Genomic DNA, 54771 nt, shown 5'->3' on the forward strand with positions numbered 1-54771 from the left:
AATGCATCCTGACCCTAGCTCTGCCGCAAGAGACAGGAGAACGGCATGGAACTTGGCCTTTATACCTTTGGCGATGTCGGCACCAACCCGGCCACCGGCGAAAAGATCGATGCGCGCAAGCGGTTGAAGCATCTGCTGGAAGAGATCCGGCTGGCGGATGAGGTGGGCCTTGATGTGTTCGGCCTTGGCGAGCATCACCGGGCGAATTACGCGGTCTCCTCGCCTGCCACGGTGTTAGCGGCGGCGGCATCGGTGACATCGAAGATCCGGCTCAGCTCGGCGGTGACGGTGCTCAGCTCGGATGACCCGGTGCGGGTCTACCAGCAATTCGCCACGCTGGACAATCTCAGCGACGGGCGGGCCGAGCTGATGGTGGGGCGTGGCAGCTTTATCGAGAGCTTCCCGCTATTTGGTCATGCGCTCGAGGATTACGACGCGCTGTTCGAGGAAAAGCTGGCGATGCTGCTTGAAATCGACGCGCAGACGCTGCTGAGCTGGCCGGGCAGCGATCACACGCAGGCGCTCGACCGGCAGGGGGTCTATCCGCGCCCGGTGTCGGGCAGGCTGCCGATCTGGATCGCCGCCGGGGGCAGCCGGCAAAGCATGGTGCGGGCTGGCGCTTTGGGCCGCCCGCTGGCGCTGGCGATCATCGGCGGCGAACCGCGTCGATTCTCGGCGCTCACCAATCTGTATCGCCGCGCGGCTGCGCAGGCGGGGCACGCAGACAGCGCGCGGGTGTCGATGAACGTACACGGCTTTGTCGGCAAGGACGCGCGGCGCGCGGCGGATCTGTTCTATCCGGCGCAAAAGGCGGTGATGGACCAGCTTGGCCGCGAGCGCGGCTGGGGGCCGCAAAGCCGGGCGCAATTCGATGCCGCGATGGGCCCGGAGGGGGCGCAATTCGTTGGCTCTCCGGCGCAGATCACCGACAAGATCCTGTCGCTGCGCGAGGATCTGGGGTTCGATCGGGTGACCATCCAGATGGCCACCGGGGTGATCGCGCATGCCGAAATGCTCAGGGCGATCGAACTGCTGGGCAGCCATGTCGCGCCCGAGCTGCGAAAGGCGGGGGGACGCCCTTACCGCCCCTGACGGCGGGCCATGAAGGCCAGCCGTTCGAACAGGTGCACATCCTGCTCGTTCTTGAGCAGGGCACCATGCAGGCGGGGCAGGGCGCTGGCGCCGTCTCTCTTCAGATCTTCGGGGCTCAGATCCTCGGCCAGCAGCAGCTTGAGCCAGTCGAGCACCTCGGAGGTCGAGGGTTTCTTTTTCAGTCCGGTCTGCTCGCGCAGCTCGTAGAATTGCGTCAGCGCTTCGGTCAGCAGGGCGGGCTTGATGCCGGGGTGATGCACCTCGACGATCTGGCGCAGGGTCTCGGGGTCGGGAAAGCGGATGTAGTGAAAGAAACAGCGGCGCAGGAAGGCGTCGGGCAGTTCTTTTTCGTTGTTCGAAGTGATGATGACGATGGGGCGGGTGCTCGCGCGGATGGTCTCGCCGGTCTCGTAGACGTGGAATTCCATCCGGTCGAGTTCCTGCAACAGGTCGTTGGGGAATTCGATGTCGGCCTTGTCGATCTCGTCGATCAGCAGAACCAGCTTGTGGTCGGCCTCGAAGGCCTGCCACAGCTTGCCCTTGCGGATGTAATTGGCCACGTCATGCACACGGGCATCGCCAAGCTGGCTGTCGCGCAGACGGCTGACCGCGTCATATTCATAAAGCCCCTGTTGGGCGCGGGTGGTGGATTTGATGTTCCACTCGATCATCGGCAGGCTCAGCGCGCTGGCGACCTGCCGGGCAAGTTCGGTCTTGCCGGTGCCGGGCTCGCCCTTGACCAGAAGCGGGCGTTCCAGCGTGATCGCCGCGTTGACGGCGACAGTCAGATCGTCGGTGGCGATATAGTTGCCGGTTCCGTCGAAACGCATGAGGGGCCTCCTGATTGCTCGCCCCAAGGGATAGGGGCTGCGAGGGGGGCTTGCAAGCCGGGCCAGATCGGGCGGGCCGCTTACGCGGAGAGGCGCGGCGGCAGGCGGCGCGCGATCGGCGCCAGCGCGCCAAGGTGCAGCCAGCTGCCGCCAAGCCGGTGCAACTCGGCCCCGGTGCCCAGCTTGAACCGGGTCAGCCCCGGTGCATCGTCGGAATTGAGAATGCCCAGATCAAGCAAGCGGTGCCCCTTGTCCGCAAGATACTGCATCGCCTCCCAGAGCAGGGCGTTCATCGCGTTGAGGCGGCGCCCCTCAGGCAGCGAAACGCCCATCTGCCATGTGGCCATCGGGCCATGCAGCAGAATGGCGATCGAGGCGACGGCGACGCCATTGTGCCGCGCCTCCCAGATCAGCGCCTTGCCGGGGTTTTCGCGCGCATAGGCGGCGATCAGCGCCGGGGGCAGGGCGCGGTACTGCCGCGTGCGAGCCTGCAACGCTTCGGCGCGCATGATCCAGTGACCGCCGGACAGCGGGTGGCGGGTGATCTTTAGCGGCACGCGCGCGGTGCGGTTCAGCCGGTTGCGCCATTTCTGGTGCATGGCGGCGCGCATCGCGTCGTTGTCACCAAGCGGCAGGATGGCAAGGCTCGCGGCGGTCATCACCGGCCAGAACCCGGCAGCGCGCAGGGCCTGCCCATCTTGCTGCGCCGCGTTCAAAAGCAGGGGCGTTCGGCGCTGGCCCCGCGCCAGCGGCAGCCAGTCTTCGGGGCGAGCAGCGGTCTTGCAGACCGGCCCGCGCGAGATCAGGTCGATTTGCCCGAGCAGGGGTAGGCGGCGCGACTGGACCAGCCAGCGCATGTCGGGGTCTTGCGTCGGCCCGCTAGAGCCGCAGCGCACCGACAGGCCAAGCGCCGCGAGGGTGCGGGCGTATTCGGGCGATTGAGTCAATGGGAGGGCGAGCGATTCCATGATCTGGATTAAGGATCTGGAAAGTAAATTCGTGGTTAAGTCGCGGCATGGCACAGTTGCAAACACGGCGCCAACGGGCGCATCCCACCGGTGCAAGGTCGCTCGCGACCGTTGCGCCAAGGCCGAAACCCACCGCCGCCGCGGCGCTGCTGGTGGCGACGGCCCTGTCACTGCCCTTTGGGGCGCTGGCCTTGTTCGACCTGCTGTTCTAGACGGTCGCCACCCAAGGGACGGCGGCAACCGGGCAGCCCCCGGGGGCGAGGATCCGCGCCCCCGGAGGCTGTGAAATCAGCGTTCAGTCCGCCAGCTTGACCAGCGCATGACGCTTCTTGCCCGCGCTCAGCTTGACAGGGGCGCTCAGGGCACCTGCGTTCAGCATCAGGCCAGCGTCGGTCAGGGCGGCATCGTCGATGCGCGCGCCGTTCTCGGTGATAAGGCGTTTGGCTTCCTTGCCCGACTTGGCCAGACCCGCGCGCACGATCACCTGCACGATGGAGATCCCGTCGCCGATTTCGTCGCGCGTCAGTTCCAGCGTCGGAAGATCGTCGCCGACGCCGCCCTTCTCGAACACCTCGCGGGCGGTGGCCTCGGCCGCGGCCGCCGCCTCGGCCCCGTGGCACAGGGTGGTGACCTCGTTCGCAAGCACGATCTTGGCCTCGTTGATCTCGGCCCCGCCAAGCGCGCCAAGCCGCTCGCACTCCTCGACCGGCAGCTCGGTATAAAGCTTGAGGAACCGCCCAACGTCGGCATCCGTCGAATTGCGCCAGAACTGCCAGAACTCATAGGGCGACAGCATGTCGGCGTTCAGCCACATCGCACCGCCGGCGGATTTGCCCATCTTCTTGCCATCCGATGTGGTCAGCAGTGGCGAGGTCAGGCCAAAGATCTCGTGATCCAGCACCCGCCGGGTCAGATCGATGCCATTAATGATGTTGCCCCACTGATCCGAGCCGCCCATCTGCAACAGGCAGCCGTACCGCCGGTTCAGTTCAAGGAAATCATAGGCCTGAAGGATCATGTAGTTGAATTCGAGAAAGCTCAGCGACTGCTCACGATCCAGCCGCGATTTCACCGATTCAAACGACAGCATCCGGTTGACCGAGAAATGCCGCCCGATGTCGCGCAGGAAGGACAGGTAGTTCAGCTCGTCCAGCCATTCGGCGTTGTTGAGCATAAGCGCGCCCGTCGGCCCGTCGCCGTAATCGAGATATTTCGCAAAGACCTGCTTCATTCCGTCGATGTTGGCGTCGATCTGCTCGGCGGTCAGCAGCGGGCGCTCATCGGCGCGAAAGCTGGGGTCGCCCACCTTGGTTGTGCCGCCCCCCATCAGGGTGATCGGCTGGTGACCGGTTTTTTGCAGCCAGCGCAGCATCATGATGTTCAGCAAATGCCCGACATGCAACGATTTTGCGGTCGCGTCATAGCCGATATAGGTAGTGACCACTCCCGCGGTGAGCGCCTCGTCGAGGCCCTGATAATCGGTGCAATCGGCCAGAAAGCCGCGCTCCATCATGACGCGCATGAAGTCCGATTTGGGATGGTAGGTCATGGGGGTTCCCTCTAATACGATTGGGCAATCCTATAAGGCTGGGGCGCGTCGGAGTGAAGGGCAAGTTGAACGAAGGGCCGGTGTGGGCGCTGGGGGCGATGTCGGGCACGTCTTTGGACGGTGTCGATGCGGCGATGCTGCAAACCGACGGGCGGCAGATCTTTGCCTTCGGTGACAGCGGTTATCGGCGCTACACGGATGGTGAGCGCGAGGTGCTGCGCGCCGCGCTGGGCCGTTGGCCGGGCGAAGACGTCAGCGCCGCCGAGACTGTGATCCTCGATGCCCATGCCGAGCTTCTGGCAGGCTTCCCGCAGGCCGAGCTGGTCGGTTTCCACGGCCAGACGCTTGCGCATGAGCCGCGCGGGCGCGGCACTTGGCAGATCGGCGACGGCGCGGCGCTGGCCGAACGCCTCGGCCGCGATGTCGTCTACGATTTTCGCTCGGCCGACGTGGCGCTGGGCGGTGAGGGGGCCCCGCTGGCGCCGTTTTTCCATTTCGCCTGCGCGCAGTGGATGGGAGCGAGCGAGCCGGTAGCCTTCCTCAACCTCGGCGGCGTCGGCAATCTGACCTGGGTGGATCCGCGCCGGGCTGCACCGGAAGAAGACGGCGCCTTGCTGGCCTTCGATACCGGCCCGGCGAACGCGCCGCTGAACGATCTTGTGGCGCAGCGGCTGGGGCTGGACTGTGACCGCGACGGCGAACTTGCGGCGCGCGGCGCCGTGGTCGACGGCGCGCTCGAGCTGTTCCTTCAAGAAGACTATTTCCGCCGGATGCCGCCCAAATCACTCGACCGCGATGATTTTTCGCTGATGCTCGATCTGGTGCGCGAACTCGATGACGCGGATGCGGCTGCTACGATGACCGCCATGGCCGCCACGGCGGTGATGCTGGGGATGGAGCATTGTCCGATCCCGCCCGCCCGCCTGCTGGTTTGCGGCGGCGGTCGCCACAATCCGGTCATGATGCGGATGCTGTCGGCAGGGCTGGACTGCGCGGTGGAGCCGGTCGAAACCGCAGGCCTCGACGGCGACATGCTCGAAGCGCAGGCGTTTGCCTATCTCGCGGTTCGCATCATGCGGCGGATGCCGACATCCGCACCTAGCACCACAGGGGTTGCGGCCCCTGTCAGCGGTGGCCAGATCGCGCGCATCTGACAGCCGCCTGCTCGCGCTGAAAGGTCGGATGCCTCCGGCGGGAGTTTATTTGGCAAGATGAAGGATAAGCGCCGCGCCCCGGCTTCATCTTGCCGGTTAAACTCCGGGGGGAGCGCGCAGCGCGGGGGGCTGGCCCCCCTCTGCAGTTGCCATCCGCGCATGCGTTGCCACTTGACGCCGCTCGTGCCGCCCAATAGCGCAGGCGGCATGGCACAGGCACCTCTTCTTCAGCTCTCCGACATCGCGCTCACCTTTGGTGGCGAGCCGGTATTCTCTGGTCTTTCGCTCAACGTCCAGCCCGGCGATCGCGTCGCGCTGGTGGGCCGCAACGGGTCAGGCAAATCGACCCTGATGAAGGTGATGGCCGGCATCGTCGAGCCGGACACCGGCGGGCGCGTGGTGCCGTCGGGCACCTCGGTTGGTTACATGGAGCAGGATCCAGATCTGACCGGCTTCGAGACGCTTGGTGAGTACGCCGCCGAAGGGTTGGGGCCCGCCGAGATGTATCTTGTCGAAGCGGCTGGCGAAGGGCTGGGTTTCGACCCCGACCGCGCCGTGGCGACCGCCTCGGGCGGCGAGCGGCGGCGCGCGGCGCTGGCCCGGCTGATGGCGCGCGACCCCGATGTGATGCTGTTGGACGAGCCGACCAACCATCTCGACATTTCCGCCATCCGCTGGCTTGAGGATGAGCTCAAGCGCACCCGCAAGGCCTTTGTCCTGATCAGCCACGACCGGCGTTTCCTTGAGGAGCTGACCCGCGCCACGCTTTGGATCGACCGCGGCGCCGTGCGGCGGCGTGAGCAGGGCTTCAAGGCCTTCGAGGACTGGCGCGACAAGATCTGGGCCGAAGAGGACGAGGCCCGCCACAAGCTGGATCGCAAGATCAAGGCCGAGGCGAAATGGGCCGTGGAAGGCATCAGCGCGCGGCGGACCCGCAATCAGGGCCGGGTGCGTGCGCTTCAGGCGCTGCGTCAGGACCGGGCCGGGATGATCCGCCGGCAAGGCACGGCTGCGATGGATCTGGCCTCGGCCCCGGTGTCCGGCAAGAAGGTGGTCGAAGCCACGGATGTGTCGAAGTCCTTTGGCGACAAGGACATCGTGACCGGCTTTTCGCTGACCGTGCAGCGCGGCGACCGCGTGGCATTTGTCGGGCCGAACGGCACCGGCAAGACCACGCTGATCCGCATGCTGATGGGAGAGATCGCCCCCGATGCGGGGAGCATCAAGCTTGGCACCAACCTCGTCTCGGCGGTGTTCGACCAGAGCCGGGCGCAACTTGACCCAGAGATGAGCCTTTGGGAAAACCTTGTCGGCGACAAGGACATGCGTGTGTCGGGCAAGGCCGACCAGGTGCTGGTGCGCGGCCAGCCCAAGCACGTTGTCGGCTATCTCAAGGAATTCCTGTTCGACGAGCGGCAGGCGCGTGCGCCGGTGCGCTCGCTGTCGGGCGGGGAAAAGGCGCGCTTGCTGCTGGCCAAGCTGATGGCGCGGGAAAGCAACTTGCTGGTGCTCGACGAGCCGACAAACGATCTTGATGTCGAGACGCTGGACCTGTTGCAGGATCTGCTCAGCGACTACGACGGCACGGTGATGATCGTCAGCCACGACCGCGATTTCCTCGACCGGGTGGCCACCACCACGGTGGCGATGGAAGGCGATGGGCGCGCCGTGGTCTATGCGGGCGGCTGGACGGATTATCAGACGCAGCGCGCCGAGGCGAGCTCTGATGCCCCTGCCACTGTGGCCAAGGCGGCCAAGCCTGCGGCAGGCAAGGCACAGGCGAAACCGCAGGCCGGGCTGAGCTTTACCGAGAAGCACCGTCTTGAAGAACTGCCCGGCGTCATCGCGCGGCTCGAGGCCGAGATCGGCAAGCTTGAACAGTTGCTGATGGATGGCGATCTGTTCACCCGCGAACCGGTGAAGTTCCGCAAGGCCACCGAGGCGCTCAGCGAGCGGCAGGTCAAGCTTGCGGCGGCCGAGGAAGAATGGCTCACGCTTGAAGAAAAGGCAGAGCAGGGCTGAGCGGGCGCCCCGGCTCAGCGCTCGCGCAGGTTCAGCCGGCCATCGGCAAGCCCCATGAAGCCGACCGTCAGCAAGATGCGCACGACGTGGTGCAGGCTGACCAGCGCCGGGTTTGCCGCGAGGCTGAGCGCGATCACCGACATCTCGGTGACGCCGCCCGGCGCGTAGGCCAGTAGCAATTGCAGGAACGGCAGGCCCGTCACCTGCCCAAGCACCAGTGCAAAGGCCGCGCCAAGCATCAGCATCCAAGAGACGGAAACAAGGCTCAGCCCGAGAGAGCGGCGCAGCATCGCCAGCGTCATGCCGGTGAACCGCAGGCCCAGCGACACGCCGATCACCACCTGCGCCGTTGCGATCAGCCAGAACGGCAGGTGCAGATCGACGCCTCCGGACAGGGTCAGCCCCGCCGCAAGGATCAGCGGCCCGGTGATCTGCGCGGCGGGCAGGCGCAGTTTCTGGCCCAGCCACAGCCCGGCCAGCGCCGCCAGCACGATCAGCGGCAGCGTCATCAGCGCCACCGGTTCTGATACGATCGCCGCGCCTGCCGCGCTGCCTACAGGGTGCCCGACCCACAGCGACAGCCCGGTCGGCAGCAATGTGATCACGAGGATAATTCGCAGGAATTGCTGGGCCGTAAGCACCGGCAGATCCGCCCCGGCGCGCTCGCCCATCACAAGGCTTTCCATCAGCCCGCCCGGCATTCCGGCATAAAATGCGGTGGCCCGGCGGTAACCGCCGAGCTTGTGGAAGATCAGGTAATTGCCCGCGTGGGCAAGCAGCACGAATCCCGCCAGCGCCGACAGGGTCAGGGTGAAATCGCCGATGTCGTTCAACAGTTCGGGCTGGACCTGTGTGCCGATCATCACGCCGATCAACCCGATGAACAGGGTCCGGAACCGTTCGGGAAAGCGGTAATCGCGCAGCACGGATGTCGCCCCCAGCGCAACCGCTGCCCCGGCACCGCCAAGGCTGCCCAGCATGAACGGCATGGGCAGGTGCAGCGCCGTCGCGGCAAGCCCGCAAACCCCGCCAAGGGCCAGCAGCGCCGCGGTGATCACGATCATGCGAAGGGTGAGAGTCGTTCCGTACATCGTCGCGGAGCGAACCAGAAACGCACAACAAGCGCAATGGGTTGTAAAGAGATCTTGGCGATCGGGGCGCCCGTGCTAAACCTGTCGAAATGCAATCAGCGCTTTTCATCGGATCGAACATCTATCGCGGCTCGCGCTACGGCGCGCGCCACCCTCTGTCGATCGAACGGGTGCCCGCCGCGACGGATCTTGCGCGTCAGCTTGGCTGGCTGCCGCCCGCGCTGTACCGCACCAGTCCGAGGGCAAGGCCACAGGCGCTGAGCGCCTTCCATGACGCCGATTACATCGCCGCGCTGATGCAGGCCGAAGCCGAAGGCATGGTCTCGGACAGGGCGCGCGAACGCTATGGGCTGGGCACCCTGTCGAACCCGGTGTTCCCCGAGATGTTCCGCAGGCCGGCCACGGCGGTCGGCGGTGGGCTGCTGGCGGCGGAATTGCTGATGTCCGGCGCGGTGCGCGCGGTGCACAATCCCGGCGGCGGCACGCATCACGCGCTCAGGGGGCGCGCCAGCGGTTTTTGCTTTCTCAACGAGCCGGTGCTGACGATCCTGCATCTTCTGCGGCTGGGGGCGGGGCGGGTGGTCTATGTCGACATCGACGCGCATCACGGCGATGGTGTGGAATTCGCCTTTCCCGGCTCGGACCGGGTGCGGGTGATCTCGGTGCACGAGGATCGGCGCTGGCCCTTCACCGGGGCGCTGAACGATGATGCAGGCGGGGCGGCGTTCAACCTGCCGGTGCCGCGCGATTTCAACGACAGCGAATTCGAGCGCGTGCTCGAAGATCTGATCGTTCCGGCGACCGAAGGCTTTCGCCCTGATGCTGTGTTCCTGCAATGCGGCGCGGATGCGCTGAGCGAAGACCCGCTGTCGCGGCTGGCCCTGTCGAACAACAGCCATTTCCGCGCGGTGCGCCGCCTGATGCAGATCGCGCCAAGGCTCGTGGTCTCGGGCGGCGGCGGCTACAACCCGTGGTCGGTGGCGCGCTGCTGGGCCGGGGTCTGGGCGACGCTGTCAGGGCAGGAGATCCCGGACCGCCTGCCAGACCCCGCGGCGCGCATGTTGGCAGCGCTGGACTGGCACCGCAAGGGGCGGCCCGACGCGGCGCTTTTGTCGACCCTGCGCGATGCACCAAGGCCGGGATCGGTGCGGTCCGAAATCCGCGAGGGCATCGCGCAGCTGCGGCAACGGCTCTGAGCGAGGCCGCGCGTGCGCGCTATTCCACGGTCACCGATTTGGCGAGGTTGCGCGGCTGGTCGACATCCGTGCCCTTGGCGACGGCGGCGTGATAGGCCAGCAGCTGCGCGGGCAGGGCATAGAGCAGCGGCGCAAGCCGTTCATCCACCGCAGGCAGGGTGATCACCTGCCACACGCCCTCGCCAGCCTCTTCGGCCCCGGCGGCGTCGGTGATCAGGCAGACCTTGCCCCCCCGCGCCATCACCTCGTGCATGTTCGAGACCGTCTTGTCGAACAGCCCGTCATACGGAGCCATCACGATCACCGGCACGGTTTTGTCGATCAGGGCGATCGGCCCGTGCTTCAATTCGCCCGAGGCATAGGCTTCGGCATGGATATAGCTGATTTCCTTGAGCTTCAGCGCGCCTTCCAGCGCCAGCGGGTACATGGTGCCACGCCCCAGAAACAGCACGTCGCGCGCCTCGGCGATCTTTTGCGCGGCGGCTTCGATGGTGGCATCTCGGTCGAGCGTGGCGTTGAACAGCCCCGGCAGGGCGCGCAGCTGCGTGAGCAGCGCGGCGCGGCCCTCGGCGGTCATTTCGCCGCGCGCGCAGGCCGCTTCGATGGCCAGCAGCAGCAGGGTGTTGAGCTGGCAGGTAAAGGCCTTGGTCGAGGCCACGCCGATTTCGATCCCGGCATGGATCGGCAGCGCCAGATCGCTTTCGCGGGCGATGGACGAGGTTTCCACGTTGACCACCGACACGATGCGGTCGGCCTTGCCCTTGCAATAGCGCAGCGCGGCGAGCGTATCGGCGGTTTCGCCGGACTGGCTGACGAACAGCGCCACGGTGCCCGGCAGAACGGGCGGCTCGCGGTAGCGGAATTCCGACGCGATATCGACCTCGACGGGCAGGCGGGCCAGCTTTTCGAACCAGTATTTCGCAGTCAGGCAGGCGTAATAGGCGGTGCCGCAGGCAACCATCACCAGCCGGTCGATGCGGGTGAAATCCAGCCCGCCGCCGGGCAGGCGGATTTCCGTGCCATCGAGGTAGGCCCCCAGCGCATCGGCCAGAACCGTCGGCTGTTCGGCGATTTCCTTGGCCATGAAATGCTTGTAGCCGCCCTTGTCGACGCGGGCGGCATCCATGCGGATGCGGCGCATCTCGCGCATGGTCTGATGGCCGTCGGCGTCAAAAATCTGCGCGCCCGCGCGGGTAATCACCGCCCAGTCGCCTTCTTCGAGATAGGTGATACGGTCGGTCATCGGCGCCAGCGCAATGGCATCCGAGCCAAGGTACATCTCGCCGTCGCCATGCCCGATGGCCAGCGGCGAGCCCTTGCGGGCAGCGATCATCAGATCTTCTTCGCCGTCGAACAGAAACGCCAGCGCAAAGGCGCCCTCAAGCTGCGCCAGCGTGGCGCGGGCGGCCTCGATTGGGGTCTTGCCGCTGTCCAGATGCAGACGCGTCAGCATCGCCACGGTTTCGGTGTCGGTGTCGGTTTCGGGCTGGAGCCCCGCAGCGGCAAGCTGTGCGCGCAACTCGCGGAAATTCTCGATGATGCCGTTGTGCACCACGGCAACCGGGCCAGAGCGGTGCGGATGGGCGTTCTTTTCATTGGGCTCGCCGTGGGTGGCCCAGCGGGTGTGGCCGATGCCCGCCTTGCCGGGCAGCGGCTCGTGCACCAGCCGGTCGGACAGGTTCACCAGCTTGCCCACCGCGCGGCGGCGGTCGAGCCTGCCGCCGTTGATCGTGGCGATCCCGGCGCTGTCATAACCGCGATATTCGAGCCGCTTGAGCGCCTCGACCAAGATGGGGGCCGCCTCGTGCGTGCCCAGAACTCCGACAATGCCGCACATCTGCCCGTTACCCCTTGTTTTGTTCTTTTTTCTTGGCGCGCAGCATGTCGCGCAGCCGCGTGGCAAAGCCCGCCTTGGTCTCTTGCCGCGCCCGCCCGATCCCCAGCGCCCCGGCGGGCACATCGCTGGTGATCACCGAGCCCGAGCCGGTCATCGCGCCATCGCCGATGGTCACCGGCGCCACCAGCATGGTGTCAGAGCCGATGAAGGCATCTTTGCCGATGATGGTGCGGTGCTTGAAGACACCGTCGTAATTGCAGGTCACCGTGCCCGCGCCGATGTTGGAGCGATCACCGATGTCGGCATCGCCGATATAGGTCAGGTGGTTGGCCTTCACGCCCTCGCCAAGATAGGCGTTCTTGATCTCGACGAAATTGCCGACATGGCTGTCTTCGGCCAGTTCGGCGCCCAGGCGCAGCCGGGCAAAGGGGCCGACAATGGCGCCGCGGCTGACGTGGCAGCCTTCAAGATGGCTGAACGCCCGGATGCGCGCGTCGCTTTCGATGGTGACACCGGGGCCAAACACCACGTTGGGCTCGATCTCGGCATCGCGGCCGATCACCGTATCCCATGCCAGCCAGACCGTGTCGGGGGCTTGCAGGCTTACGCCGTCGTCAATCAGCCGGGCGCGGGTGGTCTGCTGAAACGAAACCTCGGCGCGGGCCAGTTCGCTGCGCGAATTCACGCCCATGGTTTCGGACTCGGCGCAATGCACGACGCCCGCCGAAAGGCCACGCGCCCGCGCAAGGGCGATGATGTCGGTCAGGTAATATTCCCCGGCGGCGTTGTCGTTGCCGACCTGTGCCACCAGATCCATCAGCACCGTCGCATCCGCCGCCATCAGTCCCGAATTGCACAGGGTGATGGCGCGCTCGTCCTCGTTGGCGTCCTTGTATTCGACGATGCGCAGCAGCGCGTCGCCCTCGGTGACAAGGCGGCCATAGCGGCCCGGATCGGCGGCCTCAAAGCCCAGCACCACGATGTCATGATGGGCGCGGGCGCGGGCCATTTCCTCCAGCGTTTCCTGCCGGATAAAGGGGGTGTCGCCATAAAGCACGATGGCATCGCCGTTGAAACCGGCAAGTGCCGGGGCGGCCTGCGCCACTGCATGGGCGGTGCCGTTCTGTTCGCTCTGAAGGACGATCTGCGCCTCTGGGTCGTATGCCTGCGCCGAGGCGGCGACCATGTCGGCCTCGTGCCCGGCCACGACGATGGTGCGTCCCGGCTCCAGCACCTGACCGGCGCGCATGGCGTGCCAGAGCATGGGCGCATGGGCGATGCGGTGCAGCACCTTGGGCAGGTCCGACTCCATACGGGTGCCCTTTCCCGCAGCGAGGATGATGAGGGCGATGCTCATGGTTCGGGTTTCCCGTTTGTGTTCTGCCTTTGGATTCGTTTTACCGGCTACATAGTCGGGGGCAAGCAGGCAAGGCTTCACGTCTGGTTTCGACGTATGACAGAAAAGGGCAGGGCATGGGGACGGTGATCTTTGATCTGGATGGCACGCTGGCGGATACCAGCGGCGATCTGATCGCGGCGGCAAACCGCTGTTTCGAAGAGATGGGGCAGGCGGTGCGGCTGGATTCGACGGGGGATGCGCACACCGCCTTTCGCGGCGCGCGGGCGATGCTGGGGCTGGGGCTGCGCCGGGCGGAGGCCTTTGACGCGGCGCTTGTCGAGGCATGGTACCCGCATCTGCTGAGCTTTTACGGCGAGGCGATCGACCTGCACACGCAGCTGTATCCGGGCGCCATCGAGGCGGTCGAGGCGTTGCGCAGCGACGGGATTCGCGTTGGCATCTGCACCAACAAGCCCGCTGCGCTGGCCGAAACGCTGCTGGCGCGGCTTGGGGTGCGCGATCTGTTCGGCTCGATGATCGGGGCGGATACGCTGCCGGTGCGCAAACCCGATCCCGCGCCCTATGTCGAAGCGGTGGCGCGGGCGGGCGGCGATGTCGCGCGCTCCCTGCTGGTCGGAGACACCGAGACCGACCGCAAGACCGCCGCCGCCGCCGGTGTGCCCTGCATTCTCGTGACCTTTGGCCCGGATGGCGACGGGGTGCGGGCGCTCGACCCCGAAGGGCTGATCGGCCATTTCGATGCGCTGCGCGCCGAGGTCGCGCGCGTTCTGGGCTGAGCCACGCAGCCTGTCGCAGGGAAAATCCCCTGCGCGGTGCGATTGACGGCAGCTCGGGCAGGGCGCATGACTTGCCGCATGACGACAGGTTTTCCCGAACGCTTCACCGGCAGCTTCACCCAGCAAGACCCGATCCCCGAGGCAGGCATTGCCGCGGCGCTCGAGGTGCTGCGCCATGGCCGCCTGCATCGCTACAATACTCTGCCCGGCGAAATCTCGCAGACCGCGCTGCTGGAACAGGAGTTCGCCGCTCTGACCGGGGCGCGCTATGCGTTGGCGGTGGCCTCGGGCGGCTATGCCCTGGGCTGTGCCTTGCGCGCCGTTGGCGTCAAGCCCGGCGACAAGGTGCTTACCAATGCCTTCACCCTTGCACCGGTGCCCGGCGCCATCGCCTCGCTTGGCGCGGTGCCGGTGTTTGTCGAGGTCACGGACAGCCTGACCATCGACCTTGACGATCTTGCCGCCAAGCTGGGCGAGGCACGGGTTCTGATGCTCTCGCACATGCGGGGCCATCTGTGCGACATGGACCGGCTGATGCAGATTTGCGATGCGGCCGGGGTCACGGTGATCGAGGATTGCGCCCACACCATGGGCGCGGCGTGGAACGGCGTGCCTTCGGGGCGTCACGGGGCCATCGGCTGCTATTCCACCCAGACCTACAAACACGCCAATTCCGGCGAGGGTGGGTTTCTTGTCACCGACGATGCCGAAACCGCTGCGCGCGCGGTGATGCTGTCGGGCTCTTACATGCTGTACGAGCGCCACCTTGCCGCGCCGCCGCCCGAAGTCTTCGAGCGCATCAAGTATGACACGCCCAATGTGTCGGGCCGCATGGACAATCTGCGCGCCGCCATCCTGCGCCCGCAATTGCAGGCGCTGCCCGTTCAGGTGCGCCGCTGGAACGAACGTTACAAGGTGATCGAGGAGGGGCTGCGCGCAGCGCCCGGCCTGGCCATCGTCGAGCGCCCGGCGCAGGAAAGCATCGTCGGCTCGTCGATCCAGATGCTGCTGCCGGGTTGGGATGCCCCGCAGGTGCAGGAGGTGTTGCACCGCTGCGCCGAACGCGGCGTCGAGCTGAAATGGTTCGGCGCGCCGGACCCCATCGCCTTTACCTCGCGCTATGACAGTTGGCGCTACGCGCCAAGCGAGCCGCTGCCGCAAACCGACCGCATTCTTGCCGGGCTGATCGACATGCGCCTGCCGCTGAGCTTCAGCCTCGAGGATTGCGCGCTCATCGCCCGGATCATCCGGGCCGAGGTGTCGGCGGTGTTCCAGCAAGCCTGACACACAGGACCAAGATCGCCCTCGCAGGCCCGCCGCCGCCATGCGATCATCGCAGAACAGGGAAGGAGACGCCATGACCACCACCGATGTCGACAACATCCCGGAAACCGCGCTGGCCTGGCACCGCGACGGCCGCCGCGCCGCGCTTGCCACCGTGATCGAAACCTGGGGCTCCGCGCCGCGCCGCGTCGGCGCACAGCTGGCGATCTCCGGGCGCGGCGAGATCGAAGGCTCGGTCTCGGGAGGTTGCGTCGAAGGTGCGGTGATCGTAGAGGCGCTCGAAGCGCTGGAAGACGGCGCCGCGCGCGAGCTGGAATTCGGCGTCTCGGATGACGATGCCTTCGCCGTGGGGCTTGCTTGCGGCGGCACCATCCGGGTGCTGGTCGAACCCATCGGCAGCGCGCTGCCCGAAGCGATTCTCGCCGATCTCTGCGCCGCCCGCGCCGCGCGCCAGCCTGCCGCCTATGTGGTCGATCTGGCAACCGCCGCGCGCCGGCTCGACACCAGCGGTCACGAAACCCGCTTCCGCATGGATCGCTCGGGTTTCGAAGATGGCAGCCGCATTTTCGTCGCCATTCACAACCCGCCGCTCAAGCTGATCGTCGTCGGCGCGGTGCATATCGCTCAGGCGCTGGTGCCGATGGCGCGGCTTGCCGGCTACGCGCCCGCCATCGTCGATCCGCGCGAAACCTTTGGCGCATCGTCCCGCTTCCCCGGCGAGACCGTGCTGAACGACTGGCCCGATGAAGCCGTCGAAAAGCTGGGCCTCGATGGCCGCACCGCGCTGGTGCTGCTCACCCATGATCCGAAACTCGACGATCCGGCACTGACCCTCGCCCTAGCTTCGGATTGCTTTTACATCGGGGCGCTCGGCTCCACCCGCACCCATGCCAAACGCGTTGCAAGGCTGCATGAGGCAGGCTTCTCCGAGGCCCAGATCGCCCGGATTCACGGCCCGGTCGGGCTTGATATCGGCGCTGCGGGCCCGTCGGAAATCGCGGTGTCGATCCTCGCCGAAATGACGCGGGTGCTGAGGACGGGCGCATGAAATTTGGCCCCGTGCCGCTGGCACAGGCATTGGGCGGCGTGCTGGCCCATTCGCTGGCGCTCGGCAAGGGCCGGCTGCGCAAGGGCCGGGTGCTCAGCGCAGAAGACCTCGCCGGGCTTGAGGCTGAGGGCTATACCGATCTGGTGATCGCCCGGCTTGACCCGGAAGATATCGCCGAAGATGCCGCCGCTGACCGGCTCGCCCACGCGCTGGTGCCCGATCCGGCAAGGGCGGGCCTGCGCATCGGCGCGGCCTCGACCGGGCGCGTCAATCTTCACGCCACCGCGCCGGGCGTGATCGAGATCGACACCGCCCGGATCGACGCGGTCAATGCCGTGCATCCGATGATCACCGTCGCCACGCTGCACCCGTGGCAGCGCTGCACGGATGGCACCATGGTCGCCACCATCAAGATCATCGCCTACGCCGTGCCCGAGGACGCGCTTGAGCGCGCCTGCGCCGCCGCCAGCGCCGCGTTGCGCCTGCGCCCTGTGCAGCGCCGCAGCGTCGATCTCATCGAGACCAGCATCGGCGAGCCCGCCTCCGGCAAGGGGCGCCGCGCTATCAGGCAGCGGCTCGAACGCCTCGGGGCAGACCTGTCACGCAGCCAGACGGTGCCCCATGATACCGCCCCGCTGGCCGAAGCGATCGCAACCAGCGACGCCGAGATCATCCTGATCCTGACCGGCTCCGCCACCTCCGACCTGCACGACACCGCCCCCGAAGCGCTGCGCCGCGCCGGTGGCACGGTCAGCCATTTCGGCATGCCGGTCGATCCCGGCAACCTGCTGTTCTTCGGAGATCTGAACGGCACGCCGGTGATCGGCCTGCCGGGCTGCGCCCGCTCGCCGGCGCTCAACGGCGCGGACTGGGTGCTCGAACGCATCCTGTGCGGCGTACCCGTCAGCGCGCAGGACATCATGGGCATGGGCGTCGGCGGGTTGCTCAAGGAACCACCGAGCCGCCCGCGCCCCCGCGAGCCGCGCTCAAGCTGACCGCGCCCCTCTTCATCTTGCCCTTGAACTCCGGGAGTGTGGGGGCTGGCCCCCACGTCGCGACCCAGCGGCAGAAAACACGCTTCGGGCAATGAAAAACCCGCCGGCGAGCGGCGGGTTCAAATCGTCTGTCAGAGGATCGCCCGGCCAGTTCACCGGCAGGGCAGGCCATTCACTTGGCAATCGGACCGATCATCATGATCATCTGACGGCCTTCCATCTTCGGCATGTTCTCGATCTTGCCGAGCTCTTTCACGTCGGATGCGACTCGCTCAAGCAATTCGCGACCAAGGTTCTGGTGCGCCATCTCGCGGCCGCGAAACCGCAGGGTGATCTTGACCTTGTCGCCGCCTTCAAGGAATTTCAGAACGCTGCGCATCTTCACATCGTAGTCGTGGGTATCGGTTCCTGGACGGAACTTGATCTCCTTGACCTCGATGATCTTCTGCTTCTTGCGCGCTTCGGATTCCCGCTTTTGCTGTTCGTACTTGAACTTGCCGAAATCCATGATCTTGCAGACCGGCGGCACGGCATTCGGCGAGATCTCGACGAGATCGAGGCCAGCCTGCTCGGCCAGTTCGACAGCGCGACGCGGCGTCTGAACGCCCAGGTTCTCGCCTTCGGCGCCGATCAGGCGGATTTCGGGGGCCCGGATGCGGTCGTTGATGCGGGGGCCGGTGTCGCGCGTGGGCGGCGCGTTGTGAGGTCTGCGGGCTATGGTATCGGTCCTTTTACCGTGAATGCTCTGAAGGCGCAAAATAGGCCTCTAACGCCAATGTTTCAAGCGCCATTTCCAGTTGTTGCGGCATCACGCGGGCCGTCTGATGCACGTCTTGCGCAAATTTGCGTTGCATCTGGCGTGAAAACGGCGTGCCCGTCATGTCCGAACGCAAGTTCGGGCCATGATCCGCCTTTCAAGGCCTGGATAAAAACGTTTTTTGCAGAGTATTGCCACAGAGTCGTCGCGATCATCGCCGCCGCGGCGCTGTTGTCGACCGGGGGCAGCCTGATGCTTTTTACGATCTACGAAAGGGGCGGGTGGCATCGTGCCGCCCGCCCCAAACCATGATCAGTCGAGAAACGCCTTCTCGACCACGTAATGCTTGGGATCGCTGTTCGCGCCTTCTTCAAGGCCGTATTCCTCGAACATCGCCTTGAGCTCGAGATTGAACGCGAGGTTGCCGCAGATCATCGCGCGGTCGGTCTCGGGGCTCAGCGGCGTCACGCCCAGATCCTCGAACGCCTCGCCCGAACGCATCAGGTCGGTGATGCGGCCCATTTTCGGGCTCTCTTCGCGGGTGGTGGTCGGGTAATACTTGATCTTCTTCCAGAAGCCGTCGCCGATCACCTCGTTCAGCAGTTCGTCGGTCTTCAGGCTTTCGATCAGCTCCGCGCCGTATTTCAGCTCTCCGGCCTCGCGGCAGGTGTGGGTGATGACGATCTCGTCGTAATCCTCGTAGGTCTGCGGCTCGCGCAGCAGCGAGGCAAAGGGCGCAAAGCCGGTGCCGGTGGCAAAGAACCAGATCCGCTTGCCGGGCAGCAATGCGTCATGCACCAGCGTGCCAACGGGCTTGGGGCGCAGGATGATCTCGTCGCCGACCTTGATATGCTGAAGGCGCGAGGTCAGTGGGCCGTCCTGCACCTTGATCGAATAGAATTCCAGCTCTTCGTCCCAGCTGGGCGAGGCGATGGAATAGGCGCGCAGCAAGGGCTTGACCTTGCCGGTGGTGGGATGCGGATCGCCCATCAGGCCGATCATCACGAATTCGCCCGAGCGGAACCGCAACGAGGCGGGGCGCGAGACGCGGAAGGAAAACAGCCGGTCGGTCCAGTGCGTCACCGAGGTCACGGTCTGGGCGTCGGGCAGCACGGGCTTCTTGGCTTCGGTGGCGTTGATATCGGTCACGGGGGTCATCTCGGTCATGTCTGATTCAGCGAAGCCGCCCCTGTGCAAATTCGTTTGCACACGAACAAACCTCGAGTCCCTTTCTAGAGCGTGATTTGTATAAAAGAAAGACGACTTAGCCGCGCAGGCGGCTCTGATAGTCGTGTTGCTGCCAATTTGCGCGAAACTGCCAGTCGGCTTCGGGCTGACGGGCGGCAAGATCGTCGGAAATCTCGACCTCGTCGAATCCCGACCGGCGCGCCATGGCATATTGATCGGAAATCACGTGGCCTTTGGCGCGCAGGCGCCCGGTATAGCCGCGCAGCCGCAGCAGCCGTGCCAGCGTGAACCCGCGCCCATCGGCAAACGACGGAAAGTCGATGCGGATCATCTGCGTGCCCTCGGGGGCCGACAAAGCCGCCGGGTCGGTGTCAGAGGGCAGGTCGAGGACGCCGTCGCCCTCGAACCCAAGAGTCCAGTCGTCGGGGCCAAAGCCCGTGTCGGTCACGATGACGCTCATGTGCTTGGTCCTTTGCGTACCATGCGGCCATTGACGAAATGGATGCCGCATTCTTCTTTTTGCTCGCCCCGCCAGCGGCCCGCGCGCGGGTCTTCGCCGGGGGCGACTTTCGACGTGCAGGGCTGGCACCCGATGGACGGGTAGCCCTGCGCCACCAGCGGATGCCGGGGCAGGCGGTTTTCATCCATGTAGGCGCGCACGTCATCGGGCGCCCAATGGGCCAGAGGGTTGACCTTGATCCGGCCGGTGGCGTCTTCGAGTTCGAAGAATTCCAGCGCGGCGCGGGTCGAGGACTGGAACCGCTTGCGCCCGGTGATCCAGCCATCAAAGCCTTGCAGCGCATTTTCCAGCGGCACCGTCTTACGCAGGGCGCAGCAGGCGTCGGTGCTGGTGTCGCGCAGCGAGTCGGTCGGGTCTTGCGCGGCCAGCGTCGCCGGATCGGTGCGGATGATGCGCACGTTCGACAGGTGCAGCCGCTCGGCGACCTCCTGCTGATAGGCCAGCGTTTCGGCAAACAGCAGCCGCGTGTCGATGAACAGCACCGGGGTGCTGCGGTCGATCATCGCCACAAGATGCAGCAGCGCCACCGATTCCGCGCCAAAGGATGACACCAGCGCGATGTCCCCGGCTTCGGGATCGTTGAGCGCGCCGGTCAGCACCGACACCGCGCCATGATGTCGATAGCGCGTGTTCAGCGCATCGACCCGTGCGCGCAGATCGGCCAATTCGGCCGGGCTGCGCGCCGGGACACCTTCGGCGGGCGTGTTGGGGGGGAGATGAAAGTTCATCGTGGCTTACGCGGCGCGGGATTTCTTGCCCGCCTCCTCTCCGTAGAGGGCCGCTTTGAACGGGTCCATCCCGATGCGGCGATAGGTCTGAAGGAAGGTCTCTTCGGGGCCGCTGCGCTGCGCCATGTAGGTTTCCACGATGCGCTCGATCGCGGGCACCACGCCTTCGGCGGGAAAGCCCGGCCCGGTGCGATCGCCAAGCGCGGCGGTTTCGGTGGCATCGCCGCCAAGGGTGATCTGGTAGTTCTCCACCCCGGCGCGGTCCAGTCCCAGAATGCCGATATGGCCGACATGGTGGTGGCCGCAGGCGTTGATGCAGCCCGAGATCTTGATCTTCAGCTCGCCGATGTCGTTCTCGATCTTCAGCTCGTCGAACCGCGTGGCGATTTCCTGCGCGATCGGGATCGAGCGCGCCGTGGCCAGCGCGCAGTAATCCATGCCGGGGCAGGCGATGATGTCGCTGATGCGCCCGATGTTGGCGGTGGCCAGCCCATGCGCCTTGAGCACCTTGTGGATGGCCGGCAGGTCCGATTTGTGCACATGCGGCAGCACCACGTTCTGCTCGTGGGTGATGCGCAGCTCGTCATGGCCATAGTCGCGGGCCAGCTGCGCCATCACGCGCATCTGTTCGGCCGAGGCATCGCCCGGCGTTGCGCCATGCGCCTTCAGCGAGATCTGCGCAATGGCGTAGCCCGTCGCGCGGTGCGCCGACAGGTTGGTGTCGGCCCATGCGCGGAAGGTCGGATCGGTTTCATAGGCGGCATCGAACGCCTCGGTGGGGGCGTTGCGGAAGGCGGGCGGCTGGAATTGCGCCGCGATGTCATCGAACAGCTCGAGCGCGGCGGTGCCAAAGGCCTGCCGGGTTTCCTCGAACCGCGTTTCCACCAGCGAGCGGATCTCGTCGATGCCATGCTCGTGCACGGTGATCTTGATGCGGGCCTTGTACTTGTTGTCGCGCCGGCCCAGCAGGTTCCACACCGACACCACCGCCTCGACATAGGGCAGCAAGTCTTCCAGCGCCACGAAGGGCGACAGCTCTTTGCCGATCATCGGGGTGCGGCCAAGCCCGCCGCCCACCAGAACCCGGTAGCCGATACGGCCATCCCGCTTGACCACCTGAATGCCGATGTCATGAGCCTTGATCACGGCGCGGTCGTTTTCGGCCCCGGTGACGGCGATCTTGAACTTGCGCGGCAGGAACTGGAATTCCGGGTGATCGGTCGACCATTGGCGCAGCAGTTCAGCCACGGGGCGCGGATCGGCGATCTCATCGGCGGCGGCTCCGGCGAAATGATCGGCGGTCACGTTGCGGATGGTGTTGCCGCTGGTCTGGATGGCATGCATCCCCACCTGTTCCAGCGCATCGAGCATGTCGGGCACATCGCGCAGCTCGGGCCAGTTGTACTGGATGTTCTGGCGGGTGGTGAAATGGCCGTAGCCCTTGTCCCATTTTTCCGCCAGCAAGGCGAGCTGGTCCATCTGAGCGCTGCTCAGCGTGCCATAGGGGATCGCCACGCGCAGCATGTAGGCGTGCAGCTGCAGGTAAAGCCCGTTCATCAGGCGCAGCGGCTTGAATTCATCTTCGGTCAGCGCGCCGCTGATGCGGCGTTCGACCTGGGCGCGGAACTGGCGGTTGCGCTCTGCCACGAAGGCGGCGTCGAAATCGGTGTAGCTGTACATGTGCTGGGTCCTCGTACCTGGCCGCTGGGCTCAGGCGTGTTCCTGTTTGCCGTGGACGTGGTTCGACGGACCTTTGGCCCGGAACTCTTCGCGGAAATGCACCGGGCGGGGGCCGTCTTTGGTTGGCTCCATGTCGGCAAGATAGACGCCGACCGCTTCGGCAGCGCGCGATTGCGCATCCAGCAGACGGACCTGCGCAACGGCTTCGTCGGTGAAGATCTCGGCGTCCTTCAGGGCGCGGACCCATCGGTCGTCGGCGGCAAGGTAGATCACGTCGCCTTCGAGCAGGGCGTTGGCGGTGATGACTTTGGGCGTATAGGGCTTGGGCATCAGAGAGCTTCCTGTGTCAGGGCACGAACGGCCAGCGCATCGCGCGGGGCAAGGCCCAGCAGCAGCACGGCGGGGCCGTTCAGATCGGCCGCGTCCAGTTCGGACGGCAGCGTGGCAAGGGTTGCGGCGAGGCGGCGCTCGTCGGGGCGAGAGGCATTGGCGACCACGGTTACCGGCGTGTCGGGGGATGCGCCATGCATCATCAGGCGGCCCTGAAGAAAGCGCGACGCCTTCTTGCCCATGTAAATTCCTGCGACGGCGCCGGGGCGGGCAAGGGCGCGCCAGTCCTGTTCGGCAAAGCCCTTGACGTCATGGCCGGTCAGCAGGCGCAGATCGCTGTTGCGCCCGCGCCGGGTCAGCGACAGGCCCATGCCAGCGGCGGCGGCGGTGGCGGCGGTCAGGCCGGGGCAGACGGTAAAGGTGATACCAGCGGCGTCCATCGCATCGGTTTCTTCATCCAGCCGCCCGAACACCCCCGGATCGCCCGCCTTGAGCCGCACCACGCGGGCCCCGGCCTGCGCATGGGCGACGATCAGCGCATTGATGTCATCCTGCTTCATCGACGGGCCAAAACCGATCTTGCCCACCGGCACCAGCTGCGCCTGCGGCGCCAGCGCCACGATCTCGGCGGGCACCAGCGCGTCATGCAGGACGACCTCGGCGGCCTGCAGCATGCGCAGGGCGCGAATGGTCAGCAATTCGGGGTCGCCCGGGCCTGCGCCGACAAAGGCGACGTGGCCTTGGGGGAGTCTGTCCTGTGGGCTGGTCATGGGGCTGGCTCCGGCGTCTTGGTGAAAGCTCTGCTTGATATAGAACATTTTCCCGGATTCATCACGTGGGGTTCGGTTGATAAGGACATATTGGCGGTGTATGCGTCCCATCAGGAAAACTGTTCCATTAAGGCGCTGTGAAAGGAAAACTCGTGCAGCTGGATGCCACCGATCGGAAAATCCTTCGCGAGCTTCAGAAGGATGCGGGCCGCTCGCTCGATGAAATCGCCCGTGTGGTGGGGGCCTCAAAGACCCCGGTGTGGAATCGCGTGCGCAAAATGCGCGAGGCCGGGATCATCGGGCCGCAGGTGGTGGTGGCCGATGCCGAAAAGCTCGGCTTCGAGGCGTGTTTCTTTGTGCTGATCCGCACCTCCGAGCATGAAACCGACTGGCAGAACCGCTTTTTGCACGCCGTGCGCTCGCGCCCCGAAGTAATGGAAGCGCATCGGCTGGCGGGAGACATAGACTATATCCTCAAGGTGCGGGTGCCCAACGCGCGGGCTTATGACGTGTTCTATCAGGCGCTGATCGCCGAGGTGAAGGTGCAGGGCGTCACCGCGCTGTTGTCGATGGAAGAGATCAAGAACACCACCGCGCTGCCGATCTAGCGGCGCACCATCAGCCGCTCCAGCCCGTGGAAGTGATACAGATCGGCGTAGCGCGGCGGTTCTGCCAGTTCCAGCCCGGGCAGGCGGTCAAACAGGATCGGCAGCGCGGTGACCAGTTCAAGCCGCGCCAGCGGCGCCCCGACGCAGAAATGCGCCCCGCCGCCAAAGGCAAGATGGGGGCGGGCCTCGCGGGTGGGATCGAACCTGTGCGGCTCGGCGTAGACCTGCGGGTCGCGCCCCGCCGCCCCAAGCATCAGCGCCACCTTGTCGCCGCGCCGAAAGACATGGCCGTACAGGTCGGCGTCTTCATAGGCGTAACGGGTGAACAGATGCAGCGGCGGATCAAAGCGCATGATCTCTTCGGTGATCGGTGCGGCGGTGTCGGTGGTGATCATCGTGCCGGTTTCCAGCAAGGCCTTGATGCCGTTGCCCAGCGTGTGCACCGTCGCCTCGTGCCCGGCGTTGAGCAGCAGCACGCAGGTGGCGATCAGCTCGTCGGTGCTCAGCCGCTCGCCGGCCTCTTCGGCGGCGATGAGCTGTGACAAAAGATCGTCGCGCGGCGAATTGCGGCGCTGCGCGATGTAATCTTCGAGAAAGGCGGCAAACTCGGCGGCGGCGCTTGCGGCTGCGTCCTCGATGGCGCGGCTGCGGCGGGCCTGATACAGCGCCACCATGTCGTTCGACCAGCGCAGCAGCTGCGGCGCCATGTCATCGGGCACACCCAGCAGGCGGGCAATGACAATCACCGGGATCGGCTGGCAGAAGGCGGTCAGCAGATCGACATCCCCCTGCGGCATGTCGTCGATCAGCCGATGCGCCAGCGCCGCGATCTCGGGGCCAAGGGCGGCGATGCGCCGGCTGGTAAAGGCGCGCAGCACCAGCCCGCGCAGGCGGGTGTGGCGGGGCGCCTCGAGTTCCAGCATCGAATGATCCTCGATCCGGTAGAAGGGGCGCAGATGCTCGGGCACCGGCCTTGCCAGTTCGGCGGGGATTTCGCGCCCGAAGCGGCGGTCGCGCAGCAGCGCGTGCACGGCGCGGTGCGAGGTGGCGCAGATCAGGTCGTAATCGGGCCAATAGGCCAGATCCCCCGCCGCGCGCAGGCGGTCGTAGAACGGGTAGGGGTCTTGAACAAAACCGGGATCATTGGGTGATTGGGCAAAGCTGTGCATGGGCACGACACTGCCCAACACGCGCTTCCCCCGCAAGCACCGGATTGCTATGTCAGCACCATGACCCGCCTGCTGACCCATCGCGCGCTGTTGCTGACGCTTGCCCTGCTGGCGACGGCGCTGCTGTCGGCGGCGGTCTGGCGGTCGGCCTATGTGCAGGCGCTGGGGCCGGTGTCGGAACGCGGCACCTCGGATCTGGAGCTGGCGTCCGACCGTCTGGTCACGCAGTTGCAACGGTTCCGCGAATTCGCGGTGCTGAGCGCCGATCACCCGGCGCTGAATGCGCTGCACTGGGGCGGATCGCGCCGCGAGGCCAACGCCATGCTGCTGCGCGCCGCCGACCGGTCCGGGGCGGCGCTGGCGGTCTATGTCGACGCGCGCGGCAAGGTGCTGGCGCAATCGGGCGATGGTCTGCCCGACTGGGTGCTGAGCGGCGCGGCCTATCAGCGCGCGCTTGACGGGGCGCTGGGGCTTGCCCATGGCGACGGGCCGCCGGGCATCGACCGCGCCTTCTGGTTCGCGGCGCCCAGTTTCGGCGTCGACCGGCAGGTGCAGGGGGTGCTGATCGTCGCCGTGGATCTGGCGCGGCTGGAACAGGCGTGGCGCGGCTCGCTTCCCGCGGTGTTCTTTACCGATGCCGAGGGCGAGATCTTTGCCACCAACCGCTCTGAGCTGTTGCATTGGCGCAAGACTGGCACGCAGATGCGCGCCCCCGATGGCACAATGCGCGCGGTCAGCGTGGCCCGCCCCGGCGGGCACACAATCTGGGTGCAGCGGTTTTCCCCTTACATTCCCACCCGCGCGCTGCGGCTGGAAATCGCCCTGCCGGTGATCGGCATGACCGGCACGCTGCTGGTCGATGTGCTGCCCGCGATGCGGCTGGCGGCGTTGCAGGCGGCGGTGGTGGCGGCGGTGGTGCTGTTCTTCGGGGCGCTGCTGTGGCTTGCGCTGGAACGGCGGCGCACGCTGGCGCTGGCCAATGCCGAGCTCGAAGATCGGGTCTCGGCCCGCACCATGGCGCTTGAGCAGAGCAACAGCGCCCTGCGCCGTGAAATCGCCGAGCGCCAAGAGGCCGAGGCGGCGCTGCGCCGCGCTCAGGCGGAACTGGTGCAGGCCAGCAAGCTGTCGGCGCTGGGCAAGATGAGCGCGGGCATCAGCCACGAGCTGAACCAGCCGCTGATGGCGATCCGCAGCTTTGCCGAAAACGGCGCGGCCTTTCTGGAACGCGGCAAACCAGAGCGGGCGGCCGAGAACCTTGGGCGGATTTCGGACATGGCCGGGCGCATGGGGCGGATCATCAAGAACCTGCGCGCCTTTGCCCGGGCCGAACCCGAACCGGTGCGCCGCGTCGGGCTGGCGGCGGCGGTGGAAAGCGCGCTCGAGGTGCTGTCCCGGCGCATCGATGAAGGCGGCGTCACCATCGACTGGCAGCGCCCGGACCGCCCCGCCGTGGTCATGGCCGGGGATGTGCGGCTCGGGCAGGTGGTGGTGAACCTGCTCAGCAACGCGATTGAGGCGATGGCGGGCAGCGACACCCGCCGCATCACCATCCGCGCCCTGCATGACGATGCGGCAGGCATTGTGCGCCTGACGGTGCGCGACACCGGCCCTGGCATCGCCGATCCGTCGCGCATCTTTGATCCGTTTTATTCCACCAAGGAAACCGGCAGTGACGAGGGCATGGGGCTTGGCCTGTCGATCTCGCATGGCATCATAGAGGGGTTCGGTGGCAGGCTGCGCGGCGAGAACGTCGCGGGCGGCGCGCTGTTCACCATCGAACTGCGACAAGCACAGGAGCTGACATGATCCGCAAGGTTCTGCTGGTTGACGACGACGCGGCGGTGCGCGAGGCGCTGGGCCAGACGCTGGAGCTGGCCGAATTCGATGCCATCACCGCTGGCAGCTTTGTCGAGGCGAAAGACCGCATCGGGCCGGGCTTTGAGGGGGTCATCGTCTCGGATATCCGGATGCCGGGGCGCGATGGCTTTCATCTGCTGGACTACGCCCATGAGAAAGACGCCGAACTGCCGGTGATCTTGCTCACCGGCGAGGGCGATATTCCAATGGCGGTGCGCGCCATGTCGGCGGGGGCGTTCGATTTCCTCGAAAAGCCCTGCGCGCCATCCGATCTGATCAGCAGCGTGGAACGGGCGCTGCACACGCGGCGGCTGGTGCTGGAAAACCGCCGCCTCAAGGCGCAGCTGGAAACCGGCGATGCCGCCGCGCGGATGATCTTTGGCATCTCGCCGCAGTCGGAAACCCTGCGCGCGCAGGTGCGCGCCGCCGCCCGCGCCGGAACCGATGTGCTGATCCGCGGTGCGCGGGGGGCGGGCATCCCCAAGGTCGCCGAGGTGGTGCATCTGTGTTCTGCCCGCGCCAAGGGGCCGTTCGAAAAACGCTCGGCGGCGGGGCTGGGCCGCGATGCGCTGGCCGCCGCGTGGCAGGATTGCGCTGGCGGCACGCTGTTTCTCGACGAGATCGGCGCGCTGCCGAGCGACAGTCAACTGGCGCTGCTGGACCTGCTTGAAGAGGGCGGCGCGCGACTGGTTGCGGGCACGGTCGACGATCCCGCCGTGTTGGTGGAGCAGGGGCGCTTTACCCCCGATCTGCACTACCGGCTTGAAGTGATGACGCTGCGCATTCCGGCGCTCGCCGAACGTCCTGAGGATATCCCGGTGCTGTTTCGCCATTATGTTGCGCAGGCGGCCGAACAATCGGGGCTGCCCGAGCCGGTGATCGGTGACGAGGTCATCGCCGGCCTGATCGCCCGAGACTGGCCCGGCAATGCCCGCGCGCTGATGTCGGCGGCGATGCGCTTTGTGCTGGGGCTGGCCGAGGACCAGCCCGGCGGCGAGGGGCTGGGGCTGACCGAACGCATGGCGCAGGTCGAACGTTCGCTGCTGGCGGATGCGCTGCGCCGCACCGGCGGGCAGGCCAGCGCCGCCGCCGAAGCGCTGAAGCTGCCGCGCAAGACCTTTTACGACAAGCTGGCGAAATACGGGCTGAAGCCGGAGAGCTTTCGCTGAGCATGGCGTGAGTCGCACCAGTGCAAACGTGCGGATTTCCGCACAACGCCTGATCCGCCCTGTGCGGGATTTCGCACATCCGCCTTGTGGTCGGCTCTGAAAGTCGCGGTATTGTGGACTTTAAATATTTGTTAATACGCCCGTTTACACGAAATTCTCACTCTTTCGTCACCACCTCTTGATGCGTTTCGCGCATGGCTGTCATGTCGTGGGCGAAAGGTCGGCAGGGGAGCCGGACCTTGGAACGTCATCCCGGGAGGATACCGATGAAAAAGTTTCTGATGACCGCTGCGGCTGTGGCCGCGCTGAGCTCTGGCGCGACGGGCGCACTGGCGAATGGCTGCGATGATGGCGAAATCGTCATCAAGTTCAGCCATGTCACCAACACCGACAAGCACCCTAAAGGCATCGCCGCGACGCTGCTGCAACAGCGGGTCAACGACGAGATGAACGGCAAGGCCTGCATGGAGGTCTATCCGAACTCGACGCTGTACAACGACGATCAGGTGCTCGAGGCGATGTTGAACGGCGACGTTCAGATGGCCGCGCCTTCGCTGTCGAAATTCGAGCAGTTCACCAAGGTCTTCCGCATCTTCGATCTGCCGTTCATGTTCGTGAACATCGAGGCGGTCGATGCCTTCCAGAACTCGGAAACCGGCCAGGCGATGAAGGAATCCATGGTGCGCCGGGGTCTGCTCGGCCTTGATTTCTGGCATAACGGCATGACGCAATTCTCGGCCAACAAGCCGCTGATCTCGCCCGAAGACGCGCGTGGCCTGAAATTCCGTGTGCAGCCTTCGGATGTGCTGAAGGCCAACATGGAACAGCTGGGGGCCAGCCCGCAGCCGATGGCGTTCTCGGAAGTTTACGGCGCGCTTCAGACCGGCGTCGTCGACGGTCAGGACAACACCTGGTCGAACATCTACGGCCAGAAGTTCTTTGAAGTGCAGGACGGCGTCACCGAAACCAACCACGGCGTGCTCGACTACATGCTCGTAACCTCTGCCGACTGGTGGGACAGCCTGCCCGAAGACGTGCGCAGCCAGCTCGAGACCATCGTTCACGAGGTCACCGTCGAGCGCAACGCGGCGATCGCCGAAGTCGATGCCGACAACCGTCAGGCCATCGTGGATGCCGGCGGCGTGATCCGCGAGCTGACCCCCGAGCAGCGTCAGGCATGGGTCGACGCGATGAAGCCGGTCTGGGAGAAGTTCGAAGGCGACGTGGGCCGCGAAAACATCGACGCGGCGCAGGCAATCAACGCCGACGTGCAGGGCTAAGGCCCGCGCGCGGCGGCTCGGCCCCCAAGGACAGGGGCCGGGCAAGCTGACGGGGACGGTCCTGCCGTCCCCTTTTTCATATCAGCACACCGGACAAGGCACCGGGGCCGGGGCCCGGACGCGAAATGGGGGACGGCATGTCCAGTCATTACCATGGCCACAGCGCGCTTGGCCGCATCGTCAACGAGATCGAAGAGACCGCAATCGCGATCATCCTTGGGCTCATGACGCTTATCACTTTCGTCAATGTCGTGCTGCGCTACGGCTTCAACACGGGCTTCATCTGGGGGCTCGAGGCGGTGACCATCCTGTTCGCATGGCTGGTGCTGTTCGGCATTTCCTATGCGGTGAAGGTCACGGCGCATCTGGGCGTCGATGCTGTCACCAACCTTGTCCCGTCGAACGTGCGCCGGGCCATGACGGTGATCGCTGCCATCTGCTGCATCGCCTATGCGGCGCTGCTGATGAAGGGTGCGTGGGACTACTGGGCGAATTTCGCCAACCTGCCGCAGACCACCGGGCGCTGGCTTCCCACCGGCTTCGAAGAGATGAGCCGCACGTCCTATCGCTCGTGGTACGAGGTGGTGGATATACGGATGCCCGAGTGGCTGCGCTTTATCGAACCGATGATCAACGAAGGCGAGCATTACGAAAAGCTGCCCCGTTTCATCCCCTATGTCATCCTGCCCTTTGGCGCGGCGCTGCTGCTGTTTCGCTTCATTCAGGCCGGGATACGCATCTGGACCGGCGCGCAGCAAAGCCTGATCGTCAGCCACGAAGCCGAAGACGCCGTCGAAGACGTCGCCCACCTGAACCGCGAGGACTGATCCGATGGATGTCTTTCTTCTTTTCGTGATCATCATCGCGCTGATGCTGATCGGCGTGCCAATCGCCGTGTCGCTCGGCCTGTCGTCGATCGTCTTTCTGCTGCTGCTGTCCGACACCTCGCTCAGCTCGGTTGCGCAGAGCTTTTATCAGGCGATGGCGGGGCATTACACGCTTCTGGCGATCCCGTTCTTCATCCTTGCGTCGAGCTTCATGTCGACGGGCGGCGTGGCGCAGCGGATCATCCGCTTTTCCATCGCGCTGGTGGGCCATATGCACGGCGGTCTGGCCATCGCCGGGGTGTTCGCCTGCATGCTCTTCGCGGCGCTGTCGGGCTCGTCGCCCGCGACCGTGGTGGCCATCGGCTCGATCGTCATCGCCGGGATGCGCAGCGTCGGCTACACCAAGGATTTCGCCGCCGGGGTCATCGCCAACGCCGGCACGCTGGGCATTCTGATCCCGCCGTCGATCGTGATGGTGGTCTATGCCTCGGCCACCGACGTGTCGGTCGGGCGGATGTTCCTTGCGGGGGTGATTCCGGGCCTGATGGCGGGCACCATGCTGATGATCACCATCTACATCATGGCGCGGATCAAGAAGCTGCCCAAGGGCGAATGGAAGGGCTGGGGCGAGGCGTTCACCTCCGGGCGCGACGCGCTGTGGGGGCTGATGCTGATCGTCATCATCCTTGGCGGCATCTATGGCGGCATCTTTACCCCGACCGAGGCCGCTGCGGTGGCTGCCGTCTATGCTTTCGTGATCGCCAATTTCGTTTATTGCGACATGGGGCCGCTGGCGGGCCGGAATGGGGCGCCGAACCTGCCGCTGTGGCGCAAGCCAATCGCATTGGTCACGGCGTTCTTCCACCGCGACACCCGCGATACGCTGTTCGAGGCCGGCAAGCTGACGATCACGCTGATGTTCATCATCGCCAACGCGCTGATCCTCAAGCATGTGCTGACCGATGAGCAGATCCCGCAGCAGATCGCCAGCGCCATGCTGGGGGCGGGCTTGGGGCCGGTGATGTTCCTTGTGATCGTCAATGTGATCCTGCTGATCGGCGGGCAGTTCATGGAACCCTCGGGCCTGTTGGTGATCGTCGCGCCGCTGGTGTTTCCCATCGCCATCGAGCTGGGGATCGACCCGATCCATCTTGGCATCATCATGGTGGTGAACATGGAAATCGGCATGATCACGCCTCCGGTCGGTCTGAACCTGTTCGTGACCTCTGGCGTGGCAGGGATGCCGATGATGGCGGTGGTGCGCGCGGCGCTGCCCTTCCTTGCGGTGCTCTTCGTGTTCTTGATCATGGTAACCTACATCCCGATCTTGTCGACATGGTTGCCGACGACCTTCATGGGCCCCGAGATCATCACCAACTGACCGGGTTCGAGGACCTGATTGCCATGGCGGCGCCCTGTTCGGGGCGCCGCTTTGCGTTGTGGGGCAGGGATGCCTCCGGCGGGAGTTTAACTGGCAAGATGAAGGCGCGGCGGCGTCAGAGCCGTTCGATGGCGATGGCCGTGCCCTCGCCGCCGCCGATGCAGATGGCGGCGATGCCGCGCTTCAGGCCGCGTGCTTCCAGGGCGTGCAGCAGCGTGACGATGATCCGCGCGCCCGAGGCGCCGATGGGATGCCCCAGCGCGCAGGCGCCGCCGTTGACGTTCATCACATCGCGCGGCAGCCCCATTTCGCGCATGAAGGCCATGGGCACCACGGCGAAGGCCTCGTTGACCTCCCACAGATCGACATCGGATTTTTTCCAGCCGATGCGGTCGAGCAGCTTTTGCGCGGCGGGGATCGGTGCGGTGGGAAACAGGCCGGGGGCCTGCGCATGGCTGGCATGGCCAAGGATGCGGGCGCGGGGGGCGGATTGCGCCGCCGCCTCGGTGCTCAGCACCAGCGCCGCCGCGCCGTCCGAGATCGACGAACTGTTCGCCGCCGTCACCGTGCCACCCTTGCGGAAGGCGGGTTTGAGCTGCGGGATCTTTTCGGGGCGTGCGCGGCCGGGCTGTTCGTCGCGGGTGAGGATCTCTTCGCCGGTGCGGGCATGGATCGTCACCGGGGTGATCTCGGCCTCGAAGGCGCCCGAGCGTTCGGCCTCCAGCGCGTTGCCCAGCGAGGCGATGGCGTATTGATCCTGTGCCTCGCGGGTGAACTGGAAGGCTTCGGCGCAATCTTCGGCAAAGCTGCCCATCAGGCGGCCGGTGTCATAGGCATCCTCGAGCCCGTCGAGGAACATGTGGTCAATGACCTGCCCGTGGCCGATGCGTGCGCCGCCGCGCATCTTGGGCAGCAGGTAGGGGGCGTTGGTCATGCTTTCCATGCCGCCCGCAACGATGGTGGCGGCGTGGCCAAGCGAGAGCTGGTCGAAGGCCATCATCGTCGCCTTCATCCCCGAGCCGCACATCTTGTTGAGCGTCGTGGCGGGCACCTCTTCGCCGAGCCCGGCGCGAAAGCCGGCCTGACGTGCCGGTGCCTGGCCCTGACCCGCGGGCAGGACGCAGCCCATCAACAGCTCGTCGACCTGTGGCTTGCCCGCGTCAGCCAGCGCGGCGCGGATCGCGGCGCCGCCCAGATCGGGTGCGCCGAGCGGTTCGAACATTCCCTGAAAGCCGCCCATGGCGGTGCGCGCCGCGCCTGTGATCACGATGTCCCTGGTCATGGCCGATCCTCCCTTGGCTCTGATCACTGCATACCGAATGGTAAGGAATGGCGTCTACCCTGCGTGCAAGGACAGCAGTACAGGACGATCAGATGCATCTGACCATTACGCAGGACAGTGACCCGCAAATCATCCGGGTCGACGAAGGGCGGATCGATTCCGCCGTTGCCATCCAGTTCAAGGATGCCGTCCGCTCTAGGGTCTCGCCGGACGCATCCCGCGTCGTGCTGGATCTTGGCGAGGTGGATTTCATCGATTCGAGCGGTCTGGGCGCCATCGTCGCGGCGATGAAGGCGCTGTCAAAGGATCAGCGGCTGGATCTGGCGGCGCTGAATCCGATGGTCGACAAGGTGTTTCGCCTGACCCGCATGGACACGATCTTTGTTATCCACGAATCCGTCGACGCCGCGAAGAGCGACGGCGACCGCTGACCGTCCGGCAAGGAAGCGCACCCGTATGGCAGACGTGCCAGAGCCCGCTGCACCGCTCGTTCTTCAGACCGAGCTTGGCAGTACACCGCAGGATGTTCGCGCCGTGCTGGCGCTTGTACGCATGGAACTGACGGCGCTTGGCTGGGGCGACACCCCCATCGGGGCGGTCGAGCTGGTGCTGGCGGAGGCGCTGAACAATATCGTCGAACATGCCTGCGCAGAGCGCAGCGACGGGTGCATCGCTTTGGCGCTGCATGCAGATGCACTTTGCGCGGAACTGACCTTGCGCGATGATGGCCATGCGATGCCAGACGGGGGGCTGCCACCGGGTCGCCTTGCCTTGCCCGACCGGCGGCAGGACCTGCCTGAGGGCGGCTTTGGCTGGTACCTGATCCGCAAACTGTCCGAACGGCTACACTATGCGCGCGAGGAGGGCGGCAATCGGCTCGACATCCTGATCTGCCGCGCGGATCACGAGGCGCCGCCCGGAACAGGCGGTACGGCGCGCTGAATGCCGCCTCGGGCGGACAGCCCGGGCGGAGAAGACCTGAAAGCTGCCGCAATCTGATCCTACTGGTGCCCGATTGCACCCGGATAAAGAGGATGTAGCTGCACTAAGCTTCCCTCGGCGTCGCGTGTTTTTCAGCCCCCACTCAGCGCACGACGTCGAGGTATCTTCAAATCAGGCGGTCCTGTTACCCCGTGGCCTTTCGGCGCGGGTTTTGTCTGTTTGGAGGGCTGGCTTCGAGCCGCGCGTTGCGTCATTGCATCGCCGCTGCGTCTTCATAATTGCGCCCGAAAACGCCGCCACAACGAAGGGGTAGCTGCAATATGCTTCCCTCGGCGTCGCGCCTTTTCAGCCCCCACCCAGTGCGCAGCGCCGAGGTTCTTTCAAATCAGGAATTCCTGCCAGCCCGTGCCGCTTTCGGCGCGGGTTTTGTTGGTCTGGCAGCGTGGCGTTGACCCTCGGCGTCGCGTCATTGCATCGCCGCTGCGTCATCATAATTCCGCCCGAAAGCGCCGCCACAACGAAGGGGTAGCTGCGATATGCTTCCCTCGGCGCCACGCCGTTTCAAGCCCCCACCCAGAGTGTGGCGTCGAGGTCTTCTTACCCCCCGGCATCACAGGCCCGCGCGCCCCTAACAGGGGCGTTCTGTCACATTCTACGGATCTATGCGTCGAAGACGCCGCGAATGCCGTAATTTCGCCGCTGAGACGCGGCAGCCTCTTCGCTATCGTGCCCTGCATCGTGGCCTGCCGCGGCGCTCAAAACCGCAGACAACCCGGGAGACGCCCGCATGTATGGACCCATCGCAGCGTTAGAATCCTATATTTTCAGCGCCTTGCGCTTCAATGCGCGGGCGGACCGCTCGGAATTCTGGTGGCCGAGCTCTCTCGTCCTTGGGGTGATCACGCTGGCAGGGCTCGCCGATATCCGCAGCATTGCCGACGCGTTCATTCAGACCGGCCAGCCACCGATGCATGTTCTGGCCTATTGGTCGCCGCTGCTGTGGATTGTGTTTTTCGTTCCGACCCTGAGCGCGATGGTGCGCCGCCTGCACGATACCGGGCGTTCCGGCTGGTGGCTGCTGGTGCAGATCATTCCGCTGCTCGGGCCGATGCTGATCTTCGGATTTCTGCTGATGCCGTCAAAGCCCGAGCCCAACGCCTGGGGCGCGCCGCGCAGCGCCGGCACCGCGAGAAAGGCAAAACCGCGCCGGGCCGCCGGGCCGCTCGACGCCTATGCCGTGCTGCTTCAGGCCCATGCAGAGCCGTCCCCGGAAGAGGTGGCGCGCCGCAAGGAAGAGGTGCACGACTATTTCGTTCGCAACGTGTCCCGCAGCGGCGCAGCCTGAACCGGTTTTATCCGGTTCAGGCCATAGGGACGGCAGAAAGGTCTGCGATCCTTAGTAGCTGTAGGCCGCGTAGATCCGGCCAAGATCGCCGTTCCAGTCGCCGTGGTAATGGTCGAGCATCTCGTCGGCGAGCACCTTGCCGGAATCGATGCTTTCCTTCAGCGCGTTGAGGAAATGGGTCTCATCCGGCAGCAGGCCGCCTGCGCCGGAACGGGCGCGGGCCTTCAGGCCGGCTTCGGCGATGTCGATGCAGCGCGCGGCAAGATCTTGCATGGAGATGCCCTCGACCACCGCGTCCAGCGCCTGATCGGCGGCAGCGACGCGCAGCGCCTCGCGGGTCGGCGCATCCCAGCCCTTGACCAGATCATAGGCCGCATCCAGCGCAGAGCTGTCATAGGTCAGCCCGACCCAGAAGGCGGGCAGGGCGCACAGACGCCGCCACGGGCCGCCATCGGCGCCGCGCATTTCGATGAATTTCTTCAGCCGCGCCTCGGGGAAGATCGTGGTGAGATGGTCGGCCCAATCGGACAGGGTCGGCACCTCGCCGGGCAGTGCAGGCAGGCGGCCTTTCATGAAATCCCGAAAGGATTGCCCCAGCGCGTCGATATACTTGCCGTCGCGGTAGACGAAATACATCGGCACATCGAGCGCGTAATCGACATAATGTTCAAAGCCGAAACCCTCGTCGAAGACGAAGGGCAGCATGCCGGTGCGGTCCGCATCAAGATGCCGCCAGACGTAGCTGCGATAGCTCTTCATGCCGTTCGGCTTGCCCTCGAAGAACGGCGAATTGGCGAACAGCGCCGTCGCCACCGGCTGCAATGCCAGCGCCACGCGCATTTTCTTGACCATGTCGGCCTCGGAGCCGAAATCGAGGTTCACCTGCACCGTGCAGGTGCGCCGCATCATGGTCTTGCCGGAGGTGCCGACGAGGCCCATGTAGCTGTCCATCAGCTTGTAGCGGCCCTTGGGCATCAGCGGCACGTCATCGTGCAGCCATTCGGGCGCGGCGCCAAGGCCGATGAAGCCGACGCCGATCGCATCCGAGATGCTCTTGACCTCGCGCAGGTGCTCGTTCACCTCGTCGCAGGTCTGGTGGATGGTTTCCAGCGGGGCGCCCGACAGTTCCAGCGCGCCGCCCGGCTCGAGGCTGACATTGGCGCCATCCTTGGTCAGGCCGATCAGGTGGCCGGCTTCTTCGACGGGGGCCCAGCCATAGCGGGTCTGAAGCCCTTCGAGCACGGCGCGGATAGAACGCGGCCCATCATAGGGCAGGGGTTCGTGGGTGTCGGTGAGATAGCCGAATTTCTCGTGCTCGGTGCCGATGCGCCAGTCGCTCTCGGGCTTGCAGCCCGCTTCGAGATATTCCGCCAGCTGTGTCTGGCTTTCGATCGGCCCGCCGCCGGATTGAGGAATGGACATGAGGGCGCCTCGCTTTTGGCCGTATCGCATTTGTTCGGGCAGGAGTGGGCGGTCCGCCGCTCGATGTCAATGCAGACGGAGGTGTGCGATTCTGCTGGTGGGTTCCTGCCACAGGGTCACCACCTCGCGCGATGTGCCATTGAGCACCGAGAGCATCCGTTCAGTCTGCAGGCCGGGCAGGGCGCTGAAGGCATCGAACAGCACCTCGCCGCCGGTGGCATTGACCGGGATTGCCAGCGTGGGCTGGCCCGCCTGATGCAGCATCCAATGCGCCGGTTTGCCCGACGGGTCGAGTTCCAGCCGCGTCAAGGCGTCCAGATCCGCGACCCCGCCGGTCAGGGGGCCCATATAGGTGATGCGCCCTTCGATCACGCGCACGATGCCCGGCCCGCCGCTGCCGGTGCGAAACCGCCCGCGCTGGATGCCGGCCAGCAGCAGCAACCCCCCGGCCAGCGCCACCGCATAGCCCAGCCAGTGCAGCAACCCGCCGCCGGTGAAAAACGCCCAGTACAGACCCAGCGCCAGCACGCCGCAGCCCCAGAGCGCCTCGGACCAGCGGGCAAAGGCGGCGCGCGCTTCGGGGCGGATCATCGGGCTGCCCTGTGAGCTGCGGGCGCTGGCGGAGCCAGCCGGTCTGAATATGGCGCGCGCATCTCAGCCCCAATCGCCGCAGGCGGTCTGCCACAGCGTCAGCGCCGCCACCGCCGCCGTGTCGGCGCGCAAAATGCGCGGGCCAAGCGCGATCACCCGCGTTTGTGCCATGGCGCCCAGCCGGGCGCGTTCGATGTCGGAAAAGCCGCCCTCGGGGCCGATCAGGATCGCCGCCGGGGCCGGGGCGGCGTCCAGCATCGCGCTGCGCCCGCCGGCCTCGGCCTCGTCGCAAAAGACCAGCGCCCGCTCGGCGGGCCAGTCCGCCAGCAGGGTGTCAAGCTTGGCCAGCTCCGCCACCTCGGGCACGGATAGCGCGCCGCATTGCTCGGCTGCCTCCATGGCATGGGCTTGCAGGCGGTCCTGACGGATGCGTTCGGAATTGGTGTAATGCGTCTGCACCGGCAGGATGCGCGCGACCCCCAGCTCGACGGCCTTTTCGACGATGAAATCGGTGCGTGCCTTCTTGATCGGGGCGAACAGCAGCCACAGGTCGGGCGGCATCACTTGCGGGCGCAGCGCCTCGGTGCAGAGGGCAATGCCGCCCTTCTTGCCCGCCTCAGAGATCTCGGCCAGCCATTCGCCATCGCGCCCGTTGAACAGCCGGAGCTTGCCGCCGGTGGACATCCGCATCACGGAAAAGAGATAATGCGCCTGCTCCCGTGTCAGGGGCACAGGTTGTCCCGCCCCAAGCGGGTGATCTACAAACAGTCTAATCTTCGCAGTCATGAGGCGCAGCATATGGCCCCCACCGAGACAAGACCAGAGGCAGATGGACAGGTCCGCGACGCGGTGCGCGGCAACTGGGTCGATCATCGCGCTCCGGCCTGGACGCGGCCTTACCTGCGGCTCAGCCGGGCCGACCGGCCGATTGGCACGTGGCTTTTGCTGCTGCCCTGCTGGTGGGGGCTGCTGCTGGCCATGGTCAGCGACGGGCGGGCCAGCTGGTACGATCTGTGGGTGTTTGTCGGCTGCGGTATCGGGGCGCTGTTGATGCGCGGCGCAGGCTGCACATGGAACGACATCACCGACCGGCATATCGACGGCAAGGTGGCGCGCACCGCGTCGCGCCCGATTCCCTCGGGGCAGGTGACAACACGGCAGGCGCTGGTCTGGGCGGTGATCCAGTGCCTCGTGTCCTTTGCCATCCTGCTGAGCTTTGCCCCGATGGCGATTGCACTGGGGGTGCTGGCGCTGCTGCCGGTCGCGATCTATCCTTTTGCCAAGCGGTTTACATGGTGGCCGCAGGTGTTCCTTGGCATCGCCTTCAACTGGGGCGTGCTGCTGGCGTGGACGGCGCATAGCGGATCGCTGGGGTTGCCGGCGGTGCTGCTGTACCTGTCGGGCATGGCGTGGACGCTATTCTACGACACGATCTACGCCCATCAGGACAAGGAAGACGACGCGCTGATCGGGGTCAAATCCACCGCGCGCCTGTTCGGAGACGCAGCAACCCCGCGCTGGCTGGCGATCTTCCTTGTGGCGTCGGTGGCGCTGATGGGGCTGGCCATCGCGCTTGCGGCCCCGAGCGGCGCGTTCCTGACGCTGGCGCTGCTGATCGCCGGGCCATGGGCCTTTGGCTGGCATCTTCTGTGGCAGATGCGCAAGCTGGATGTGAATGACAACGACCGGCTGCTTGTGCTGTTCCGGTCCAATCGCGACGCCGGTCTGCTGCCTGTGCTGTTTTTCGCCGTCGCGCTGCTGGCCTGATTGCTCCACCGGAGCCCGAGGCTTATCAGGTTCTGAAATAACAAGAAGGAAACCGCGGACCCATGCGCCTGTCACGACTCGCCATTCCCGCAGCGACGCTGTCTGGCGCCGCCCTGCTGTGCATCCTTCTTGCGGTCTTTGCCGTCTTTCTGGTCGAGCGCAGCTCGCGCGAGGCGGTGGTGGACCGGCTCGATGTCGAGGAACTCGACTGGGCCGAGGTCGATGTGAACGGCCTTCAGGTCTTTCTGATCGGCGAGGCCCCGGACGAAGCGGCGCGTTTCAAGGCGGTCACGGCCGCAGGAAGCGTGGTGGACAGCGCGCGGGTGATCGACCAGATGCTGGTCGCAGAGGCCGAGCAGATCGAGCCGCCGCGCTTTTCGGTCGAGATCCTGCGCAACGACGATGGCATCTCGGTGATCGGGCTGGTGCCGGCGCAAACCGACCGCGAAGAGCTGCTCGAGGGCTTTCGCACCACGGTTGGCGACACCGGGGAGGTGTCTGACCTGCTGGAAACCGCCGATTTCACCGTGCCCGAAGGCTGGGACGCTGCGCTGCGCTTTGCCGAGCGCAGCCTTGCGCAACTGCCACGCTCGAAGATCTCGGTCGGGGCGGGCACGGTGTCGATCAAGGCGATGACTGAAAGCGTCGAGGATCGCCGCCGTTTGCAGGCGGATCTGAAACGCAGGGTGCCGACAGGCGTGACGCTGGTGCTGGACCTGTCGGCGCCGCGCCCGGTGATCACACCGTTCACGCTGCGTTTTCTGATCGACGATGACGGGCCGCGATTCGATGCCTGTTCGGCCGATACCGAAACCTCGCGCGACATGATCCTTGGCGCAGCGCAGGCGGTGGGCGCCCCTGCCAACGAGACCTGCCGCCTCGGGCTGGGCGTGCCGTCGCGCCGCTGGGCCGATGCAGCGGCGATGGCAATCGGCGCGTTGTCCGAACTGGGGCGCGGCTCGGTGACCTTCTCGAACGCGGATATTGCGCTGCTGGCCGAAGAAGGCACCGATCAGGCCCTGTTCGACCGGGTGGTCGGCGAGCTTGAAAGCGGTCTGCCCGATGTCTTCGCGCTGCACGCGGTGCTGCCGGAAACCCCCGATGCCACCGAACAGGGGGTGCGCGAATTCACGGCGACCCTATCGCCCGAAGGCGCAGTGCAGCTGCGCGGGAGGGTCAATTCCGAGATCACCCGCCAGACCGTCGACAGCCTCGCGCGGGCGCAGTTCGGCTCGGACAGGGTCTATACTGCGGCGCGGGTCGACGAGGATCTGCCCAACGCCTGGGCGACGCGGGTTCTGGCGGGAATAGAGGCGCTCGGAGAGCTGTCGAACGGCGCCGTCCGGGTGACCCCGGACAGGGTGACGGTGTCGGGCAACACCGGCAACAAGGATGCAAACGACGAAATCTCAGTGCTGCTTGCCGATAAGCTGGGCGATCAGGCCGAATTCGAGATCAACGTGACCTATCAGGAAAAGCTGGACCCGGAACTGGGCATCCCGACGCCGCAACAATGCGAGGCGCAGATCGTCGAGATCATCGGAGACCGCAAGATCACCTTCGAGCCGGGCTCGGCGAATCTTGATGCCTCGGCCAAGGACGTGATGGATGATATCGGTGAATTGCTGAAACTCTGCGGCGATATCCCGTTGGAAATACAGGGCCATACTGACAGTCAGGGCCGCGAGGAGATGAATCAGCAGCTGAGCCAGGAACGCGCCCAGTCCGTGCTCGACGCGCTGCGCAATCGCAACGTTCTGACCGCCTCCTACAGGGTGAAAGGGTACGGAGAAGAACAGCCCATCGCTGACAATGGCAGCGAAGAGGGCCGCGAAGCGAATCGGCGCATCGAGTTCCGGCTGATCGCGCCCGAAGCCGAACAAGAGGCGGAAACCACGCTGGAAGAGCTTGAAGATACGGGCTCCGCAGGCGATACGGAAACCGCCGGAGACGATGCCGGCGCGGACGGGGCCGGGGAATGAACAGAACCGAATTCGTTATCGCCACGGCGATCATTCTCTTCGTAGCATATTGCATGGGCTGGTTTTCGAACTGGCTGGTGAATCGGTTCAAGCGTATCAGCCAGGCCGATGTCGACCAGCTCGAACGTATGAGCCAGGAGTTGCACGAGGCGGAAGAAACGCGCGATCAGGCGATCACCTATCTTCAGCAGCGCGAGGCGGAGCTGACCAACCAGCTGGCGCAGACCGAGGCCGAACTCGCCGCCGCCATGGAAGGGCTGCGCGAAGCCCGCCACGAGGCCGAGGAAATGCGCTCGTGGATCGAGCGTCACCAACAGGCCTGACCTTTCCGAAACGGCGCCGCGTACCGCGGCCCATGGAAGCCTCGCTCCGCCTTGCGGCGGAGACGTCGGCCTGCCGGCGCCTCTTGCCAATGGCGCACCGTCTTTCGCAGGGATGCACCTCTTGCAGGGGCCTCCGGGTGGCAAGCAAGAGGTCCGACAGGAGCCACGGCCTCGGTTTCTTCTGGCCGAAAATATCCCGGGGGGAGGCTCCGCAAGGAGACGGGGGGCAGCGCCCCCCTTGCGGGTTTTCATTTCGTGCAACGGCTCGTATGAGGCAGGCGAAAGGTAGGTGCCAAATGTCCCATGTCACTCTGGTACGCCACGGTCAGGCCAACAGCTCCGCGCGCGACGAAGTCTCCTACGACAAGCTCAGTGATCTGGGGCATTGTCAGGCGCGCTGGCTCGGAGAGCACCTGCGCGGCACCGGCGAGCGCTTTGCGCGGGCCTATTGCGGCACACTTCGGAGGCATCGCGAGACCGCCGATGCCATGGCGCTGGGGCTTGATCTGGTGATCGATCCCCGCCTCGATGAGCTGGAATATTTCACCATGGCGCAGATCTGCGAGGCGCAGTACGGCATCGATATGCCCAACGGTCGCGAAGAATTCGCGCTGCACATGCGGCGGATGTTCGGGCTATGGCGCGACAATGCGATCGATGGCGCACCGGTGCCCTTCGCGACGTTCGAGGCGCGCGTCAGCGAGGTGCTCACCGAGATCGCAGGCGGCGAGGGGCGGGCCGTCGTGGTGACCTCTGGCGGGGTGATCGGCATGGCGATGCGGGTGACGATGGAGCTGGGGCTCGGTGCCTTTGCCAATGCCTGCCTTGCGATCGAGAACAGCTCGATGCACCGGTTTCAGCCGATGTCCACCGGGCTGGTGCTGACGCAATTCAACGCAGTGCCCCATCTGGAAGACGCCGAGCGGGCGCTTTCGCGCACGCATCTTTAACGCATCCAGAAGCCCTCGCGCTTCAGTCGGTTGCGGATCGCCTGTTCGCGCGCCGGCAGGTCATTGCGATCAAACAGCGCGCGCGCCTTGTGCCCGCGCCCCTGATAGAGCGTGCGCAGCAGCGGCTCGTATTGCTTGAGCACTTTCTTGATTCGATGCGGCGCGGCGATCTCTTCGAGCCGCTGCACCACCGCATCGCTTTCGCGCGCATAAAGCAGCGGGAAGGTGCGGTAATGGCAGGTCACCGATCCGTCGAGCAGCCCCGGCGGCAGCGTGTCGCGCCCGCCGCCAAAGGAATGGATCACCAGCGGCAGCGCCACCTGATCCAGCCACGGATCGAAGTGCTGACAGATCAGCGCCTCGGGCGGATCATCGCGAATCGTCAGTGCGTAGTCGAGGAACCGCTGACCGAAACGCCTTGGGCAGCTGTGAAAGAAGAAGCCGGCGTTGAAATAGAGATAGCGCCGCCAATGTTCATCGGGCCAGCTCAGATCCAGCGATCTGTCGAAATCCAGCCCGAAACGATCGTAGAGCGCCTTCCACGTCGCGGTATAGCCCGGCCCGTACAGCTCGATCTTCGGCCAGGTGTTCTCGCGGCGCAGCGACGCGGTCGGGCGGTCGAAATCGAAGGGCACGCGCGACAGATCGTCCAGCACCAGCGTGTCGGTGTCGAAGAACACAAAGGGCTCGCCCTCGGGCAGGGCGGCCAGTGCCTCGATCTTGTTGCCATAGGGGTAGGACTGGCCGAAATGCCGGGTCTCGAAGGGCAGGATCGTGGCGCCATGGTCCTCGATAATGGCGCGGATCTCGGCGTCCCTGATGCGCGGGTCGCGCTCCCATAGAGCGTTGGGCTGGGGTTCCGCGACGAACAGCTTCACCCCCGGCGAGCTACGTGCCAATGAGACGGCGAACAGCACCCCCTCGTATTGCAGCCGGCCCGCCTGGCCGACGATCATCACGTTGAATTGCCCGCTCATCCGCGCCCCTCTTTTGCGCCACAATAGGCAGGGAGGCGCGGCGAGGAAAGCGGGCTCAAAGCGTGATTGGCTCAAGCACCTGCGGCTCGATCACCCGAACGCCGGGCAGTTCGGCGGCAAGCACCTCGGCATCCTGTTCCAGTGCGCCGAAGGTGCGGTAGTGCATGGGAATCACCGTCTTGAAGTCGAAGTATTTCTTTGCCGCCCAGCCGGCCATTTCCATGTCCATGGTGTAATAGCCGCCCGCCGAGAGAATGCCGACAGTGGGGGCGTAATACTCCCCGATCCACGCCATGTCGGCCATGATCGTGGTGTCGCCCGAGAAATAGATGCAGTGCCCGTCGCCGCGGATCACGTAGCCGACTTCCGATCCGGTATACTGGACCTTGCCATCGACCATCATCGACGAGCTGTGCGAGGCGGGCACCATGCTGACCGCCACATCGCCGAACATCGCGGTGCCGCCTTTGTTGAAGGCATGCCCAACCGTGACGCCCTGCGCCTCGAGCACCGAGGTCAGCTCGAACATTCCCGAAACCGGCAACCCGGTTTCCCGGGCGATGCTCACCACGTCGTCGGTGTGGTCAAAATGGCCGTGGGTCAGCAGGATCTGCGTCGCGCCATCGAGCGCCTCGGCACGACGCTCGTCGGGCAGCATCGGGTTTCCCGACAGCCACGGATCGACGAGGATAACCTCGTCGGCAATCTCGAAGCGAAAGCTGCCATGGCCTAGCCATATGATCTGCATGGAAATGTCCTCCGTGATGTGCTTTATCGACGATAGCGCGTCAGGCGGCATGGTAAAGCCCACCCGTGCGCGCAGTCCTGTCACCCCAGACCTGCACGCGGAGGCGATGACATGCGCTTCAGGATCCTGCGCAGTGGCCACAGATCGAGCCGCCCAACTGGTACGGCGCGACATCTTGCAACCGTCAAGCAGGCAAAGCGTCCGGCCGATATGGGGCTGGTGGCAGTCGATGTCCCGCCGGCATGCGGGGCCACGCTGGGCAGCGGGGCGCTGCCTGTCGACATGGCGCTCGGCGATAGATCGGACCCGGCGCCATGGTGACGCCGGGCAAGCTGGACCGAGACATCAGGGCACTGGCTGGAAAACCTGTTTCGACCACATCGCGGCCCTTCTCCGCGCGGCCGAAGGCGTGTCGCATTTTTAGCAAGCGCCGATATGCACCGGAACATTTCTGTTCGTCTTTGCCCCGGTGCAGGCGGCTCGGGTCTGCGATGTTGCCTTGGCGCGGCGATGCCTGTTTGGAGGTGGATTTGGTCGCGCTGATCCCGACAATGCAGCGCTGCCGATGCACATGGCGGTCAGGGCGTCGCAATTCCAGGCGCTGATCGCCGAGTCATCCGATGGAAGAGAAACGGCGGCGTTGGCGACCTGCGCGCATTCCGATGCAACAGTCACCGGGTTTGCAGCCGACGCTCCGCTGTCGAAGCCCACCGGCGCCGCGATGATGCGCGAGAAGAGCGCCCTTGCCGTAGCCAGGGGCGTGTCGCAGCGCCACACACCGATCGGAGCGCAGAACGCGGATCCTGCGCAGAGCGGTTACCGGGCGCTGGGGGTGGCTCGCAGAGATGCAAGCTGGCGCTACTTCGGACTGCTCATCGACCCTCCGCGCCCAGATGTGGGCACACGGTGGCCGAAGCGCCTCGCATGGGGCGCGGTCAAGTTCATCGGCGATCACGTGGCCATTACCCCGCCAACATGGCTCGCTCGCCACGCGGCGCTAGGACAGGTTTTGTCAAAGCGATTGTTCCGGGCAATTGTTGCCTGTTCTTCACTGCCGAAGCGACGCAACTGCAGATACGCAGCTGGCGACTTGCAGGCGTATCGTGGCGCCAGTGAGCTGGGCGATGCCGCTTCTGCTTTGGGGCTGCTATTTTGCGGTCTTGCCGAAAAGAGCTGCGATCCCCACTCTGGTGCGCCGCCTTGGAGCGCGTATTGAGAGGGTGAAGGGGGCGCTGCCCCCCGTCTCCTTGCGGAGTCTCCCCCCGGGATATTTTTGGCCAGAAGAAACTGGGGCGCGGCGCATAGTCTTCTTCTGGCCAAAAATATCCCCGCCGGAGGCATCCGATATCGCGGCCAAGATGAGGGGCTGGACAAGGGCGCGCGGGGCGGGTTCTTTCAGGCACGAACCGGTCGAGGGGCAGCACCATGGATATCGAGGATCTTGCGGAACGTATCCTGAGCGGAGAACGGCGCGCTTTGGCGCGAGGGATCACGCTCGTTGAAAGTGGGCGGGCGGATCATCGGTCCATGGCGCGCGATCTGATCGATAGGCTGCGCTGCGCAGGGCGTGAGGCCATGCGCATCGGGTTGTCTGGTACGCCCGGCGTCGGCAAGTCGACCTTTATCGAGAGTTTCGGCATGATGCTGGTTGCGCAGGGGCTCAGGGTCGCTGTGCTGGCGGTTGATCCGAGCTCGGCCCGTTCGGGCGGCTCGATCCTTGGGGACAAGACGCGCATGGAGCGGCTTTCGCGCCATCCGGGGGCGTTCATTCGCCCGTCGCCCTCGCAAACCCATCTTGGCGGAGTGGCGCGGCGCACTCGCGAGGCGATCGACCTGTGCGAGGCGGCGGGGTTTGATGTGGTGCTGATTGAAACCGTCGGTGTGGGCCAGTCGGAGACCGTGGTTGCCGAGATGTCGGACCTGTTCATGCTGCTGCTAGCCCCCGCGGGCGGCGATGAATTGCAGGGGGTCAAGCGCGGCATCATGGAGGCCGCGGACATGATCCTTGTGAACAAGGCGGATGGCGATCTCAAATCCGCCGCGACGCGCACCTGCGCTGATTATGCCGGGGCGCTGCGCCTGCTGCGCAAGCGCGCGCAAGACCCCGAGGGTTTTCCCAAGGCGCTGACCGTCTCTGCGGCGCTTGAGAACGGGCTCGACAGCGCTTGGGCCGAGATGCGCGCGCTTCAGGCATGGCGAAGAGAGAACGGCCATTTTGCCCGGCGCAGGGCCGAGCAGGCGCGATTCTGGTTCGAGGCTGAGGTGCGCGAAGGGCTGCTCGCTCGCCTGCGCCGCGAGCCGGTAAAGGGCGCGATGGCGGCGTTTGCCGCGCGGGTCGAAGCCGGTGAGATCACTGCCGCCGCCGCTGCGGACGAGCTGCTTGCGACCTATCTTGGGGAAAGCCTTCCGGCATGACTCCCGAGCGGGTCTTTGACGGGGCGCTGTTGCGGGCGGATCTGTTCAAGGGCGCGCGCAAACGGCTGTTTGTCAGCTTTCGCCAGCGGGTCGGCAACGCAGGAAGTTTCGAGGATGTGCGCCCGGTGCGGGCCTTTACCGCGCGGGGCTATGCGCATCTGCATATCCAGAGCCTGTGGAACGACTGGTTCGTCAATGCCGAGACCACGGCGCTGGAAGACGCCCTGCGCGGGCTGGCGCAGCGCTACAGGCGCGCCGTGGCGATGGGGTTCTCCATGGGCGGTTACGGCGCGCTGCGGTTCTCTGCCGTGCTGGGGCTGGCGCAGGTCATCGTCATCGCGCCGCAGGTTTCGGTTCATCCAGATGAGGTGCCGTGGGATCGGCGCTACCGGGACGAGGCGCCGGGGTTTGATCGGCAGGCGGGGGATCTGGCGCGCCACGGCCACAAGAGCCTTGAGGGCGCGCTGCTGTGCGATCCCTTTGTCGGTGCCGATCTGGCCCATGCCCGGATGGTGCAGGCGCTGTTTCCCAAACTGCGGATCTGCCGTCTGCCGGGCGGGGGGCATCCTCCGAGCCGCGTCTTGCGACAGGGTGGGCGGTTGCCCGATCTTCAGGCGCAGCTGGTCGATGGCGGCATCGATGCGGCAGAGATCATTGCGCTGCACCGCGCCTCGCGGCGCTGCTCGCCAAGTTATTTCCGGCATATGCAGCGCTACGCCAAGGTCCGCCGCCCGGCGCTGGCAGAGCGGCTGGCCGCGATGGGGCAGACGGCTGTACCGGTGGTCGACAAAGGTTAGGGCAAGGACTTGAAAGGAAGGGTTGACGCCCAAGGGCCTTGAAGCTAGAGAAGCCCGACCAGATTCCGGGGGCCCCTGCAGGTGGCACCCTTTCCATATTGGCGAACCCGCCGGCGCTGGCAGTGCAATATCTGTTAGCCTTGGTGGCCCGCCCCGAACGCAAAAGGATGTACCCGATGTCGCGCGTATGCGAACTGACCGGCAAAGGCCCGATGACGGGTCACAACGTAAGCCACGCCAACAACAAGACCAAGCGTCGCTTTCTGCCGAACCTGAACGACGTGAGCCTTCAGTCCGAGACCCTTGGCCGCCCGGTCAAGCTGCGCATCTCGGCACATGCGCTGCGCTCTGTCGACCACCGCGGTGGTCTCGACAAGTTTCTTGACAAGGCTAAGGACGTTGAACTCAGCGCCGCGGCGCTGAAGGTCAAGAAAGAGATCGCCAAGGCGCGCGCTGCCGCCGTCTGATCGGTTGTGGCACTGCGCCACGCACAGAGTTATCCACAGCCCCGATGTCAGCACATCGGGGCTGTTTCCTTTTGTCGCGGGACAGAAATTTCCGATCAGCCTAGTTTTGCAGCGATGGTGCGAAAAACTTATCCACTGATTGGAATTTTACTGATTCTGGCACTGGCGTTGACCGGCTACCAGATGGCGGTGGCGCGTGCGCAGCCAGTCCCGGCAGGGCAGATCGTTATCTGTTCGGGCATGGGCCTTGTCACTGTCATGGTCGATTCGGATGGCCAGCCGGTCCAGCACAGCCACCTGTGCCCGGATGGTCTTTTGACGCTGTTCAACGGGCTGGGCGTTGCATGGATACCGCCGGGCAGGGAGCAGCGTTGGCTGGTCTTGCCCGCCTTTGCCGAGGCCATGCACGGCGCCGGGCGCAGGTTGCCTGCAGTGCAGGCGCGTGATCCTCCGGCGCGGGTTTGACGTTCCGGCAGACCACAGACAGACCAAAGGACATCTGATGAAAACGTTTCTTCTTGCGGGCGCGGCTGCGCTTGCGCTTGCCACCTCGGCTCAGGCTGACATCGTGATCCATGACGCCTATGCGCGCAGCGCCATGGCGACGGCGCCCACCGGGGCCGCCTTCATGCGGATCGAAAACACCGGCGACAGCGACGACCGGCTGGTATCGGTTGCCTCTGATGCGGCCGAGCGGGTCGAGCTGCACACTCATATCTCCGATGCAAACGGGGTGATGAAGATGGCCGAGGTCGAGGACGGCTTTGCGATTCCTGCCCATGGCGAACATGCGCTTCAGCGCGGCGGCGATCATGTCATGTTCATGGGGCTGAGGGCGCCGTTCGAGCAGGACGCCAAGGTTATCGTGACGTTGACTTTCGAGAAGGCAGGCGAAAAGCGGGTAGAGATTCCCGTCGATCTGGCGCGCACGCCGACGCATGGCGAGGGCGGCGCGGGCCATAAAACCACGGGCAACTGATCCAGAGGCGCGCCTTGCCGGGGCGCGCTGCATATCTTTTCAGCTGGTAAGATGATCCGGGGTCGGGGCGGTCTCCATTTCCGAGGCGGGCAGATCGAGCACGAGATGCCCGCCCTTGGCCCCCGGAGCACGGTGCGACAGCGACGAGAACGGCAGGGCGCGACGGTCCTGCGAAAAGAACCCGCCGTGGGCCACGATGAAATAGTCGAGCCGATTCGCCTCGGCATTCCACAGTATGTCGGCCAGATGCCCCATTTCGGCGTCGCGCCCGAACACCGGGCGTTCCAGCCAGCGCCCAAGCCGGTCGTAGCGGTCCAGCGCCGCCTCGGCGCGCGGGTCGGTCTGGCGCTCGGGATCGTCGCCGGACCCCAGCATCGCGGCCAGCGCCAGCGGTGCATGAGTCGCGCCGAAGGGGCCGACCACCAGTGGCGGCATCACACCGAACAGCGCATCGATCTGCGCGGTCTCGCCGGTCCAGTGCGGGGCGCGGTTGAGCTCTTCCTCGGTGATCCGCAACGGGACGCGCCGGGTCTGCGGATCGGGTCGGCCCATCAGCGACGCCGGGGCCAGCGCCTGCCCGCCGCCCCCCATGCCGATTCCCAGCGACAGATAGACCAGCTTCCGCGTGCCCGCATCGAACACAAGGTCGCGCAGGACCAGTTCGGGCGCATCGGGGGCGATGGTCCATGTCAGCATGTCGGTCAGGCTCAGCAGCATCGGGTGTCCTCCTTCAAGCCGGGGCTCGGCCATGTCTTGCAAGTATAACCGGGTTGCAAAGCCATTGGTTCCGGAACCGAAGCGCCCTGCCGGAGGTTAGGATTTCAACCACCACAGGAGGCAGCCATGTCCGTCGATATCTTCATCGCTGGTCTGGCCGGACTCACGATCATCGGTGTCCTCATCTTTGCGCTGACCAGCGCCAAAGACCGAGATGACGACATCCGCTGACCAAGCGGACCGAACCAGACCGCAGAACCACATCAAGCGAGGGGGCGCCTTGGTCGTTCCCTCGTTTTTTGCGTGGGTTTTCACCGTCTGCCCTGCGTGTTTTGCGATCTTAAAGATGAGTGAAACTGTCAGGTTGACATATCCGATGCTTTTGCTCAGATATGAGGGCGTCCAGCCACCCCGTGATCCGGGGCAGCCCGACCTGACCGGAACAAGGAGGCTGACAATGACCCAGACCATTCGTATTGCGCAGGCCGCTCGCCCGCGCCGGGACGATCTGATCCAGCTTGTGCTGGGGGGGCTGTGGCCCGCAGAGGCGGCGCTCGAGGCGCTGCTGGACCGTATCGAGGCAGGGGAGGCCGCGTGATGATGGAGCAGCGATTCGATACCGAGCGCGCCACCCCCGCGCTTCCCCGCCACCGTGCCCGCGACATGACCGATGGTGGCAACATCGCCGAAATCGAGCTCGACGGGCAGGTCTATACCCTGCGCATCACCAAGGCCGGCAAGCTCATCCTGACCAAGTGATCCCGTCAGCCAACCTTTAGAATAAACGCCAACGAGGACAGTTCATGAAATTCACCACCTCTACCGCCGTCGCGCTGCTGCTGGCATCGCCCGCGCTGGCCGCCCCCAAGGCCGACGTGCTGACCAATTACGCCGACATCGCGCTGGCGGGATACGAGGACAGCCTGACCACCGCACAAGCGCTTGAAGCTGCGGTGGACGCCCTGATCGCCGATCCGTCGGAGGCAACGCTGGCCGCTGCGCGCGATGCGTGGCGCGGCTCGCGCCCGTCCTACCAGCAGACCGAAGTCTTTCGCTTCGGCAACCCGATCGTCGACGAGTGGGAAGGCAAGGTGAATGCCTGGCCGCTGGATGAGGGGCTGATGGACTACGTCTCGGAGGATTACGAAGGCCCGACCGACGAAAACGAATACGCTGCGCTGAACATCATTGCCAACCCGTCGGTCACCATCGCCGGGCAGCAGATCGATGCGTCCGAGATCACCGCCGAGCTGATCGCCGATACGCTCAACGAGGCGGACGGGGTCGAATCCAACGTGGCGCGCGGCTATCACGCCATCGAATTCCTGCTCTGGGGGCAGGATCTCAACGGTACCGGGCCGGGGGCCGGGGAACGCCCGTTCACCGACTACGCGCAGGGCGATGATTGCACGGGTGGCAATTGCGACCGGCGCGCCGATTACCTCAAGGCCGCGACCGCGCTGCTGGTGGCCGACCTGCACGAGATGGTCGACGCATGGGGCAGCGATGGCGCCGCGCGCGCCGCGCTGATGGAAGACGAGGATGCCGGCATCACCGCCATGCTCACCGGCATGGGCTCGCTGTCCTATGGCGAGCAGGCGGGCGAGCGGATGCGCCTTGGCCTGATGCTCAACGATCCCGAGGAAGAGCACGACTGTTTCTCTGATAACACCCATATCTCGCATTTCTACGACGGGCAGGGCATCCAGAACGTCTATCTTGGCAGCTACACCCGCATTGATGGCAGCACCGTCGAAGGGCCGTCGCTGTCCGAGCTCGTGGCCGAGATCGACCCGGAACTCGACACCGAGATGAAGGCCAAGCTGGACACCACCATGGCGGCGCTTGGCGACATCGTGGAGGCGGCCGAGGGCGGCTTTGCCTATGACCAGATGCTGGCGCTTGGCAATGAAAAGGGCGAAGCGCTGATCATGGGCGGCGTCGACGGGCTGATCGATCAGACCCGCACCATCGAGCGCATCGTGGCAGAGCTGAACGTCTCGGATGTGGCGATCGAAGGCTCGGACAGCCTCGACAACCCTAACGCGATCTTCCAGTAAAAGGGTCGGCAAGATGATCGTCTGTAGTTGCAACGGTATATCGGACAAAGATATCAATGCAGCCATCGACTGGATGCGCGCAGCTGACCCCCAGACGATCATCACCCCCGGCAAGGTCTATCATGCTCTGGGGAAAGCGGCCGATTGCGGAAGCTGCATGCCGCTTTTCCTGCACATGATGCGCGCGAACGCCAACCTTGAAGTACCCATGGAACTCCGTGGCCTAAGGCCTCGGACCTACAAAGGAAAATCCAATGAAGGGCGATGAGAAGGTCATCGAATATCTCAACCGGGCGCTGCGCTCGGAACTGACGGCGGTCAGCCAGTACTGGCTGCATTACCGTCTTCAGGAAGACTGGGGCCTTGGTCACATGGCCAAGAAAAGTCGCGAGGAATCCATCGAAGAGATGAACCACGCCGACAAGCTGATCACCCGGATCATCTTTCTGGAAGGCCATCCCAACCTGCAAAAGCTTGACCCGCTGCGCATCGGTCAGACGCCCAAGGAAACGCTTGAGGCGGATCTGGCGGCCGAACACGAGGCGCGCACACTGTATATCGAGGCGCGCGACCATTGCGAGTCGGTCAAGGATTACGTGTCCAAGGATCTGTTCGAAGAGCTGATCGCCGATGAGGAAGGCCATATCGACTTTCTCGAAACGCAGCTCGATCTTTACGCCCGGCTGGGCGAAGCAGGTTACACGCAGGTCAATGCCTTCCCGATGTCTGAAGCCGAATAAGGCGCTCGTCTGCGTCGCCCTTGTCTGGGGCGGCGCGGCATTCGGGGCAGAGCCGGCAAGCGATCCGCAGCTGTCCCAGATTCCCCGCACCAAGGCCGAACAGGCGCGCATTTCCGCAGCCGTTGCCCCGACCACTGATTTCACCGCGCCAGAGCCGTTCGAGGCCCGCCCCGCCGGGGCCGCCACCGTGCCCGCCCGGCGCGACGCTCAGGCCTTTGCCCAGCCCGCAGCGGGGATTCAGGGCGAGGCACTGATGGGCTGGCATCTTGGTCAGGCGCTGTTCGACAAGCTCTGGGCACCGTCGCCGTCTTCGACCCGCGCCTCCGATGGGCTCGGGCCGCTGTACAATGCGCGCTCCTGTCAGGCCTGCCATATCCGCGACGGGCGCGGTCATGCGCCGGACGGAGGCGGCGCGGTGTCGATGGTGCTGAAACTTTCGGTGCCAGCCGATCCAGAGGCCGATGCGCCCGCCATCGAGGACTGGATCGCCACCGCGCCAGACCCGGTCTATGGCATCCAGATTCAGGACTTCGGCGCCATCGGCCAGCCTGCCGAGGCGCAAGTTGATGTCAGCTACGAATTGATCGAGGTGCCGCTGTCAGGGGGCGAGACCGCGACCCTGCGCAAGCCGCGTTACACCGCTTCTGCGCTTGGCTATGGCCCGTTGGCGCCGGGCGCCATGCTCAGCCCGCGCGTGGCGCCGCAGATGATCGGGCTGGGATTGCTCGAAGCGATTCCAGCGGCCGAGATCCTTGCCCGCGCCGATCCGCAAGACAGCGACGGCGATGGCATTTCGGGGCGCGCGGCCATCGTCTGGTCGGTCGAATACGACCAACCCATGCTGGGCCGCTTTGGCTGGAAGGGGATAGAGCCGACGATACGCGATCAGATTGCCTCGGCGTTTTCCACCGATATCGGCATCTCGACATGGTTGCGCCCCGCCGCCGGCGGCGATTGTACCGCCGCGCAGACCCGCTGCACCGAGGCCCCGCATGGCGTGGATGCCGAGGGCGCCGAAATCTCGCGCGAGGCGCTGGAGACCGTCGTGCATTTCAGCCGCAGCCTTGGCGTGCCCGCCCGGCGCGACATGGACGATGCGCAGGTGCTGCGCGGCAAGCAGCTGTTCCATGACACCGGCTGCACCGCCTGCCACACCCCCAAACATGTCACCGCCCGGCTGACCGACGCGCCAGAGCGCAGCTTTCAGCTGATCTGGCCGTTCACCGATCTGCTGCTGCATGACATGGGCGAGGGACTGGCCGATCACCGCCCCGAGGGGCGCGCCACCGGGCGCGAATGGAAGACCCCACCGCTCTGGGGCATCGGCTTGACCGGGCAGGTTTCGGGCCATACCCAGTACCTTCATGACGGCCGCGCGGGCTCGCTTCTCGAGGCGGTGCTCTGGCACGGTGGCGAGGCACAGCGCCAGCGCGATGCCGTCACTGCCATGCCTCCCGCCGACCGTTCTGCTCTGATCCGCTATCTGGAAAGTCTCTGACCCATGCGCCACCTTGCCCTGCTCGCCCTGATTGCCGCCACCCCCGCCAGCGCCGGGGTGCCCGAGGCATTGGACGAGGTCATCCTGCCCGGCTTTGCGGGCTTTGCCGAAGCGGCGACAGCGCTGTCGGTCGCCGCCTCCGCCGATTGCACCCCCGAGTCGCTGAGGGCCCCGTGGAACGCCGCCTTCGATGCCTGGACGCAGATCGGTGACATTCGCATTGGCCCGTCGGAAACCGGCGCGCTTGGCGTTGCCTTCTGGCCCGATGTGCGCGGCTTTACCCCGCGCACGCTGGGCAATCTCATCAAGACCGAGGCTGAGGTCGGCACCGACCCCGCCGCCTATGCCGAAGTGTCCATCGCCGGGCGCGGGCTGTTTGCGCTGGAACGGATGTTCTACGACGCCGATTTCTCAGGCTACGAGGCGGACAGCTATTCCTGCACGCTGGTGCAGACCATGACCGCTGAACTCGCCGCGCAGGCTGGCGCGCTTGACGCCGGGTGGGAGGGCTTTTCCAAGGTGCTGCTGAGCGCTGGCGAGGAGGGCAACACGCTGTACCTCAGCGAGGGTGAGGCGATGGATGTTCTGTATACGCAGGCACTGTCGGGGCTGGAATTTTCCGACGTGGCGCGGCTGGGCAACCCGCTGGGCAGCTTCGAGCGCCCGCGCCCGACCCGGGCCGAGGCGTGGCGCTCAGAGCGCAGCTTGCGCAACGTGCTGTTGACCGCCGATGCCTCGGTGGCACTGGCCCACGCGGTCGGAGGCATGCCGCTGCCGGTGACCGATGCCGCGCTGGATCGCCTGCACGAGCTGGCGGAGCGGGTGAGCGACCCGTCGTTTCAGGACATCGAAGACCCTTCGGCCCGGCTGCGCGTCGAGATCGTGCAGCAGCAGGTCAACGCCATCGGCGAAGCCATCAAGGGTGAGCTTGGCGCCGCGCTAGGCCTGACCGCCGGGTTCAATTCTCAGGACGGAGACTGATCCATGACCACCCGACGCGCCTTCATCGCCTCATTGCTTGCCGCCTCGGCCAGCCCTGCCGTGGGCTGGGCATCGGTGGGCGATCCAACCTATCTTGCCGCAGCGCGGATGCCCGACGGCAGCTATATGCTGGCGGGCCTGCGCGAGGATGGCTCGGCGGCGTTCAGCGTGCCGCTTCCGGCACGTGGCCACGCGGCGGCGGCGCATCCATCCCGCGCCGAGGCGGTGGGCTTTGCCCGCCGTCCGGGCACCTATGCGCTGGTCATCGATTGCCGCGACGGCGAAGTGCTGCACCGGCTGGAGGCCCCGGACGAGCGCCAGT

General features: G+C 65.5%; 57 protein-coding genes (1 of these 57 only partly in view). 36 read left to right on the top strand and 21 right to left on the bottom strand.

The genetic code is table 11. From position 1 onward, the window contains the following. The first annotated feature begins 45 nt into the window (after positions 1 to 45). A complete protein-coding gene (locus KO516_RS20845; protein ID WP_216005714.1) occupies positions 46 to 1092 on the top strand; it encodes an Atu2307/SP_0267 family LLM class monooxygenase in 1047 nt (348 codons plus the stop codon). Here KO516_RS20845 and KO516_RS20850 read toward each other — a convergent pair. Next, on the bottom strand, positions 1080 to 1922 hold the full coding sequence (locus KO516_RS20850) for a MoxR family ATPase (protein WP_216005715.1): 843 nt from the start codon (positions 1920 to 1922) through the stop codon (positions 1080 to 1082). The two genes, KO516_RS20845 and KO516_RS20850, sit on opposite strands and share 13 nt — an antisense overlap. Positions 1923 to 2002: 80 nt before the next feature. After that, entirely contained in the window at positions 2003 to 2890 is an 888-nt protein-coding gene (locus tag KO516_RS20855; protein ID WP_216005716.1) for a GNAT family N-acetyltransferase, read from the bottom strand. Positions 2891 to 2937: 47 nt separating this feature from the next. On the opposite strand from KO516_RS20855, the gene KO516_RS20860 reads away from it, so the two are divergent. Next, the gene (locus KO516_RS20860; RefSeq protein ID WP_216005717.1) at positions 2938 to 3102 is read left to right on the top strand and encodes a hypothetical protein; all 165 of its coding nucleotides are present in this window, start codon (positions 2938 to 2940) and stop codon (positions 3100 to 3102) included. Between the two features lie 83 nt (positions 3103 to 3185). Here the strand turns inward: KO516_RS20860 and tyrS are convergent, their stop codons facing one another. After that, the gene (tyrS, locus tag KO516_RS20865; protein ID WP_216005718.1) at positions 3186 to 4439 is read right to left on the bottom strand and encodes a tyrosine--tRNA ligase; all 1254 of its coding nucleotides are present in this window, start codon (positions 4437 to 4439) and stop codon (positions 3186 to 3188) included. A gap of 98 nt (positions 4440 to 4537) precedes the next feature. Between tyrS and KO516_RS20870 the strand changes: the two genes are divergently transcribed. Both KO516_RS20870 and KO516_RS20875 read left to right on the top strand, forming a co-directional pair. Next, the gene (locus tag KO516_RS20870; RefSeq protein WP_252737776.1) at positions 4538 to 5593 is read left to right on the top strand and encodes an anhydro-N-acetylmuramic acid kinase; all 1056 of its coding nucleotides are present in this window, start codon (positions 4538 to 4540) and stop codon (positions 5591 to 5593) included. Between the two features lie 207 nt (positions 5594 to 5800). Continuing rightward, positions 5801 to 7615 (top strand): ABC-F family ATP-binding cassette domain-containing protein, encoded by a 1815-nt coding sequence (locus tag KO516_RS20875; protein ID WP_216005719.1) that lies wholly within the window; start codon positions 5801 to 5803, stop codon positions 7613 to 7615. Between the two features lie 14 nt (positions 7616 to 7629). Here the strand turns inward: KO516_RS20875 and KO516_RS20880 are convergent, their stop codons facing one another. Then, positions 7630 to 8679 carry an AbrB family transcriptional regulator gene (locus tag KO516_RS20880; RefSeq protein ID WP_252737768.1) on the bottom strand — a complete coding sequence of 350 codons (1050 nt, stop codon included), beginning with the start codon at positions 8677 to 8679 and terminating at the stop codon, positions 7630 to 7632. Between the two features lie 116 nt (positions 8680 to 8795). Between KO516_RS20880 and KO516_RS20885 the strand changes: the two genes are divergently transcribed. Then, complete coding sequence (locus KO516_RS20885; protein ID WP_216005721.1) at positions 8796 to 9902, top strand: acetoin utilization protein AcuC; 1107 nt, start codon at positions 8796 to 8798, stop codon at positions 9900 to 9902. Between the two features lie 19 nt (positions 9903 to 9921). Here the strand turns inward: KO516_RS20885 and glmS are convergent, their stop codons facing one another. Together glmS and glmU are read right to left on the bottom strand one after the other, a co-directional pair. Then, positions 9922 to 11739 (bottom strand): glutamine--fructose-6-phosphate transaminase (isomerizing), encoded by a 1818-nt coding sequence (gene glmS, locus KO516_RS20890; protein ID WP_216005722.1) that lies wholly within the window; start codon positions 11737 to 11739, stop codon positions 9922 to 9924. 7 nt (positions 11740 to 11746) lie between these two features. Then, a complete protein-coding gene (glmU, locus tag KO516_RS20895; protein WP_216005723.1) occupies positions 11747 to 13096 on the bottom strand; it encodes a bifunctional UDP-N-acetylglucosamine diphosphorylase/glucosamine-1-phosphate N-acetyltransferase GlmU in 1350 nt (449 codons plus the stop codon). A 116-nt stretch (positions 13097 to 13212) separates the two neighbouring features. On the opposite strand from glmU, the gene KO516_RS20900 reads away from it, so the two are divergent. The 4 genes from KO516_RS20900 (at position 13213) to KO516_RS20915 (ending at position 17202) form a co-directional block, all read left to right on the top strand. Beyond that, positions 13213 to 13875 (top strand): HAD-IA family hydrolase, encoded by a 663-nt coding sequence (locus KO516_RS20900; protein ID WP_216005724.1) that lies wholly within the window; start codon positions 13213 to 13215, stop codon positions 13873 to 13875. Positions 13876 to 13953: 78 nt separating this feature from the next. Next, a complete protein-coding gene (locus tag KO516_RS20905; protein ID WP_216005725.1) occupies positions 13954 to 15159 on the top strand; it encodes a DegT/DnrJ/EryC1/StrS aminotransferase family protein in 1206 nt (401 codons plus the stop codon). Positions 15160 to 15232: 73 nt separating this feature from the next. After that, a complete protein-coding gene (locus KO516_RS20910) occupies positions 15233 to 16207 on the top strand; it encodes an XdhC family protein (protein ID WP_216005726.1) in 975 nt (324 codons plus the stop codon). Further along, positions 16204 to 17202 carry a molybdopterin-binding protein gene (locus tag KO516_RS20915; protein ID WP_216005727.1) on the top strand — a complete coding sequence of 333 codons (999 nt, stop codon included), beginning with the start codon at positions 16204 to 16206 and terminating at the stop codon, positions 17200 to 17202. Before KO516_RS20910 ends, KO516_RS20915 begins: the two co-directional genes overlap by 4 nt. A gap of 172 nt (positions 17203 to 17374) precedes the next feature. On the opposite strand, the gene infC is transcribed toward KO516_RS20915, so the two are convergent. The 7 genes from infC to cobA form a co-directional block, all read right to left on the bottom strand. Next, the gene (gene infC, locus KO516_RS20920; protein WP_216005817.1) at positions 17375 to 17920 is read right to left on the bottom strand and encodes a translation initiation factor IF-3; all 546 of its coding nucleotides are present in this window, start codon (positions 17918 to 17920) and stop codon (positions 17375 to 17377) included. A 351-nt stretch (positions 17921 to 18271) separates the two neighbouring features. After that, entirely contained in the window at positions 18272 to 19126 is an 855-nt protein-coding gene (locus KO516_RS20925) for a ferredoxin--NADP reductase (protein ID WP_216005728.1), read from the bottom strand. Between the two features lie 97 nt (positions 19127 to 19223). Then, positions 19224 to 19607 (bottom strand): DUF934 domain-containing protein, encoded by a 384-nt coding sequence (locus tag KO516_RS20930; RefSeq protein ID WP_216005729.1) that lies wholly within the window; start codon positions 19605 to 19607, stop codon positions 19224 to 19226. After that, positions 19604 to 20395 (bottom strand): phosphoadenylyl-sulfate reductase, encoded by a 792-nt coding sequence (locus tag KO516_RS20935; protein ID WP_216005730.1) that lies wholly within the window; start codon positions 20393 to 20395, stop codon positions 19604 to 19606. Before KO516_RS20935 ends, KO516_RS20930 begins: the two co-directional genes overlap by 4 nt. 6 nt (positions 20396 to 20401) lie before the next feature. Continuing rightward, entirely contained in the window at positions 20402 to 22075 is a 1674-nt protein-coding gene (locus tag KO516_RS20940; RefSeq protein WP_216005731.1) for a nitrite/sulfite reductase, read from the bottom strand. 30 nt (positions 22076 to 22105) lie between these two features. Beyond that, positions 22106 to 22405, bottom strand: a complete 300-nt coding sequence (locus tag KO516_RS20945; RefSeq protein ID WP_216005732.1) for a DUF2849 domain-containing protein — start codon at positions 22403 to 22405, stop codon at positions 22106 to 22108. Next, positions 22405 to 23175 (bottom strand): uroporphyrinogen-III C-methyltransferase, encoded by a 771-nt coding sequence (cobA, locus tag KO516_RS20950; RefSeq protein ID WP_216005733.1) that lies wholly within the window; start codon positions 23173 to 23175, stop codon positions 22405 to 22407. The genes KO516_RS20945 and cobA overlap by 1 nt, the downstream gene beginning before the upstream one ends. A 152-nt stretch (positions 23176 to 23327) precedes the next feature. Here cobA and KO516_RS20955 point away from each other — a divergent pair, with 152 nt between their 5' ends. Continuing rightward, complete coding sequence (locus tag KO516_RS20955) at positions 23328 to 23783, top strand: Lrp/AsnC family transcriptional regulator (protein WP_216005734.1); 456 nt, start codon at positions 23328 to 23330, stop codon at positions 23781 to 23783. On the opposite strand, the gene KO516_RS20960 is transcribed toward KO516_RS20955, so the two are convergent. Beyond that, complete coding sequence (locus tag KO516_RS20960; protein WP_216005818.1) at positions 23780 to 24952, bottom strand: cytochrome P450; 1173 nt, start codon at positions 24950 to 24952, stop codon at positions 23780 to 23782. The two genes, KO516_RS20955 and KO516_RS20960, sit on opposite strands and share 4 nt — an antisense overlap. 60 nt (positions 24953 to 25012) lie before the next feature. On the opposite strand from KO516_RS20960, the gene KO516_RS20965 reads away from it, so the two are divergent. The 5 genes from KO516_RS20965 to KO516_RS20985 all read left to right on the top strand — a co-directional run bounded on the left by KO516_RS20965 (position 25013) and on the right by KO516_RS20985 (position 31466). Beyond that, positions 25013 to 26758, top strand: a complete 1746-nt coding sequence (locus tag KO516_RS20965; RefSeq protein WP_216005735.1) for an ATP-binding protein — start codon at positions 25013 to 25015, stop codon at positions 26756 to 26758. Beyond that, entirely contained in the window at positions 26755 to 27978 is a 1224-nt protein-coding gene (locus tag KO516_RS20970; protein WP_216005736.1) for a sigma-54 dependent transcriptional regulator, read from the top strand. The genes KO516_RS20965 and KO516_RS20970 overlap by 4 nt, the downstream gene beginning before the upstream one ends. Before the next feature lie 266 nt (positions 27979 to 28244). Then, positions 28245 to 29258: a TRAP transporter substrate-binding protein gene (locus KO516_RS20975; RefSeq protein ID WP_216005737.1), complete on the top strand. Its 1014-nt coding sequence runs from the start codon at positions 28245 to 28247 to the stop codon at positions 29256 to 29258. A 137-nt stretch (positions 29259 to 29395) separates the two neighbouring features. Continuing rightward, complete coding sequence (locus KO516_RS20980) at positions 29396 to 30085, top strand: TRAP transporter small permease (protein ID WP_216005738.1); 690 nt, start codon at positions 29396 to 29398, stop codon at positions 30083 to 30085. 4 nt (positions 30086 to 30089) lie between these two features. After that, a complete protein-coding gene (locus KO516_RS20985; RefSeq protein WP_216005739.1) occupies positions 30090 to 31466 on the top strand; it encodes a TRAP transporter large permease in 1377 nt (458 codons plus the stop codon). 115 nt (positions 31467 to 31581) lie between these two features. Here the strand turns inward: KO516_RS20985 and KO516_RS20990 are convergent, their stop codons facing one another. Continuing rightward, complete coding sequence (locus tag KO516_RS20990; RefSeq protein WP_216005740.1) at positions 31582 to 32748, bottom strand: acetyl-CoA C-acyltransferase; 1167 nt, start codon at positions 32746 to 32748, stop codon at positions 31582 to 31584. A 92-nt stretch (positions 32749 to 32840) separates the two neighbouring features. On the opposite strand from KO516_RS20990, the gene KO516_RS20995 reads away from it, so the two are divergent. From KO516_RS20995 to KO516_RS21005, 3 genes are all read left to right on the top strand, one after another. Next, positions 32841 to 33179 carry an STAS domain-containing protein gene (locus KO516_RS20995; RefSeq protein WP_216005741.1) on the top strand — a complete coding sequence of 113 codons (339 nt, stop codon included), beginning with the start codon at positions 32841 to 32843 and terminating at the stop codon, positions 33177 to 33179. A 25-nt stretch (positions 33180 to 33204) separates the two neighbouring features. Next, positions 33205 to 33690: an ATP-binding protein gene (locus KO516_RS21000; RefSeq protein ID WP_216005742.1), complete on the top strand. Its 486-nt coding sequence runs from the start codon at positions 33205 to 33207 to the stop codon at positions 33688 to 33690. 787 nt (positions 33691 to 34477) lie between these two features. Then, positions 34478 to 35035, top strand: a complete 558-nt coding sequence (locus KO516_RS21005) for a DUF805 domain-containing protein (RefSeq protein WP_216005743.1) — start codon at positions 34478 to 34480, stop codon at positions 35033 to 35035. Between the two features lie 51 nt (positions 35036 to 35086). On the opposite strand, the gene KO516_RS21010 is transcribed toward KO516_RS21005, so the two are convergent. The 3 genes from KO516_RS21010 to KO516_RS21020 all read right to left on the bottom strand — a co-directional run bounded on the left by KO516_RS21010 (position 35087) and on the right by KO516_RS21020 (position 37834). Next, positions 35087 to 36457 (bottom strand): glutamate--cysteine ligase, encoded by a 1371-nt coding sequence (locus KO516_RS21010; RefSeq protein WP_216005744.1) that lies wholly within the window; start codon positions 36455 to 36457, stop codon positions 35087 to 35089. A 66-nt stretch (positions 36458 to 36523) separates the two neighbouring features. Beyond that, positions 36524 to 37048, bottom strand: a complete 525-nt coding sequence (locus KO516_RS21015) for a hypothetical protein (protein WP_216005745.1) — start codon at positions 37046 to 37048, stop codon at positions 36524 to 36526. A gap of 63 nt (positions 37049 to 37111) precedes the next feature. Further along, on the bottom strand, positions 37112 to 37834 hold the full coding sequence (locus KO516_RS21020; RefSeq protein ID WP_216005746.1) for a 16S rRNA (uracil(1498)-N(3))-methyltransferase: 723 nt from the start codon (positions 37832 to 37834) through the stop codon (positions 37112 to 37114). 12 nt (positions 37835 to 37846) lie between these two features. Here KO516_RS21020 and ubiA point away from each other — a divergent pair, with 12 nt between their 5' ends. The 4 genes from ubiA to KO516_RS21040 all read left to right on the top strand — a co-directional run bounded on the left by ubiA (position 37847) and on the right by KO516_RS21040 (position 42070). Beyond that, positions 37847 to 38815, top strand: a complete 969-nt coding sequence (gene ubiA, locus KO516_RS21025) for a 4-hydroxybenzoate octaprenyltransferase (RefSeq protein ID WP_252737772.1) — start codon at positions 37847 to 37849, stop codon at positions 38813 to 38815. Between the two features lie 62 nt (positions 38816 to 38877). Then, a complete protein-coding gene (locus KO516_RS21030) occupies positions 38878 to 40797 on the top strand; it encodes an OmpA family protein (RefSeq protein WP_216005748.1) in 1920 nt (639 codons plus the stop codon). Next, positions 40794 to 41120: a hypothetical protein gene (locus KO516_RS21035; RefSeq protein ID WP_216005749.1), complete on the top strand. Its 327-nt coding sequence runs from the start codon at positions 40794 to 40796 to the stop codon at positions 41118 to 41120. The genes KO516_RS21030 and KO516_RS21035 overlap by 4 nt, the downstream gene beginning before the upstream one ends. 296 nt (positions 41121 to 41416) lie before the next feature. After that, on the top strand, positions 41417 to 42070 hold the full coding sequence (locus KO516_RS21040) for a histidine phosphatase family protein (RefSeq protein ID WP_216005750.1): 654 nt from the start codon (positions 41417 to 41419) through the stop codon (positions 42068 to 42070). Here KO516_RS21040 and KO516_RS21045 read toward each other — a convergent pair. Together KO516_RS21045 and KO516_RS21050 are read right to left on the bottom strand one after the other, a co-directional pair. After that, the gene (locus tag KO516_RS21045) at positions 42067 to 43047 is read right to left on the bottom strand and encodes a hypothetical protein (RefSeq protein ID WP_216005751.1); all 981 of its coding nucleotides are present in this window, start codon (positions 43045 to 43047) and stop codon (positions 42067 to 42069) included. The genes KO516_RS21040 and KO516_RS21045 overlap by 4 nt on opposite strands. A 55-nt stretch (positions 43048 to 43102) precedes the next feature. Continuing rightward, positions 43103 to 43795, bottom strand: coding sequence for a metal-dependent hydrolase (locus KO516_RS21050; protein WP_216005752.1), 693 nt, complete (start codon positions 43793 to 43795; stop codon positions 43103 to 43105). 565 nt (positions 43796 to 44360) lie between these two features. On the opposite strand from KO516_RS21050, the gene KO516_RS21055 reads away from it, so the two are divergent. The 6 genes from KO516_RS21055 to KO516_RS21080 all read left to right on the top strand — a co-directional run bounded on the left by KO516_RS21055 (position 44361) and on the right by KO516_RS21080 (position 48453). Then, positions 44361 to 45011: a hypothetical protein gene (locus KO516_RS21055; protein WP_216005753.1), complete on the top strand. Its 651-nt coding sequence runs from the start codon at positions 44361 to 44363 to the stop codon at positions 45009 to 45011. Positions 45012 to 45220: 209 nt separating this feature from the next. Next, the gene (gene meaB, locus KO516_RS21060; RefSeq protein ID WP_216005754.1) at positions 45221 to 46210 is read left to right on the top strand and encodes a methylmalonyl Co-A mutase-associated GTPase MeaB; all 990 of its coding nucleotides are present in this window, start codon (positions 45221 to 45223) and stop codon (positions 46208 to 46210) included. Beyond that, entirely contained in the window at positions 46207 to 47007 is an 801-nt protein-coding gene (locus tag KO516_RS21065; RefSeq protein ID WP_216005755.1) for an alpha/beta hydrolase, read from the top strand. Before meaB ends, KO516_RS21065 begins: the two co-directional genes overlap by 4 nt. 176 nt (positions 47008 to 47183) lie before the next feature. Beyond that, positions 47184 to 47474, top strand: coding sequence for a 50S ribosomal protein L28 (rpmB, locus tag KO516_RS21070; protein ID WP_216005756.1), 291 nt, complete (start codon positions 47184 to 47186; stop codon positions 47472 to 47474). Between the two features lie 168 nt (positions 47475 to 47642). After that, a complete protein-coding gene (locus KO516_RS21075; RefSeq protein ID WP_252737774.1) occupies positions 47643 to 47939 on the top strand; it encodes a hypothetical protein in 297 nt (98 codons plus the stop codon). A gap of 37 nt (positions 47940 to 47976) precedes the next feature. After that, positions 47977 to 48453 carry a copper chaperone PCu(A)C gene (locus tag KO516_RS21080; protein WP_216005757.1) on the top strand — a complete coding sequence of 159 codons (477 nt, stop codon included), beginning with the start codon at positions 47977 to 47979 and terminating at the stop codon, positions 48451 to 48453. 39 nt (positions 48454 to 48492) lie between these two features. Here the strand turns inward: KO516_RS21080 and KO516_RS21085 are convergent, their stop codons facing one another. Next, positions 48493 to 49170: a PRC-barrel domain-containing protein gene (locus KO516_RS21085; RefSeq protein ID WP_216005758.1), complete on the bottom strand. Its 678-nt coding sequence runs from the start codon at positions 49168 to 49170 to the stop codon at positions 48493 to 48495. 457 nt (positions 49171 to 49627) lie between these two features. On the opposite strand from KO516_RS21085, the gene KO516_RS21090 reads away from it, so the two are divergent. The 8 genes in view from KO516_RS21090 to KO516_RS21125 are tightly spaced (at most 44 nt apart) and all read left to right on the top strand, a layout consistent with a single transcriptional unit that may run on beyond the window. Then, positions 49628 to 49768, top strand: coding sequence for a hypothetical protein (locus KO516_RS21090; protein ID WP_216005759.1), 141 nt, complete (start codon positions 49628 to 49630; stop codon positions 49766 to 49768). Continuing rightward, entirely contained in the window at positions 49768 to 49929 is a 162-nt protein-coding gene (hemP, locus tag KO516_RS21095) for a hemin uptake protein HemP (RefSeq protein WP_216005760.1), read from the top strand. Before KO516_RS21090 ends, hemP begins: the two co-directional genes overlap by 1 nt. Before the next feature lie 44 nt (positions 49930 to 49973). Beyond that, positions 49974 to 51230 (top strand): imelysin family protein, encoded by a 1257-nt coding sequence (locus tag KO516_RS21100; RefSeq protein ID WP_216005761.1) that lies wholly within the window; start codon positions 49974 to 49976, stop codon positions 51228 to 51230. Positions 51231 to 51243: 13 nt separating this feature from the next. Continuing rightward, positions 51244 to 51498, top strand: coding sequence for a bacterioferritin-associated ferredoxin (locus KO516_RS21105; protein ID WP_216005762.1), 255 nt, complete (start codon positions 51244 to 51246; stop codon positions 51496 to 51498). Continuing rightward, on the top strand, positions 51485 to 51970 hold the full coding sequence (gene bfr / locus KO516_RS21110; RefSeq protein WP_216005763.1) for a bacterioferritin: 486 nt from the start codon (positions 51485 to 51487) through the stop codon (positions 51968 to 51970). The genes KO516_RS21105 and bfr overlap by 14 nt, the downstream gene beginning before the upstream one ends. Then, positions 51942 to 53468 carry a di-heme oxidoredictase family protein gene (locus KO516_RS21115; protein ID WP_216005764.1) on the top strand — a complete coding sequence of 509 codons (1527 nt, stop codon included), beginning with the start codon at positions 51942 to 51944 and terminating at the stop codon, positions 53466 to 53468. The genes bfr and KO516_RS21115 overlap by 29 nt, the downstream gene beginning before the upstream one ends. A gap of 3 nt (positions 53469 to 53471) precedes the next feature. Further along, on the top strand, positions 53472 to 54449 hold the full coding sequence (locus KO516_RS21120; RefSeq protein WP_216005765.1) for an imelysin family protein: 978 nt from the start codon (positions 53472 to 53474) through the stop codon (positions 54447 to 54449). A gap of 3 nt (positions 54450 to 54452) precedes the next feature. Further along, positions 54453 to 54771, top strand: the beginning of a protein-coding gene (locus KO516_RS21125) for a DUF1513 domain-containing protein (protein WP_216005766.1). Its footprint extends 752 nt past the window's final position; only the first 319 of its 1071 coding nucleotides appear in the window; it begins with the start codon at positions 54453 to 54455; its stop codon lies beyond the right edge, outside the window.

It is taken from the genome of Citreicella sp. C3M06 (assembly GCF_018860705.1).
Taxonomy (GTDB): Bacteria; Pseudomonadota; Alphaproteobacteria; order Rhodobacterales; family Rhodobacteraceae; genus Salipiger.

What these genes read in the sequence shown, in the direction of transcription:
- KO516_RS20845 (WP_216005714.1), top strand. Translation starts at nt 46, where the DNA reads ATGGAACTTGGCCTTTATACCTTTGGCGATGTCGGCACCAACCCGGCC.
- KO516_RS20850 (WP_216005715.1), bottom strand. Translation starts at nt 1,922, where the DNA reads ATGCGTTTCGACGGAACCGGCAACTATATCGCCACCGACGATCTGACT.
- KO516_RS20855 (WP_216005716.1), bottom strand. Translation starts at nt 2,890, where the DNA reads ATGGAATCGCTCGCCCTCCCATTGACTCAATCGCCCGAATACGCCCGC.
- KO516_RS20860 (WP_216005717.1), top strand. Translation starts at nt 2,938, where the DNA reads ATGGCACAGTTGCAAACACGGCGCCAACGGGCGCATCCCACCGGTGCA.
- tyrS (WP_216005718.1), bottom strand. Translation starts at nt 4,439, where the DNA reads ATGACCTACCATCCCAAATCGGACTTCATGCGCGTCATGATGGAGCGC.
- KO516_RS20870 (WP_252737776.1), top strand. Translation starts at nt 4,538, where the DNA reads ATGTCGGGCACGTCTTTGGACGGTGTCGATGCGGCGATGCTGCAAACC.
- KO516_RS20875 (WP_216005719.1), top strand. Translation starts at nt 5,801, where the DNA reads ATGGCACAGGCACCTCTTCTTCAGCTCTCCGACATCGCGCTCACCTTT.
- KO516_RS20880 (WP_252737768.1), bottom strand. Translation starts at nt 8,679, where the DNA reads ATGATCGTGATCACCGCGGCGCTGCTGGCCCTTGGCGGGGTTTGCGGG.
- KO516_RS20885 (WP_216005721.1), top strand. Translation starts at nt 8,796, where the DNA reads ATGCAATCAGCGCTTTTCATCGGATCGAACATCTATCGCGGCTCGCGC.
- glmS (WP_216005722.1), bottom strand. Translation starts at nt 11,739, where the DNA reads ATGTGCGGCATTGTCGGAGTTCTGGGCACGCACGAGGCGGCCCCCATC.
- glmU (WP_216005723.1), bottom strand. Translation starts at nt 13,096, where the DNA reads ATGAGCATCGCCCTCATCATCCTCGCTGCGGGAAAGGGCACCCGTATG.
- KO516_RS20900 (WP_216005724.1), top strand. Translation starts at nt 13,213, where the DNA reads ATGGGGACGGTGATCTTTGATCTGGATGGCACGCTGGCGGATACCAGC.
- KO516_RS20905 (WP_216005725.1), top strand. Translation starts at nt 13,954, where the DNA reads ATGACGACAGGTTTTCCCGAACGCTTCACCGGCAGCTTCACCCAGCAA.
- KO516_RS20910 (WP_216005726.1), top strand. Translation starts at nt 15,233, where the DNA reads ATGACCACCACCGATGTCGACAACATCCCGGAAACCGCGCTGGCCTGG.
- KO516_RS20915 (WP_216005727.1), top strand. Translation starts at nt 16,204, where the DNA reads ATGAAATTTGGCCCCGTGCCGCTGGCACAGGCATTGGGCGGCGTGCTG.
- KO516_RS20925 (WP_216005728.1), bottom strand. Translation starts at nt 19,126, where the DNA reads ATGACCGAGATGACCCCCGTGACCGATATCAACGCCACCGAAGCCAAG.
- KO516_RS20930 (WP_216005729.1), bottom strand. Translation starts at nt 19,607, where the DNA reads ATGAGCGTCATCGTGACCGACACGGGCTTTGGCCCCGACGACTGGACT.
- KO516_RS20935 (WP_216005730.1), bottom strand. Translation starts at nt 20,395, where the DNA reads ATGAACTTTCATCTCCCCCCCAACACGCCCGCCGAAGGTGTCCCGGCG.
- KO516_RS20940 (WP_216005731.1), bottom strand. Translation starts at nt 22,075, where the DNA reads ATGTACAGCTACACCGATTTCGACGCCGCCTTCGTGGCAGAGCGCAAC.
- KO516_RS20945 (WP_216005732.1), bottom strand. Translation starts at nt 22,405, where the DNA reads ATGCCCAAGCCCTATACGCCCAAAGTCATCACCGCCAACGCCCTGCTC.
- cobA (WP_216005733.1), bottom strand. Translation starts at nt 23,175, where the DNA reads ATGACCAGCCCACAGGACAGACTCCCCCAAGGCCACGTCGCCTTTGTC.
- KO516_RS20960 (WP_216005818.1), bottom strand. Translation starts at nt 24,952, where the DNA reads ATGCACAGCTTTGCCCAATCACCCAATGATCCCGGTTTTGTTCAAGAC.
- KO516_RS20965 (WP_216005735.1), top strand. Translation starts at nt 25,013, where the DNA reads ATGACCCGCCTGCTGACCCATCGCGCGCTGTTGCTGACGCTTGCCCTG.
- KO516_RS20970 (WP_216005736.1), top strand. Translation starts at nt 26,755, where the DNA reads ATGATCCGCAAGGTTCTGCTGGTTGACGACGACGCGGCGGTGCGCGAG.
- KO516_RS20975 (WP_216005737.1), top strand. Translation starts at nt 28,245, where the DNA reads ATGAAAAAGTTTCTGATGACCGCTGCGGCTGTGGCCGCGCTGAGCTCT.
- KO516_RS20980 (WP_216005738.1), top strand. Translation starts at nt 29,396, where the DNA reads ATGTCCAGTCATTACCATGGCCACAGCGCGCTTGGCCGCATCGTCAAC.
- KO516_RS20985 (WP_216005739.1), top strand. Translation starts at nt 30,090, where the DNA reads ATGGATGTCTTTCTTCTTTTCGTGATCATCATCGCGCTGATGCTGATC.
- KO516_RS20990 (WP_216005740.1), bottom strand. Translation starts at nt 32,748, where the DNA reads ATGACCAGGGACATCGTGATCACAGGCGCGGCGCGCACCGCCATGGGC.
- KO516_RS20995 (WP_216005741.1), top strand. Translation starts at nt 32,841, where the DNA reads ATGCATCTGACCATTACGCAGGACAGTGACCCGCAAATCATCCGGGTC.
- KO516_RS21000 (WP_216005742.1), top strand. Translation starts at nt 33,205, where the DNA reads ATGGCAGACGTGCCAGAGCCCGCTGCACCGCTCGTTCTTCAGACCGAG.
- KO516_RS21005 (WP_216005743.1), top strand. Translation starts at nt 34,478, where the DNA reads ATGTATGGACCCATCGCAGCGTTAGAATCCTATATTTTCAGCGCCTTG.
- KO516_RS21010 (WP_216005744.1), bottom strand. Translation starts at nt 36,457, where the DNA reads ATGTCCATTCCTCAATCCGGCGGCGGGCCGATCGAAAGCCAGACACAG.
- KO516_RS21015 (WP_216005745.1), bottom strand. Translation starts at nt 37,048, where the DNA reads ATGATCCGCCCCGAAGCGCGCGCCGCCTTTGCCCGCTGGTCCGAGGCG.
- KO516_RS21020 (WP_216005746.1), bottom strand. Translation starts at nt 37,834, where the DNA reads ATGACTGCGAAGATTAGACTGTTTGTAGATCACCCGCTTGGGGCGGGA.
- ubiA (WP_252737772.1), top strand. Translation starts at nt 37,847, where the DNA reads ATGGCCCCCACCGAGACAAGACCAGAGGCAGATGGACAGGTCCGCGAC.
- KO516_RS21030 (WP_216005748.1), top strand. Translation starts at nt 38,878, where the DNA reads ATGCGCCTGTCACGACTCGCCATTCCCGCAGCGACGCTGTCTGGCGCC.
- KO516_RS21035 (WP_216005749.1), top strand. Translation starts at nt 40,794, where the DNA reads ATGAACAGAACCGAATTCGTTATCGCCACGGCGATCATTCTCTTCGTA.
- KO516_RS21040 (WP_216005750.1), top strand. Translation starts at nt 41,417, where the DNA reads ATGTCCCATGTCACTCTGGTACGCCACGGTCAGGCCAACAGCTCCGCG.
- KO516_RS21045 (WP_216005751.1), bottom strand. Translation starts at nt 43,047, where the DNA reads ATGAGCGGGCAATTCAACGTGATGATCGTCGGCCAGGCGGGCCGGCTG.
- KO516_RS21050 (WP_216005752.1), bottom strand. Translation starts at nt 43,795, where the DNA reads ATGCAGATCATATGGCTAGGCCATGGCAGCTTTCGCTTCGAGATTGCC.
- KO516_RS21055 (WP_216005753.1), top strand. Translation starts at nt 44,361, where the DNA reads ATGCACATGGCGGTCAGGGCGTCGCAATTCCAGGCGCTGATCGCCGAG.
- meaB (WP_216005754.1), top strand. Translation starts at nt 45,221, where the DNA reads ATGGATATCGAGGATCTTGCGGAACGTATCCTGAGCGGAGAACGGCGC.
- KO516_RS21065 (WP_216005755.1), top strand. Translation starts at nt 46,207, where the DNA reads ATGACTCCCGAGCGGGTCTTTGACGGGGCGCTGTTGCGGGCGGATCTG.
- rpmB (WP_216005756.1), top strand. Translation starts at nt 47,184, where the DNA reads ATGTCGCGCGTATGCGAACTGACCGGCAAAGGCCCGATGACGGGTCAC.
- KO516_RS21080 (WP_216005757.1), top strand. Translation starts at nt 47,977, where the DNA reads ATGAAAACGTTTCTTCTTGCGGGCGCGGCTGCGCTTGCGCTTGCCACC.
- KO516_RS21085 (WP_216005758.1), bottom strand. Translation starts at nt 49,170, where the DNA reads ATGCTGCTGAGCCTGACCGACATGCTGACATGGACCATCGCCCCCGAT.
- KO516_RS21090 (WP_216005759.1), top strand. Translation starts at nt 49,628, where the DNA reads ATGACCCAGACCATTCGTATTGCGCAGGCCGCTCGCCCGCGCCGGGAC.
- hemP (WP_216005760.1), top strand. Translation starts at nt 49,768, where the DNA reads ATGATGGAGCAGCGATTCGATACCGAGCGCGCCACCCCCGCGCTTCCC.
- KO516_RS21100 (WP_216005761.1), top strand. Translation starts at nt 49,974, where the DNA reads ATGAAATTCACCACCTCTACCGCCGTCGCGCTGCTGCTGGCATCGCCC.
- KO516_RS21105 (WP_216005762.1), top strand. Translation starts at nt 51,244, where the DNA reads ATGATCGTCTGTAGTTGCAACGGTATATCGGACAAAGATATCAATGCA.
- bfr (WP_216005763.1), top strand. Translation starts at nt 51,485, where the DNA reads ATGAAGGGCGATGAGAAGGTCATCGAATATCTCAACCGGGCGCTGCGC.
- KO516_RS21115 (WP_216005764.1), top strand. Translation starts at nt 51,942, where the DNA reads ATGCCTTCCCGATGTCTGAAGCCGAATAAGGCGCTCGTCTGCGTCGCC.
- KO516_RS21120 (WP_216005765.1), top strand. Translation starts at nt 53,472, where the DNA reads ATGCGCCACCTTGCCCTGCTCGCCCTGATTGCCGCCACCCCCGCCAGC.